Source organism: Paenibacillus baimaensis, from assembly GCF_025567575.1.
Genome location: NZ_JAOQIO010000015.1, coordinates 57,672 through 115,342 on the forward strand (window position 1 = coordinate 57,672; position 57,671 = coordinate 115,342).

The 57,671-nt window shown below is 43.9% G+C and carries 46 protein-coding genes and 6 pseudogenes (1 of these 52 only partly in view); 39 read left to right on the plus strand and 13 right to left on the minus strand.

Annotated features, from left to right (window positions below; genetic code table 11):
- Both OB236_RS06715 and OB236_RS06720 read right to left on the minus strand, forming a co-directional pair.
- Window positions 1-73, minus strand: a pseudogene (locus OB236_RS06715) (glycoside hydrolase family 43 protein); its annotated part reaches 812 nt to the left of the window's first position; the annotation flags it as partial.
- 140 nt (window positions 74-213) lie between these two features.
- Window positions 214-3,378: a carbohydrate-binding protein gene (locus tag OB236_RS06720; protein WP_262683267.1), complete on the minus strand. Its 3,165-nt coding sequence runs from the start codon at window positions 3,376-3,378 to the stop codon at window positions 214-216.
- Window positions 3,379-3,930: 552 nt separating this feature from the next.
- On the opposite strand from OB236_RS06720, the gene OB236_RS06725 reads away from it, so the two are divergent.
- The gene (locus OB236_RS06725; protein WP_262683268.1) at window positions 3,931-6,222 is read left to right on the plus strand and encodes a helix-turn-helix domain-containing protein; all 2,292 of its coding nucleotides are present in this window, start codon (window positions 3,931-3,933) and stop codon (window positions 6,220-6,222) included.
- Between the two features lie 308 nt (window positions 6,223-6,530).
- On the opposite strand, the gene OB236_RS06730 is transcribed toward OB236_RS06725, so the two are convergent.
- Window positions 6,531-8,849, minus strand: coding sequence for a helix-turn-helix domain-containing protein (locus OB236_RS06730; protein ID WP_262683269.1), 2,319 nt, complete (start codon window positions 8,847-8,849; stop codon window positions 6,531-6,533).
- A 292-nt stretch (window positions 8,850-9,141) separates the two neighbouring features.
- On the opposite strand from OB236_RS06730, the gene OB236_RS06735 reads away from it, so the two are divergent.
- From OB236_RS06735 to OB236_RS06750, 4 genes are read left to right on the plus strand one after another with little or no spacing between them, the layout of a single operon-like run.
- Complete coding sequence (locus OB236_RS06735; protein ID WP_262683270.1) at window positions 9,142-10,077, plus strand: ABC transporter permease; 936 nt, start codon at window positions 9,142-9,144, stop codon at window positions 10,075-10,077.
- A 51-nt stretch (window positions 10,078-10,128) separates the two neighbouring features.
- Window positions 10,129-11,001, plus strand: a complete 873-nt coding sequence (locus OB236_RS06740) for a carbohydrate ABC transporter permease (protein ID WP_262683271.1) — start codon at window positions 10,129-10,131, stop codon at window positions 10,999-11,001.
- 58 nt (window positions 11,002-11,059) lie between these two features.
- Complete coding sequence (locus OB236_RS06745; protein ID WP_262683272.1) at window positions 11,060-12,592, plus strand: extracellular solute-binding protein; 1,533 nt, start codon at window positions 11,060-11,062, stop codon at window positions 12,590-12,592.
- 33 nt (window positions 12,593-12,625) lie between these two features.
- The gene (locus OB236_RS06750) at window positions 12,626-13,576 is read left to right on the plus strand and encodes a DUF1861 family protein (protein ID WP_262683273.1); all 951 of its coding nucleotides are present in this window, start codon (window positions 12,626-12,628) and stop codon (window positions 13,574-13,576) included.
- Between the two features lie 424 nt (window positions 13,577-14,000).
- Here the strand turns inward: OB236_RS06750 and OB236_RS06755 are convergent, their stop codons facing one another.
- Window positions 14,001-14,423 carry a DoxX family protein gene (locus OB236_RS06755; protein WP_262683274.1) on the minus strand — a complete coding sequence of 141 codons (423 nt, stop codon included), beginning with the start codon at window positions 14,421-14,423 and terminating at the stop codon, window positions 14,001-14,003.
- A 213-nt stretch (window positions 14,424-14,636) separates the two neighbouring features.
- Here OB236_RS06755 and OB236_RS06760 point away from each other — a divergent pair, with 213 nt between their 5' ends.
- Complete coding sequence (locus OB236_RS06760; protein ID WP_262683275.1) at window positions 14,637-14,966, plus strand: ArsR/SmtB family transcription factor; 330 nt, start codon at window positions 14,637-14,639, stop codon at window positions 14,964-14,966.
- Between the two features lie 125 nt (window positions 14,967-15,091).
- A complete protein-coding gene (locus tag OB236_RS06765) occupies window positions 15,092-15,556 on the plus strand; it encodes a phage tail protein (protein ID WP_262683276.1) in 465 nt (154 codons plus the stop codon).
- Between the two features lie 290 nt (window positions 15,557-15,846).
- Here OB236_RS06765 and OB236_RS06770 read toward each other — a convergent pair whose 3' ends face one another.
- On the minus strand, window positions 15,847-16,533 hold the full coding sequence (locus OB236_RS06770; RefSeq protein WP_262683277.1) for an NAD(P)-dependent oxidoreductase: 687 nt from the start codon (window positions 16,531-16,533) through the stop codon (window positions 15,847-15,849).
- A gap of 208 nt (window positions 16,534-16,741) precedes the next feature.
- Here OB236_RS06770 and OB236_RS06775 point away from each other — a divergent pair, with 208 nt between their 5' ends.
- The 16 genes and pseudogenes from OB236_RS06775 to OB236_RS06850 all read left to right on the plus strand — a co-directional run.
- A complete protein-coding gene (locus tag OB236_RS06775; RefSeq protein WP_262683313.1) occupies window positions 16,742-17,320 on the plus strand; it encodes a TetR/AcrR family transcriptional regulator in 579 nt (192 codons plus the stop codon).
- Window positions 17,321-17,821: 501 nt separating this feature from the next.
- The gene (locus tag OB236_RS06780) at window positions 17,822-18,397 is read left to right on the plus strand and encodes a TetR/AcrR family transcriptional regulator (protein ID WP_262683278.1); all 576 of its coding nucleotides are present in this window, start codon (window positions 17,822-17,824) and stop codon (window positions 18,395-18,397) included.
- Between the two features lie 48 nt (window positions 18,398-18,445).
- Complete coding sequence (locus OB236_RS06785; RefSeq protein WP_262683279.1) at window positions 18,446-19,219, plus strand: SDR family NAD(P)-dependent oxidoreductase; 774 nt, start codon at window positions 18,446-18,448, stop codon at window positions 19,217-19,219.
- Window positions 19,220-19,416: 197 nt separating this feature from the next.
- Window positions 19,417-20,031 (plus strand): isochorismatase family cysteine hydrolase, encoded by a 615-nt coding sequence (locus OB236_RS06790; protein WP_262683280.1) that lies wholly within the window; start codon window positions 19,417-19,419, stop codon window positions 20,029-20,031.
- Window positions 20,032-20,128: 97 nt separating this feature from the next.
- On the plus strand, window positions 20,129-21,499 hold the full coding sequence (locus OB236_RS06795) for an MFS transporter (protein WP_262683281.1): 1,371 nt from the start codon (window positions 20,129-20,131) through the stop codon (window positions 21,497-21,499).
- Between the two features lie 80 nt (window positions 21,500-21,579).
- Complete coding sequence (locus OB236_RS06800) at window positions 21,580-22,401, plus strand: enoyl-CoA hydratase/isomerase family protein (RefSeq protein WP_262683282.1); 822 nt, start codon at window positions 21,580-21,582, stop codon at window positions 22,399-22,401.
- Between the two features lie 350 nt (window positions 22,402-22,751).
- On the plus strand, window positions 22,752-23,174 hold the full coding sequence (locus tag OB236_RS06805) for an organic hydroperoxide resistance protein (RefSeq protein WP_262683314.1): 423 nt from the start codon (window positions 22,752-22,754) through the stop codon (window positions 23,172-23,174).
- Window positions 23,175-23,706: 532 nt separating this feature from the next.
- A complete protein-coding gene (locus tag OB236_RS06810) occupies window positions 23,707-24,030 on the plus strand; it encodes an NIPSNAP family protein (protein WP_262683283.1) in 324 nt (107 codons plus the stop codon).
- Window positions 24,031-24,101: 71 nt separating this feature from the next.
- Window positions 24,102-24,644 (plus strand): NAD(P)H-dependent oxidoreductase, encoded by a 543-nt coding sequence (locus OB236_RS06815; RefSeq protein ID WP_262683284.1) that lies wholly within the window; start codon window positions 24,102-24,104, stop codon window positions 24,642-24,644.
- Window positions 24,641-25,273 carry a DsbA family oxidoreductase gene (locus OB236_RS06820; protein ID WP_262683285.1) on the plus strand — a complete coding sequence of 211 codons (633 nt, stop codon included), beginning with the start codon at window positions 24,641-24,643 and terminating at the stop codon, window positions 25,271-25,273. The genes OB236_RS06815 and OB236_RS06820 overlap by 4 nt, the downstream gene beginning before the upstream one ends.
- A 291-nt stretch (window positions 25,274-25,564) precedes the next feature.
- Window positions 25,565-26,308: an SDR family NAD(P)-dependent oxidoreductase gene (locus tag OB236_RS06825; protein ID WP_262683286.1), complete on the plus strand. Its 744-nt coding sequence runs from the start codon at window positions 25,565-25,567 to the stop codon at window positions 26,306-26,308.
- Window positions 26,309-26,368: 60 nt separating this feature from the next.
- Window positions 26,369-26,686 (plus strand): NIPSNAP family protein, encoded by a 318-nt coding sequence (locus OB236_RS06830; protein ID WP_262683287.1) that lies wholly within the window; start codon window positions 26,369-26,371, stop codon window positions 26,684-26,686.
- A gap of 28 nt (window positions 26,687-26,714) precedes the next feature.
- A complete protein-coding gene (locus tag OB236_RS06835) occupies window positions 26,715-27,806 on the plus strand; it encodes an NAD(P)H-dependent flavin oxidoreductase (protein WP_262683288.1) in 1,092 nt (363 codons plus the stop codon).
- A gap of 89 nt (window positions 27,807-27,895) precedes the next feature.
- Window positions 27,896-28,558, plus strand: a complete 663-nt coding sequence (gene wrbA / locus OB236_RS06840; RefSeq protein WP_262683289.1) for an NAD(P)H:quinone oxidoreductase — start codon at window positions 27,896-27,898, stop codon at window positions 28,556-28,558.
- Window positions 28,559-28,652: 94 nt separating this feature from the next.
- A complete protein-coding gene (locus OB236_RS06845) occupies window positions 28,653-29,393 on the plus strand; it encodes an SDR family NAD(P)-dependent oxidoreductase (RefSeq protein WP_262683290.1) in 741 nt (246 codons plus the stop codon).
- 385 nt (window positions 29,394-29,778) lie between these two features.
- Window positions 29,779-29,889, plus strand: a pseudogene (locus OB236_RS06850) (SDR family oxidoreductase); the annotation flags it as partial.
- An 85-nt stretch (window positions 29,890-29,974) separates the two neighbouring features.
- On the opposite strand, the pseudogene OB236_RS39995 reads toward OB236_RS06850, so the two are convergent.
- A pseudogene (locus OB236_RS39995) lies at window positions 29,975-30,188 on the minus strand (IS3-like element ISBth8 family transposase); the annotation flags it as partial.
- 350 nt (window positions 30,189-30,538) lie between these two features.
- Between OB236_RS39995 and OB236_RS06855 the strand changes: the two are divergent.
- From OB236_RS06855 to OB236_RS06865, 3 genes are read left to right on the plus strand one after another with little or no spacing between them, the layout of a single operon-like run.
- Window positions 30,539-32,071 (plus strand): spore germination protein, encoded by a 1,533-nt coding sequence (locus OB236_RS06855; protein ID WP_262683291.1) that lies wholly within the window; start codon window positions 30,539-30,541, stop codon window positions 32,069-32,071.
- A 41-nt stretch (window positions 32,072-32,112) separates the two neighbouring features.
- Window positions 32,113-33,276: a Ger(x)C family spore germination protein gene (locus OB236_RS06860; RefSeq protein WP_262683292.1), complete on the plus strand. Its 1,164-nt coding sequence runs from the start codon at window positions 32,113-32,115 to the stop codon at window positions 33,274-33,276.
- Window positions 33,277-33,507 (plus strand): hypothetical protein, encoded by a 231-nt coding sequence (locus tag OB236_RS06865; protein ID WP_262683293.1) that lies wholly within the window; start codon window positions 33,277-33,279, stop codon window positions 33,505-33,507. It abuts the gene before it with no gap.
- A gap of 3 nt (window positions 33,508-33,510) precedes the next feature.
- On the opposite strand, the gene OB236_RS06870 is transcribed toward OB236_RS06865, so the two are convergent.
- The 4 genes from OB236_RS06870 to OB236_RS06885 all read right to left on the minus strand — a co-directional run bounded on the left by OB236_RS06870 (window position 33,511) and on the right by OB236_RS06885 (window position 37,746).
- On the minus strand, window positions 33,511-34,608 hold the full coding sequence (locus tag OB236_RS06870; protein ID WP_262683294.1) for a GerAB/ArcD/ProY family transporter: 1,098 nt from the start codon (window positions 34,606-34,608) through the stop codon (window positions 33,511-33,513).
- Window positions 34,609-34,847: 239 nt separating this feature from the next.
- Window positions 34,848-35,906 carry an LLM class flavin-dependent oxidoreductase gene (locus OB236_RS06875; RefSeq protein WP_262683295.1) on the minus strand — a complete coding sequence of 353 codons (1,059 nt, stop codon included), beginning with the start codon at window positions 35,904-35,906 and terminating at the stop codon, window positions 34,848-34,850.
- A gap of 44 nt (window positions 35,907-35,950) precedes the next feature.
- Window positions 35,951-36,436: a MarR family winged helix-turn-helix transcriptional regulator gene (locus OB236_RS06880; RefSeq protein ID WP_262683296.1), complete on the minus strand. Its 486-nt coding sequence runs from the start codon at window positions 36,434-36,436 to the stop codon at window positions 35,951-35,953.
- A gap of 440 nt (window positions 36,437-36,876) precedes the next feature.
- The gene (locus OB236_RS06885; protein ID WP_262683297.1) at window positions 36,877-37,746 is read right to left on the minus strand and encodes a LysR family transcriptional regulator; all 870 of its coding nucleotides are present in this window, start codon (window positions 37,744-37,746) and stop codon (window positions 36,877-36,879) included.
- Window positions 37,747-37,880: 134 nt separating this feature from the next.
- Between OB236_RS06885 and OB236_RS06890 the strand changes: the two genes are divergently transcribed.
- From OB236_RS06890 to OB236_RS06915, 6 genes and pseudogenes are all read left to right on the plus strand, one after another.
- Window positions 37,881-39,050 carry a YbfB/YjiJ family MFS transporter gene (locus OB236_RS06890; RefSeq protein ID WP_262683298.1) on the plus strand — a complete coding sequence of 390 codons (1,170 nt, stop codon included), beginning with the start codon at window positions 37,881-37,883 and terminating at the stop codon, window positions 39,048-39,050.
- A gap of 116 nt (window positions 39,051-39,166) precedes the next feature.
- Entirely contained in the window at window positions 39,167-39,742 is a 576-nt protein-coding gene (locus OB236_RS06895) for a TetR/AcrR family transcriptional regulator (RefSeq protein WP_262683299.1), read from the plus strand.
- Between the two features lie 83 nt (window positions 39,743-39,825).
- Window positions 39,826-39,991 (plus strand): annotated as a pseudogene (nadA, locus tag OB236_RS06900) (quinolinate synthase NadA); the annotation flags it as partial.
- Window positions 39,991-40,194, plus strand: a pseudogene (locus OB236_RS06905) (OsmC family protein); the annotation flags it as partial. The pseudogenes nadA and OB236_RS06905, both read left to right, overlap by 1 nt.
- A 332-nt stretch (window positions 40,195-40,526) precedes the next feature.
- The gene (locus tag OB236_RS06910; protein WP_262683300.1) at window positions 40,527-42,098 is read left to right on the plus strand and encodes a putative bifunctional diguanylate cyclase/phosphodiesterase; all 1,572 of its coding nucleotides are present in this window, start codon (window positions 40,527-40,529) and stop codon (window positions 42,096-42,098) included.
- Window positions 42,099-43,328: 1,230 nt separating this feature from the next.
- A complete protein-coding gene (locus tag OB236_RS06915) occupies window positions 43,329-44,183 on the plus strand; it encodes a class I SAM-dependent methyltransferase (RefSeq protein ID WP_262683301.1) in 855 nt (284 codons plus the stop codon).
- A 354-nt stretch (window positions 44,184-44,537) separates the two neighbouring features.
- On the opposite strand, the gene OB236_RS06920 is transcribed toward OB236_RS06915, so the two are convergent.
- The 3 genes from OB236_RS06920 to OB236_RS39930 are packed head-to-tail and all read right to left on the minus strand — an operon-like array spanning window position 44,538 to window position 46,812.
- Window positions 44,538-46,091, minus strand: a complete 1,554-nt coding sequence (locus OB236_RS06920) for an MFS transporter (RefSeq protein WP_262683302.1) — start codon at window positions 46,089-46,091, stop codon at window positions 44,538-44,540.
- Window positions 46,092-46,126: 35 nt separating this feature from the next.
- Window positions 46,127-46,567, minus strand: coding sequence for an SRPBCC family protein (locus OB236_RS06925; protein WP_262683303.1), 441 nt, complete (start codon window positions 46,565-46,567; stop codon window positions 46,127-46,129).
- Between the two features lie 23 nt (window positions 46,568-46,590).
- Window positions 46,591-46,812, minus strand: coding sequence for a MerR family DNA-binding transcriptional regulator (locus OB236_RS39930; protein ID WP_332843721.1), 222 nt, complete (start codon window positions 46,810-46,812; stop codon window positions 46,591-46,593).
- Window positions 46,813-47,833: 1,021 nt separating this feature from the next.
- Here OB236_RS39930 and OB236_RS06930 point away from each other — a divergent pair.
- From OB236_RS06930 to OB236_RS06960, 7 genes and pseudogenes are all read left to right on the plus strand, one after another.
- Window positions 47,834-50,029 carry a helix-turn-helix transcriptional regulator gene (locus tag OB236_RS06930; RefSeq protein ID WP_262683304.1) on the plus strand — a complete coding sequence of 732 codons (2,196 nt, stop codon included), beginning with the start codon at window positions 47,834-47,836 and terminating at the stop codon, window positions 50,027-50,029.
- Window positions 50,030-50,321: 292 nt separating this feature from the next.
- Window positions 50,322-51,188: an ABC transporter permease gene (locus OB236_RS06935; protein ID WP_262683315.1), complete on the plus strand. Its 867-nt coding sequence runs from the start codon at window positions 50,322-50,324 to the stop codon at window positions 51,186-51,188.
- Window positions 51,189-52,055, plus strand: coding sequence for a carbohydrate ABC transporter permease (locus OB236_RS06940; protein WP_262683305.1), 867 nt, complete (start codon window positions 51,189-51,191; stop codon window positions 52,053-52,055). It abuts the gene before it with no gap.
- Between the two features lie 56 nt (window positions 52,056-52,111).
- Window positions 52,112-53,659, plus strand: coding sequence for an extracellular solute-binding protein (locus tag OB236_RS06945; protein WP_262683306.1), 1,548 nt, complete (start codon window positions 52,112-52,114; stop codon window positions 53,657-53,659).
- Between the two features lie 107 nt (window positions 53,660-53,766).
- Entirely contained in the window at window positions 53,767-56,418 is a 2,652-nt protein-coding gene (locus OB236_RS06950; RefSeq protein WP_262683307.1) for a glycosylhydrolase-like jelly roll fold domain-containing protein, read from the plus strand.
- 277 nt (window positions 56,419-56,695) lie between these two features.
- A complete protein-coding gene (locus tag OB236_RS06955) occupies window positions 56,696-57,124 on the plus strand; it encodes a MarR family winged helix-turn-helix transcriptional regulator (protein ID WP_262683308.1) in 429 nt (142 codons plus the stop codon).
- Window positions 57,125-57,151: 27 nt separating this feature from the next.
- Window positions 57,152-57,615 (plus strand): annotated as a pseudogene (locus tag OB236_RS06960) (GNAT family N-acetyltransferase).
- Window positions 57,616-57,671: the final 56 nt, after the last annotated feature.

Below are 57,671 nucleotides of genomic sequence, written 5' to 3' on the forward strand. Positions count from 1 at the left end.
AATAGCCGTCTGTGTGCTTGTAAGCATAAGGATCGGCTCCGTTCTGAAGGATAGTATTGTAGAAATTGGACACTTCTGACCCCCCCGTTGTCGAAGCCGATATCGAATCTGTCGTATCTGGCGTCGGCTCTGCAGCCGCAGCTGCTCCAGACCATTGCGGCAGCATCAGCAGCACTGCGAGATAAAGCAGCAGATGCCTGAATCTTTTCCTGATCATGCGCAAACCTCCCTGGAATCATATAGTCTCTCGGCTTTCACCGAGGTAGATGGGACAAGGGATGCCTTCAAAGTTACCGTATGGGTGCTGTCTAGAATACTAACCGCTACAACACTGGAGGCAGTCAGTACCCCGATCGTTTCAGAGATTTGATATCCCGTAGGGGATACAGTCTCCGGAGTGAGTTCGATGAGGCCCAAATCCACACCATGTCCGTTCACATCAACGGTCGTTGTGTACGGCTTATAGACGGCTTTTTGGACGGTTAAGTCGTATGAACCGTTCGCCAGGCTTGCAGTGAATTTTCCTTGTCCATTCGTATAATAAGTGCTTCCTCCAATGGTTACCCGGGCCGCGTCAATCGGAATGGTTGAGTCTTTAGCGTATACGGCTCCTGTCACTGTGTGAGTGGGAGAACCCGAAAAAGGCGCTATCAGGGTTAATGTAAACTTATCAAATGCAAGGCTATAGCTTGAGCTCAAATCATTTTTACCCGTGATCCTGAAATCCAGCATTTGGTCGCCTGATTGAGAGAAAGTCACGTCTCCATAATCTACATCCGTGTAGAGGAATGGTCCGTATTCATCGACTGTATTCCCCGTTGCTGCTCCATTCACATAAAGCTGAGATATACCTTTGTCATCGTCCTTTTTGAGCAATGCCTTTAAGTTATATGTTCCTGCCGACGGTACATGGATTGTGTACTTTACCCAGTCGCCTACAGCATTGGCTTCATATACCGCTGCAGATCCTCCTGATGCCGGAGCTTCAGAAACTGTACGGTAGTTGGCTCCCGAATTCGTTTGGGAAAGGGATTCTGCCTGGTACTCATAGGTAGTACCGGGAGTTACTTTCACGATATATGCCGTATCGGTTCCCATCGTTGGTAAAGCGATAGTTAGGGCATTATCGGTAACTGCATAATTGCCTTCCAGTTCAATTTTTGTTCCCTGCTGTTCTTTACCATTTTTTGTTTTTGTATTCTCTACAGATTCAACTCTGATATGAACCTTTCCGGCATTCCGCAGGTAAGCCGGGATATCCTTCAGGTTTAACGGTGTATCGTAACGAATCGTATTATCGGGATTTCCCAGAAGGATAATGGATCGTTTCGCTTCGCTGTCACTGGTCGCGAAAGCCTCCACCTGTTCTTTGTTCTGGATGGTTTTTACCTTTCTGCCCGTAGCATGGCCATACCAGTAATACAGATACCAGCGGCTTGTAGGCTCGGACAGTGTGGCGGAATCCGCCAATTCGTCCAAACCTGCTCTGAAGTCAGGATTATCACCTTGCCATTGAGTATTTCCCTTCAGGGCATAAAGCAGTCCGTTCTGCTCTGATCTCTCCAGCCTGGCGATGTAGTTGACTGACAATCCGGGATCATAACCCTGGTTGATGTCGCTAAGCTCCCATGGCCCTTGATATTCGGTAATTGCCAATGGCATTGGAGTGATCCCGTTTTCAAGCATCCAATTCTTTATCTCCAGTGTATGTCCTTCAATGTCTAACGGAGCACCGGACAATTCGTGCCAGCTCAATATATCCGGCAGGGCATTATTCTCTTTGCAATATAGCAGGAAGTCCTTCAGACCCTGGAAATTATATCCAAGATATTCCGGCGCCTGAACTTTGTTATGCGGGTCCCGATTCTTGATGACGTTATAAGCCCTTTTGTGTGTCTCATTGTAGTACTCCATACGGTCTTTCCATTGAATATTAGGCTCATTCCATGTGATCCATGAATGTATATCATAATTCTTTTCTTTAGCTTCATCCAGAAGCTTCCCTACATAGTCTTCCCATTCCTCATAGGTCGTGAAAGGTCTGTCATTTACGGGTCTTCCGGGCCACTTTGTTTTACCGTCAGCAAATTGAAAACCATGATACGCATTGATCATGATTTTTGCTCCTGTAGCCTTGACACGGTTATAGGTAGCAGGGTCAAACAGGCTCGGCAGCCGCTCATGGTAGGTAGCACCCCTGACCGTCCTTACGGTTAAAGGATTAATTAACTTCTGGGCCGGATCCATCTTCCCAATCCCATGCAGGAAACCGCTTGCCAATTGTGTGGCTTCTCCCCAGTCTTCGGAATAATCAATGGATACAGCCGTTGCCCTCATAGCATCTGTACCTTGATAAAGTCTCAAATTGTCAAGATTAGGGCCTTCATTGACGGTGGTCGTCAGTTTTATGGTGTTATTGCCGGCCTGAAGAGTAGCCGTTCTATGAACCCTTTTCCACGTTTTCCAATTAGCGGTTGCAGGGAAGGGAAGAGGGTCTATGTCCGGGATACCATTAACTTCCACTATAAGAGGTCTCTCGCTATTCGTATTTTTGTCGTTGGAGTATCTGATTTCTAATAAGTAGGTTCCTGCGACAGGTACATTCACTGTCCATGTTATAGAACCGCCGGGTTTGGCATGGAAATCTACAAATCCGCTGCCTTGAAAATCTCCACTGTTCTTGTTGCTATCGACCTTCGCATTAACCAATTCAGCGTCTTCAGCTTCGTATACCGGATTTGAAGGGGGGGCTACAACAGCGTTATCAAACTTTGCAGATTGATTGAATGTAGCAAATCCGACTTTGCCCGTTGTAAAGGATGCATCGGACACGGAAAGCTTTCGTTCACCGTTTACGAATCCTTCTATCGTACTGCCGTTAACAAGGATTTTCAGATTATACTCTGTATCATTCATCAGTGGATTGGATATGGATTGCAGCACGATCCATAGACCGGCTTCTTTCTTTCTCAGAGCGAGTGTTTGGTCAGAAGAAGTATATGCGAGCTCATAATAGTTATCATGATCGATAAACCTTGCCATGAGATGTACCGAATTGGTTGTAAAACTGTCCAATGTCTCTACATTTACATCGGCACTAAATGAATAGTTTGTCCAAGAGGGTTCTCCTGCTACGCTTTGAGCAGAGCCTGACAGACTGCTTTGCCTGTAAGCCCCGTTTCCTGCGTTCATATAAGTCCCCCAGATTCCGCCCTCAACAGCCCAATTTGCTGTTGAAGCGTTTTCAAAATTGTCGGATAAGAGATACACAGGTACCATAGACTGGGTGGCAGCGAATGAAGCTGCAGGCATCAAACTGAACAGCAAGGATAAAACCAATAAAAGGGACACAAACAACGTTTTCTTACTTTTATCCATGTGTCACTACTCCATTTCATGATTTATTTTAATTCCTAATTAAAACTCCAGCAAATCCTCCTTTCCCATATTTTCTGATGCTTCCGGGAAACGTGGCATGGCTCCGCCATTGTCACAAACATCAACAATTGCTAGAGCCAGTGTAGTATTTCTATCCGCAATAAATCAATCTCAAATCAATAGAATGCGTATTCAAAATTCCCAAAACCAATATCAAATATGAGCAAATCATCATCAAAAACAAAAAAACGGTGCAACGCCTGACGATGTCTACTTCCCGCGGCACTGCAGGAGTGCCGCCGGTCTGGCAGCACAGGACGGGCATGCTCCAAGTTGTAGGACATAGATGGTCTTATAAAGCCTGTAGGAAAATTGTGGAATTTCATTTGTAGTGTATTGTAGTATAATATTTAGGAACGCAGGCTCTCCAAGACCGTCCCTTCTAGCGGAGCGTGGAGACGAACCTTCGAATGCGGCTGAAGATCCGGGTACCCTCCTCCGTGCGAAATTTTGTTACCCGAACTCACTAATCATAATAATGAGGGGGATCTCATGAACGTAAAGCGAGTTTTGAACACTAGAAATAGTATCATTTACACCCAAATTTTATCTTATATATTGATTCTGTTAATTCCTATCATTTTCACTGGAATCGTTTATTTTGTTACTGTAAGGACCATTGAGCAAGAAACAAACAGGGCAAATCTTGCTATGCTGAAACTAGTTCAGTTGAATATGGACAACATCTTAAAGGATGCCGAGCGCTTAAGTTTTGATATTGCCTTTAACCCGGATATTCAATTGCTGGCTACTTCGCAGGAAACGAACTGGAATAACAAACAGTATGAGGTTTCTCAGATAGTAAAAGATTTCAAAAGGATGAATATAACGAATGGCTACATAGATAATTTTTATGTGTACTTTAAAAACTTGGATGCTGTGATTTCTTCAACAACAGCTTCAAGGAGTAATTATATGTACTCTAATCTTGTCAATAATGACCTAAGGTATGAACAATGGATAGATACTCTTCAAAATGCGTACAACGGCAGATATATCTCAATAGGCAATAAGACAAACTCAAATGAGGATTCCGGAGCGCTCGCTTACATGCGTTCAATCCCAATATCAAATTGGGAGAAGTCTCTTGCCACAATCGTCATCCTGTTAAATAAAGAACGATTTACTGAAATGATTCAAAATATACAATCGGCGCAGTATGGAAGTATCTTTATTTTAGACCAGGATAACAACATTCTTGCGTCGACGGCTTCTTTTCATTTATCGGATATCTTACAGGTGGATGAGCTTAAGCGTAGCGATAATATGCTGGTGAAAGGACAAGGAAAGGATTCATTAATCATATCCTATACGAAATCCGATGTATCCCAGCTAAAGTATGTTTCCATTGTTCGGCGAGAGATTGTGATGGAAAAAAGTGAGTTTACAGAAAAATTAATGATTGCAAGCATTATACTATGTTTAATTTTTGGAGGAGCAGTATCGGTTTTACTTACATGGCGTAATTATAATCCGGTTCGTAATCTCATACGTATCGTCCAAAATGGGAAAATAAAGAACCCTTATGACAGATCCAGTAATGAATATCAGTTTATTTATGAGGCCATCCAGGATACTCTTCAAGAAAAGGAAAAAATAAACCTGAAACTTATACAGCAAAGCAGTGTTGTGAGAGCGGATTTTCTGCAAAAGCTTTTAAAAGGGAAGTTTGGCAATATATCTGTACATCACAATGCATTTTACGCTCTTGACATGCAGTTTATATCCGGTGATTTTATAGTAGTGCTCCTATCCATAGAAGATAAGGGCAAGCTTATTTCCTTAGGGATTGGAGATGATTTTGAAGCGAAGTCAAAGCTCCCCAGTTTTGTGATCACCAATGTTTTTGAGGAGCTTTTGGGACAAAGGTATAAGAATTTTGTTACAGAGATTGATGAGAAAATAGTATTCCTAGTGAACCTGCAGGATCCTGAAGCGGTAGATCATGTGCAGGAATTGGTAAACATTACAGAAGAGCTGCAAAGCTTTTTTAGAAAATATTACAATATGATCCTTACAGTCTCCATCAGCGATGCCCACACGGGTATCCATGGCATGCAGGAAGCATATCAGGAAGCCGTAGAAGCCCTGGAATACAAATTGATTGCCGGTAACGGAAAGATCATCAGCTTCCAAAGTCTGAAATATAATGTCAGAGATTATTTCTACCCTCTTGAAAAAGAGCAAAAACTAGTGAATTGCATCAAATCCGGAGAGTTTGAAAAAGGAAAGCAATTACTTGATGACATTATTCGCTCCAACTTTATTGACGGCACTCCCACTGCTGAAATGACAAGGTATTTTATGTTTGACCTTGCAAGTACAGTCGTAAAAACAGTAAAAGAAATATCTGCTGCTGAGCCGGTGGAAAAATTGTTTGAATGTGAAACCGTAGCTGAACTGCAGGCTGAAATTACCAATACACTATCATCAGTATGTAAACACATACAGTCAAAAACCGGTAATCGTTCCTACGAATTGAGCAGGAGTATCATCGAGTTTGTTAACAGCCACTATGGAGAAGTTACCTTAAATATAGCAATGATTGCAGAAAATCTGGGAATTACTCCAAGCTATATGTCCAAGCTCTTCAAAGAACAAACCGGAGAAACCTTGCCGGATTATATCAATAAGGTAAGGCTGGAAAAAGCGAAAGTATTATTAAGGGAAGAAAAACTCAATATCTCCGACGCGGCTGTCAAAGTAGGGTATTTAAACAGCAATGCGTTGATACGCAGTTTTAAAAAGTATGAGGGAGTTACTCCGGGAAAATATAAAGAGTGATGATGTATTGGCCGTTAAGCAATCAGGCAGTAAAATTACAAGTATAGGACGTACATCGTTCGGGACGAATATTATTTGAAATAAGCGTAATTTTAAAAGCTTGCTCAACTATCGGAGAACAGGTCGGTATAGAGAAGATGAACAGGGTCTTGATGACATATGAAGCAGATCCTTTCCGTGTTGTATATGCGTACTATAAAGAAACGAAGGATGCAGCTGCCGCAGCAATTATTGGCTTAAAGCTAGATCCAGAACAAAAAGATGCAGTAATCCTACATATCGCTGTAGATCATAGCGCTTTGTTGCAGTTAATCATTTACCATCTTCTTTTTCTTCATTGATTCCTGCTCCCGGAAAGCCGAAGGAGACAGGCTGTACTTTTTCTTAAACAACGTGGAAAAGTAGGGTGCATTATATATACCGACCGATTCGCTGATATTTGCGGCTGTCTCATTGGTCGACGTGAGCAGTTCCTTGGCCTTTTCCAGTCGGATATGATTCAGATATTCACTGAACGATTGCCGGATTGCTCCTTTGAACAGCTTTCCCAGGTAACTTGGAGACAAACCGGCAATATTAGACACTAGCTCAAGGGATAAATTCGGTTCGGCATAATGCTCCTGAATATAGTTTTGCACCTTTTCAATGACAATGTTGTGCTTTTGAGCGTTTATCCAATGGTTTTTCTCCTCGATCAGGGCGCAAATATTGTTGCAATATCGGATGAAAATGTCTTTGATTTCCGATAAGTTCTCGGCAGCCTCGATATCGGTAACCACATCCAAATATTCATTGAAATTAGAGTCCGGAAGATGCTGCAGATAATCAAAGTGCTTGAGCAGGGAGAGCATTAATTGAATGCTGTATGTTATCACTTGGTTCACTGAACCGGATGAGATTTGCTCGATAAACTGTTCGGTGGCATCCTGAACGAAGTCCGGCTTGCCGGATTGAACGGCTTCAATCAGCCTCTTCTCACCATCTACCGGGTAATTTACGGTGGTCATAATATGCGATCGGGTTGTCTGGGCATCCAGAATCGATTCTTTTCCATAAATCAATCGATACTTCACATACTGCTGTGCCGAGGTATAGGAGAACGAAATATTTTTTCTACCATAGCTCATGTCTCCGACCCCGATAGAGACCGTCAGTTTGAAGTATCGATTTAGGAAACCTTGTACGTTGCGCAAAGCAGGTTTCAACTCTTCAGGTCGCTCATTCTTCATATACCGACAGATGGCTACCGCTTCATTTTCCCCTGTAATCAGATAATCACATGCCCCGAGAGGCTCCAGCATCTCCATTGCAATATTCCCGAGGGCGAAGCGCATCAGTGGCATCTGTCCGCCTTCTGTTCCCCCTCTCGCTGGCTCCAGATCATCGATTTTGAACACGATCACGCAGAAATAAGACGCTGAGAGCTCCTCATCGATGTCTCGAATGAGTTCTCCAGGTACGGAGGTTTCGAGCGAATTGCTTCTGATCAGTGAATGCAGATAATGCTCCCGAATCGTTCGGGATGAGCGGCTGATAACGAATTGCATCGACTTTTCCCTTTCCTCTAGCGTTGTGAACATTTCAGCCATGACCTGATATTCATCGATGATCGGCGACTTTAGAGTGGCTGAATTCTGTATGATCTTCTCAAATAATGTCGAAAGCGGCCTATAAATGCTTTTGCTCAGAAAAATTGAAACAAGCAGGCCGATCAGCACGATCCCTCCCGTCACAAGCATTGTAACATTGCGAAGATGGTCAATATTGTAGATCAGACTGGAGTAGGGGGTAACGCTTACAAAATACCAGTTCATTTCCTCGGACTTTACATAAGTAATCAGATGCTTCTCATTATGAATATTTGCCGTAAAGCTGTTCTCCGTCTCATCCTGACTCAAAATCTGCTGCACATACGGCGTTCTGGACAAATCTTCCAGAAACAGATTCGAATCCGTATGAGACAGCACCTTGCCCTCATTGTTGATGACGAACACGTTGTTGGCTGAATCCGCTTTGCCGATTTTGCGGATCGTCGTCAGGATGGACTGCTCCTCAACATTGATGTAGATGAGCGGATTACTCGTGGTGCGCAATGAATAGTTCGGGTACAGCAGAAAGGTCAGGAACTGCAGCGGTGCATCGTTATTTCGGTTAGGAACGGTCAGACTCCGCGGGTAAAACTCCATATATTGCTCAGCGCTGATGGCATAGAGCGAGGAATCAAACGGCAGCCCGGCCGTATCGACTACAGTTTTCGTGGACGGTCGATAGATCCCGATACTGTATATGTACGGATACGCGCTTTGAATCTGGGACAACTGTTGAAAGACATGGTAATTCCTCGTCTTATCCTCCTCCGTATCATTCAGGAATGAAGTAATCTCCGGCTGGGTAAGCAGGGAATTACCGATCGTCATGGCTTGGTTATAGACGACATCGGATGCGTAGCTGATTTGGGATAGCATGGCTTTGGAATTGCGATCTATTTCTTTGACTGCACTCATGGAGAAAAAATAAAAGAGATAGGTGGACAGCAGACTCACCGTGAGAAGAATGAGCAGAAAATATGAAATGGCGAGTTTCTGGAATGCCTTATATCGAACAAGCCGATCCATGGTGATTCGCATAAAGATTCCTCCGTTGCAGCTAGTATAATTTCTTCAATATAAAATAAAGCCGGTTAAAAAGATACTCCATTCTTAAAAAATGAAAATCAGTTCGGATATTTGAAAGCCCTTTATTCAAATCGTGAAAGCGAAATCTGGTATTTAAAATTGGCAACACCTACCTGCTGATATAGAGTTATAGCAAGCGACAACGTAGCCAAGAAATGTTCACTAAGCCTATGCTTCCGAAGTGAGTTTTGTACGAAGCCGATTCAGGAAGCAACGCTCACAAAACTTTTAGGAGGATAAGAAATTGGAAAAGAGACAGCGACTGGCATTCGGCATATTTTCTGATATCCATAAGAACGGAACGTCTTACCTGCTGGTTCTTCCGGCGATGGTGTATACTTTTATCTTCGGGTATATGACCTATCCGTATATGATCATTGCTTTTCAACGATTCAATTATACGAAGGGGATATTCAATAGCGAATGGGTGGGGTTGGAAAACTTTGAGTTTTTTTTTCGCTCCTACAAGGCTTTAACCGTCACCTTTAATACCATTTTCCTGAATATGCTCTTTATTGTCTTTGGTACGCTGATGGCTCTTGTGATTTCACTCGTGTTGAACGAGTTACGCAAGAAGCTCTTTGTTAAAATCAGCCAATCGGTAATGCTGTTCCCGCATTTCATTTCCTGGATCGTGGTCAGTTATGTATTGTATGCTTTCTTCTCCATGGATATGGGACTTGTAAACCAAATGCTGAATAAGCTCGGAATCGCCTCTGTCAACTGGTACACGGAGCCGGAGGTGTGGCCTGCAATCCTCACTGTGATGCATGTATGGAAGGGAGCGGGGATGAGCGCCGTGATTTATCTGGCTACCATTACCGGCATCGATGAAACCTTGTATGAAGCGGCCGAAATCGATGGGGCCAACCGATGGCAGATGTGCATACGCATCACCCTTCCTCTAATGATGCCTACGGTCGTCATTCTGACGTTACTCTCGATGGGCAAAATTATGTATGGGGATTTCGGCATGATCTATGCCTTGGTCGGCGACAATGGCACCTTGTATTCGACCACGGACATCATCGATACGTATGTATTCCGCTCTTTACGTCAGATCGGTAACCCTTCCGAAGCGATGGCCGTCGGGCTGTTTCAGTCCGTGGTCGGGTTCATTCTCGTCTTCGGTACGAATGCGATTACCCGCAAATTTTTCAAAGACGGCGCTTTGTATTAAAATCCCGATCCGGCAAAAGCCTGCCGAAGTATGGTTTTAGGAGGAATAGTAATGAAGAAGTTTTCCCTCAGCAAGACGGTCATGTATACCCTGATCTCGATTTATTCGGCGATTTGTCTTCTTCCGATGCTGCTGGTGCTGATGATCTCGGTCACGGATGAGGATGCCGTATTGAAGAACGGCTACAGTCTTTTTCCTGAGAAATTTTCCTTGTATGCCTATAAACTGATTTTTACGGGCGGCTCCCAGGTGATGCAGAGCTATTCCATTTCCATCTTCGTCACTATCGTCGGCACGCTTCTTGCGGTTTTGGTGACATCCATGGCTGGCTATACGCTGGCGAACAAAAATGTGAAATACCGTAATCTGCTGGCGCTCTATTTTTTCATCACCATGATTTTTTCCGCCGGGATTGTGCCTTGGTATTTGATGAACCGCTTGCTCGGTTTGACCAACAATATTCTGGCATTGATTATTCCGTCGCTTCTGTTCAGCCCGTTCAACCTTTTTCTGGTACGTAACTTCATGAACGGCGTACCCGATTCGCTGAGAGAGTCGGCGACCATTGATGGGGCGGGCGACATTACGATTGCGTTCCGGATCTATCTTCCGCTGTGCATGCCCGTTCTGGCGACGATTGCGCTCTTCTACGGACTGGATTACTGGAACAACTGGTGGAATGCGATCATGCTGATCGACAGCAAGGATTTGTACCCGCTGCAATTTATGCTACTGCAGTTGCAATCGGAGATCAGCATGCTGAACGAGATGACGATGTTGGCCGGAACAAGCGAAATGACGCTTCCTTCGGAATCGGTCAAGATGGCGACAGCGATCGTGACGGTCGGGCCGATCATCTTCCTCTATCCGTATTTGCAGAAGTACTTCGTGAAGGGCTTGGTTATCGGTTCGGTCAAAGGCTGATATATCCCTTAGGGGTTAACATAAATAAAGCACTATATAAGGGAGGTCAATATTTTTTGTGAAAAAATGTTACGCATTTCTATTAGCTGCGGTGCTTGTCCTTTCGACATTGATGGGATGCAGCAAGGATTCTAATTCAGCCAACACTGCGGATAAGGGAGGCAGGCCTGCTGGGACGGTCAAAATCAAATATTTGGTTCCCGGCACGGAGCCGAAAGACTACAAGGAAGTGTTCCAAAAGGTCAACGAGAAGCTGGCTGCGGACGGTGTCGGCGTTGAGGTGGAGAAAATCTATATTCCGTGGGATGCGTGGGATCAGAAGCTGAACTTGATGCTGTCCACTGGCGAGGATTTCGACCTGTTCCACGTCATGCAGGACCGTACGCCGTTCTCCAGCTACTATAATCGTGGTGCATTGGCGGATATATCGGATGCGATCGAAAAGTATGGAAAAAATCTGAAGAAGTCTATTCCGGGCGATATCTTCGACGGGGCTAAAATCGATGGCAAGTATTATGCCGTTCCATCTTATTGGGTTGAAATGGCGAGTGAAGGCCAATTCAATATTCGTCGCGACATTCTCCGCGAGAACAATCTCAAAGAGCCGACTACTCCGGCTGAATTGATCAGCGCTTGGGAGATTGTCATGAAGAACTGGAAGGGAAGCAACAAGCCCTATCTGGGTACTCGCTCGGACTTTGATCCGATCTACCTGCATACGTCCATCCTGCACCGGACTTATGACACCTTCCCGTTCACGGTGAAGGATAAGTTCTTCTATGTAAATCAAAGCGGCGAGGTCAAGTCTTGGATTGAGACCGAGGAGTTCAAGAAGGATGCGTCCTTCATGCGCGAGCTGTACACAAAAGGAATTACCAATCCTGATATCTTGGTCATGAAGCAGGAGCAGGTAGATGCGCAACTCGACAGCGGTGAATGGTTCGTCCGCCTGGGAACCGGCGGAAGCTTGAACGGGCTCAAGAAGTACAATCCAAAAGCCACTGTAGACGATATCGGTGTTGTATGGTTTAACCCGGAGAAAGAATATCTGCGTCCGCTCACCTTCAAGAACGGGAATGCCGTGCCGGTGAACAGCAAGCATCCGGAAGCGTCCGTCAAATTCATGGATTGGATGCTGGCAAGTCAAGAGAATTATGATCTGGTTCAATATGGCATCGAGGGTAAGCACTACACCAAGGACGGCGGGAAGGGCTTTAAGCCAATCAGAGATCCGGAAAACAATAACAATTCGAGATATAGAGGATCTGATTCGCAGAACGGCAACGTAAACTTCATACGTTTTGACTTGGAGAATAGCATTCCCGACAACAACAAAGTCTTGTTTGAGCCAAATCCGAAAGCGATCAACAGTATCGCGGCGAACTTTGTTTTTGACCCGACGAAAGTAAGAACCGAGTACACCAACATTTTGTCGGAAGCTTCGGCGAGCATCACTCCGATTTATATGGGCGTTCAAGAATACGGCAAGGCCTTCCCGACAGCACTGGAAAAAATGAGGAAAGTCGGTCTGGATAAGGTAGCTGCGGAATACCAGAAACAATTCAAGGAATATCAGGCTTCTCGAAAATAAACGAGTCGAAACAAAAGGAAGGTGTGGAGAAATTTGACCCTGAAGACACAAAGAATTGAATTTGAAGCGACAAAAAAGATCTATGAGAGTGCGACCTTGGTATTTCATGGTGTGGACGGTTTTGATGTCTACAATATTTCGATTCCGTTCATACGGGACGGGAAGCGCTATTTGTTCGGGCGGGTAGAACGTCGCGAGGAATGGGCCCGCTCTTGGGTCCGCCTGTTCGAGGAGACGGGACAGGATGAATGGACCGTGGTGGAAGATAGTATGATCTATACGCTGGAGGACCCTTACATCAGTGAGATCGGTGATGAGCTTGTAATGGGCGGGACTCATGTGCAATATCAGAGTGGAAGATACAGCACATTTTTTGGCTATTTCTTTCGGGGCATCGACCTCCATAATTTGTACTACTTCACTACCGGACCTAACAAAATGAAGGATATTCGCCTTGTTCCGTTGCCGGACGGCAAGATCGGCGTCTTCTCGCGTCCGCGTGGCACGGAGACGAGGAGCAAATACGGGAGCGAATCAATGATCGGCTTCACGATCGTTGACAGACTGGAAGAGTTGATTGCGGACGTCATCGAGAACGCACCGTACATTTACGGCATCTTCGGGGAAGGCGAATGGGGAGGTGTGAATCAGGCTTATCTGCTTGATAGCGGCAAAATCGGCGTCATCGGCCACATTTGCTACCGGGATAAGGATGAGAACGGAGGGGAAGTGAAGGTGTACCTGAACATGGCCTTCGTCTTCGATCCAACCACCCGAGAGTCCTCGGACCTTCATCTGGTCGGAAGTCGTCCCTGCTACCCGCCGGGACCTGCCAAGGCACCGGATTTGGTCGACTGTGTCTTTACTTCGGGCATTGTGATGCGTCCGGACGGCAAGGCCGATCTGTACAGCGGCATTGGCGATTGCCAGGCGGGGCGTATTACGATCGACTATCCGTTCGCAGGACATGGGTGTCTTGTCTAGAAAGATAGCTTCTGAGAAGACCATTTTGAAGGCAATCATAAAAGATAATCTCGATTTAAACAACGGTGAAACCTCAGTTCTATTAACACAAGCTTGTTTTATCGATAATGAAAGAGAGTTCATAATTTGAAGGTATGTTAGGTTAATTGTTTCGATTCGCTTATCATGAACATCCTTCCGATCATATTGATGTAAATATAACCGGCTGCAAACAGCATGCTGCCGGTTTTGATTTTTTCGTAATAAACAGGTGATTATTGCTCCAACATCTTTTCAAGCTTACCACACCAGTTCGCCCATATTGCGCCCTTGTGCACTGCTGCATTTAAAGACTGAAATGCCTTCATTGCATCGGATATGATCATTGCAAGGGTTTTTCATACGTGCTTGTATGACAACATCTCCTTATTATTTCATCACCTCCTTAAAGTTTGCGGCTCTTCGGACGTAGCGCCCACGAGGCGAGAGCTAGGATTGCAAGACCAAGAGTGCTCCAAATATGGTACGCATAAGCCCCGTAGTCCCCCACGAATGCATGTGATGCAGCTGCACCCGTCATTCCAAAGAATATGCCTGCATACGCCCATTCCTTAAGCCGCAAAAAGCCCGGCACGAGGATGGCTATGGTCCCAAGTACTTTCCAAATCCCGAGAATGGTCAAAAAGTACACAGGATACCCTACTATCTCCACTGTATCGAGCGTTCCCCATTGATGGGTTAGTTCCCCAATTCCTCCGCTCCCCTCAACGAATGCAAGCAGCACCGTTATAACCCAATAGGTGACAACTTTTCCCGTGGGTTGGGTTTCTTCTTTTGAGGTTGTTACCGCATCGACAATCTTGCTCATTTGTTTCCTCCTCCAAACCTATTGGACACCATTTACTGTCTCATTTAACTATAGGACACCATTTACTGTCTTATCAATAGTGTTATTCATTTTCACATGAAACAGTTGATTTTCTTTGGAAATAAGGTGGACCTATTGACTAGACACTATTTACTGTCCTATAATCAAAGCACTAATCTTTTTAATTTCATTTCATGCGAGGGAGTGGTGATAATGAGCGCAGTTGCACAGACACGGGATGTCTATTATGCCCTGGCCGATCCGACCCGGCGCGAAATCATTCGACTGCTGGCGGATGCGGATGAATTGCCGCTCCATCGGTTGACTCCACATTTTACGATGGGCCGCAACGCAGTCTCCGGGCATTTGACGATTTTGAAGGAAGTCGGCCTTGTGACCGAGCGTAAAGTCGGCCGTGAGACGCGAAACCGTCTCAATCCCGCACCGCTGAAGGAACTCCAGGACTGGTTGTCGTACTACGAGAAATTTTGGAAACAAAATATGGTTCGTCTGGATCAGCTTCTTAAGGAGGAACAGGACTAAAGCAAGATCTATCGCTCCCTGGGCCAGCCGCGGAGAAAACACGACGCATCTTAATCAAACCGGCTTCAACAAAGACCAAGCGCTCGGATGGCGCATAATAAAGTGATAATACGAGGAGGATGGATATGTCCCATATCGTTGATTTTAAAACTGTGTCTACGGTTGGTTTAGAGTCTTCACCTGTAGTAGATGCGCTTGCTGGTTTACGTGCTAATGAAGCCCGTTACTTCATGAACAAATATAAGCATGAATTTACGGTAGTACCAGCTAGCGAGAGCCCGGAGACCATCGATTATGTGAACCGAATTTTGAAAGAAGTACGTGATATTGAGTTTGCGGCCAAACCTTTAGAAACGTCGCGTTTTCAAGTGGAAAATATCAAATGGGCCTTCGTCTTTTATGAGGATGGTCTAGAGGTCAACGTCATGTATACGGTTGATGACCCTAAGAAGCGGGCCGTTGGTTTTAAGCTATCTGAGGGGATGGAGGTACCAAAGGAGTTAGCAGAGAAGTTTAAGTTTGCTAGACAGAAGTCTAAACTAGCTGGAACAATTCGAGGCTCGTTTTTTGTGATTAAAGGAGAATATTAAAAGTAAAAGCAAAAGCGCAAGCATAGCGGTGGATCCGAACCATCGCTATTTCGTTTGCAACACTGCGCTGCACCTCATTGCGCTAACGGAGACGTTAGTTCAATCAAACAGCGGCAGTCTAGGACTTTTTTTGCAGTCCAGGCTGCCGCTGTGTCTATATTATTCAAGACAGTAGTATCGACATCAAAACGGAGTGGCACATCCGTGACATTCTGTATTGGCTAGTATCTCTAGATCGTAAGTACTTATGTCCATAATGAATAAGTTCATAAATATATCTCACCTGTATGTTATCGTCCAACATTAACGATCTTCCTTACCCAGGTTGGCTCACTCGTCGCCGCCCGTACAAGGCAGTCAGCACAGTCTGAGAAGGGAAGCGGCAGGAACGGAGCGATACGGGCTGAGGGATCTGCCGTATATTTCAAAGTGGCAGCCACGTCACGAAGTCCGGCCGGTCGTACAATAACCCAATCTAGGTCGCTCCGTTGCACCGCACGCTCGGCAATGGCCTTGTCCTTGATCGCCTTCGAGAAGATGCGCCGGTTAATGCTTATTGCCCACCGATTGACTGCGGAAAGTTCTTTCCCGTCGCTCAGACCAATGCCGCTCTGCATGACTAGGCGCTTAACTCCAGCACCCTGACAGGCCGCGAGGATATTCGTGATTCCCTCCGACATGACGGTACCCGGCGAGAAGTTTGCCGCAAGGATATTCGGGATTCCCTGCGACATGAAGGTACCCGGCGAGAAGTTTTTGGTTGGACCTATGCAACTGATTACCACATCTGTACCGACAATGGCTTTGGCCATACTCGACGCGTCGAATACATCCCCCTGCCGGGTGCTGAGCCGCTCTGCGGGTGTGATGACTTCCGGCCGGCGAGCCACGGCTACAACCTCATGTCCCAATTCAAGTGCTCGCTCCATCACTTTCCTCCCAGTGGCCCCTGTTGCTCCAATAACCGCGATTTTCATAGAGATGTTCCTCCTTCGATTGGTGATCATGATTAACTCTATCCGCTTACGTGCACATAAAATGCACATTAGTGTATTAAGAAGCAACTATGTATAATTGTAAACAGAAATAGAAAGTTTGCAATTAATAAAAAGGCAGGTTCCGTGCATTAGTTCACAAATCCTTTATAATTGTGTATTTATTTTTAGGAAAGCTGGTGATTCTCAAGTGTCAAAGATGGATCGAAGGATACGCAAATCCCAAGAAGCAATGAAAACGGCTGTTATTGAACTGATGATTGAAAAAAATTTTGATCAGATTACGATACAAGATATTTCCGACAGGGCAGATGTTAGCCGAAGAACCATCTATCTTCACTACACGGACAAATTTGATCTTCTGGATAAGCTCATCGAAGAACATATTGACGAGTTGCGGGAACTCTGCGATTCCGCAGGCAATGACGCCGATTATATGGAAGCGGTGTTGTTATGGTTCAAGTATTTTGAGAGTCATTATTTATTCTTCTCCGCGATGTTAGCGAGTAAAGGGGGTTCTTTTTTCCGCAATCGATTCCTTGAGTTTTTTCTCCAAGAGTTAAAGAAGAAAGAGAACGATATGCCCGAAGGGAACAATCAAGGATTAACTGACGGTGAGGATATTGATATTCAATTTTTAGGAGCGGCTATCGTAGGGGTAATGGAATGGTGGTTCAAGAATGGAAAGCCTCACGCTCCTTCCTTCATGGCTCAACGATTGGGATCATTGCTTGAACGGAATCTTGAAGCTGATTTCCCGCTTGCATGAAGGAAACTTCTATGCTAGATCCAATTACCGAATGGTAAGTAAGCTATTAGTATGTCATGCGGGAGGTTTTCTGAATCTATTCCTGAGTTGTGACAAAAGTACTATGCTGAGTGCCATTTTGTACTAAGAAAACTCCCGTGATTCGAGGGGATTTGTGACAAATTACGTTAAAGTGCACATGGTGTGTGAAATTCCATAATTGAATAGAATTGTTCCTTTAATGGTTAGATTTTTTGTTCCGTAATTCGTTGGAAAAAGACTTATATACATGAATGTTAATAAATAGCATAAAAACGCCTTAGGCTGATACAAATAAGTCTATTTCCCGGGGATAGGAAACGGGACTCCGCGAGGATATCAAGATCATTCATCTCCAGTAATTTTTCCTTATTATGATTGAGAGTATTCGGAACCACACATATTAAGAACGATCGTTCAAAATAATTGTTGACCGATCGTTCTTAATATACTAAAATTGTTTTGAAAGGAGGGAGCAATGAGATGGCCAGGACAAAAGAATTCGATGAAGATGCCGTTCTGCTTAAAGGCATGCGGTTATTTTGGGAACAAGGTTATGAGAAGACATCCATTCAGGAACTGGTCTCACATATGGGGATTCATAAAGGGAGCATGTATGATACCTTTGGCGATAAGCAATCCTTGTATGTCAAAGCATTGAAACGCTATAGTGAAATGTTGGAGCAATCGGTTAAGCGTCGTATGGCTGATACCCGTTCTGCCAAGGAAGCAATCCGACTGTTGTTTGAAATTGCAATCCAACAAAGAGAAGAGTTTCCTGAAGGCTGCTTTATAGTGAATACCGCGGTTGAGTTGGCAAAACATGATTCTGAGGCCAGAGAATGTGTTCATCTAAACTGGGCCCGTACAGAACAGTTAATACGTGATCTTATTGTGGTAGGCCAACAATCGGGGGAACTTTCACAGACACACAATGCGGAATGGCTGTCTTATTATTTCAATAATGCACTAATAGGACTTCTAGTTATGGTTAAGACTATAACGGACAGAGAAAAATTACGTCAGATCATTGAAATGAATATGTCGGTATTGGAATGAATGGTTATTTTATCATTTAAAATAGTAAAACTATGGGGGCGAAACAATATGGGAAAACTTGATGGGAAAGTGGCTTTAATTACAGGAGGCAATAGCGGAATCGGTTTGGCAACCGCAAAGTTGTTTGTGGCAGAAGGTGCAAAGGTCGTTATAACAGGCCGGAATCAGACCACGTTGAGCTCGGTGGCTGAGGAGCTTGGCGCCAATGTCCATGCGATTAAGGCGGATGCAGCCGATCCAGCAAGCATGGAAAATGCGGTGTCCGAAGTAGTATCAACCTTCGGCAGACTTGACATCGTATTCGCTAATGCCGGCATTGCAGCCCCTACACCACTAGGAAGTACAGAGCTTTCGGTTTTTGAAGAAGTGCTTAAGGTTAACGTAACCGGAGTCTTTTTCACTGTACAAGCCGCCCTCCCCCACTTGAAGGAAGGAGCTTCCGTAATCTTGACCGGCTCAACGCGTGCAACTGATGGTGCGCCGGAAAGATCAGCCTATGCGGCGAGTAAAGGAGCCATCAGCAGCATGGCTAGAGTGTTAGCTTCCGAGCTGTCGCCGCGGGGCATTCGTGTAAACACTCTGGTTCCAGGGGCAACACGTACACCAATTTGGAAACAGTCTACACCTGATGAAATAGCAAAACTGGAGGCTGTACATGCGCGTGCGATTCCTCTTAAACGCATGGGTGATCCGGAGGAAGTTGCCAAGGTTGCCTTGTTCTTGGCTTCTGATGATTCTTCATATGTGCAGGGGACAGAAATCATCGTTGACGGGGGAGCAGCAGCAGCTCCGCTGGGAGCGCCAATATACAGACAAGGATAAGTACGCCCTTCTTATTCTTATTTTTGAACGATCGTTCAAGTTCGGTGAATGAACACATTAATATTCGAATTTAAATAAGTAGCAAAGTATTAAAATCCAACTGAAAGGACTATAATCCGATATGCCGTTATTACATGTTCTTATGACAAAACTTTAACTTAAGAGAATTTTCACAAGACAGAAGGGAATGTATTCAATTGATAAAAACATACGATAAAACAACAACAGGGCTTCTTTTAGTTGATCCTTATAATGATTTCTTATCACCGGAAGGCAAGCTTTTCCCACGTGCTAAAGAAGTTGCAGATTCCGTAAACTTGCTCGAACATTTAAAAGAAATCCTTATTGTAGTTCGGAACGCCGGCATTCAAGTTTTTTTTGTTCCTCATCACAGATCTGAACCGGAAGATTTCCAAAATTGGAAACATCCGACTCCATATCAGCTCAAAAGTAAACAAGGACAGGTGTTTGCTAAAGATTCTTGGGGTGGGGAATTTCATCCAGATTTTCAACCTCACAAGGGTGATGTGATTATCAAAGAGCATTGGGCAAGCAGCGGATTCGCGAACACTGACCTTGATCATCAACTTAAGATGCATGGTGTACAAAAGATTATTGTTATTGGTATGTTAGCCAATACTTGCATTGAAGCGACTGCACGCTTTGGCATGGAGCTTGGTTATCATGTTACCCTTGTTAAAGATGCTACAGCAGCTTTTAGTAATGAGGCTATGCACGCGGCGCATGAAATTAATGGCCCTACATTTGCACATGCCATTTTAACAACAGAAGAACTTCTTGCTGCTCTGTAAGAAGCCTACAAAGAACTAACGAAAACTGTGAAAATTTATTGGGTTAGACCACCACCCTACCTATGGACGGGTATAGCCTTGATAGGACGGTACCAACATGAATGACAAAATCGTAATGCCGGTATGGACGTTTGGACTGTTCATCGTCGTGATGAACACGACGATGTTTAATGTCTCCCTTCCGAGCATCATTCGGGAAATCGGCGTTTCGGCGGCTCTCGGATCGTGGATTGTTTCAAGTTACTCAATCGGCTATGCATTATCAACGGTGATTTACAGCAGACTCTCCGACGTGCTGCCGATTCGAAGATTGCTGTGGATTGGACTCGCGATACTAGGGCTTTCTTCCGTCTTCGGCATCATGGCGACGAATTTTCAAGCTCTGCTTATGGCTCGGATTGCGCAGTCCGCCGGCGCCGGCGCGATGGCAGGACTTGGTCTCGTTCTCGCTAGCCGGTATATTCCTTATGAAAGGCGAGGCAGAGCGATATCAATGATTTCGGCGGGAGCTGCCATGGCATTCGGACTCGGGCCAATTGTCGGCGGGTTGATCAGCGAGTATATCGGCTGGAATGGGTTATTTGCCGTCACTTGCCTTGTGATTGTCCTTCTCCCGATTCTGCTGCGCCTTCTCCCCAAAGAGCAGCCAAAGCCGTTCCGGTTCGACATAGCCGGAGCCATCCTAACCGTGGTCAATGCAGCGACGCTTCTGATCGCCATAACCCAGCGCTCGGCCGTTTGGCTGATAGCCGGATTGTTATCGATCGCCGCCCATGTCTGGCACCTCAGACGCGCGCAAGAAACGTTCATCAACCCGGATCTCTTGGCTAAGCCCATGTACCGGAAACTGCTTGTTATCGGTTTCTGCATCATGATGCTCAATCTAGGTAACTTGTTTTTAATGCCCCTGGCACTTGCCAATCTGTTCGCCAAATCGCCGTTGGCCATTGGCATTACGATCGCGCCGGGCGCTGTTTTATCAGCCATTCTTACGCCATTCGTCGGACGCTGGATCGACCGGTACGGCAATGTGCGGTTTCTGATTCTCGGGCATGGCATTTTAGCTTTCGTTTTGGTCGCCTTTTGGGCGGATCTAGGCGCATCACCGGCTGTCATCTTGTTCGGGTACCTCTGCTTCTCGCCAGCAGTCTCGGCAACGATAGCATCGTTAAACAACGAAACGTCGCGTATTTTGCCGGCCAAGTTGATTGGTTCGGGCATGGGACTGATGCAGCTCATCCAGTTTTTCGGAGGTTCAATTTCCGTTGCGGTTTGCGGTATGTTACTCCAATTTCAAAAAAATAATTCTCTCGCAAGTGCCTTTGAACATGTGTACGGCGCTTTATTTGCGATATGCATCTGCTCGTTATGCTCGCTGCTCTGGTACATGCTGTCCAGCCGTCGGTCCGAGTCTTCGCCTGGCAATGTAACGGAAAGCGCCTTAAGCACTGGCGAGACAGCTAAATAAATGATCGATTGATGTGCACCCATTCGTGAAACAAAGTCAATACCAAAGTATTGAATCCCACCTAAGAAGGAGCTATTAACATGAACAAAAACAATCAATTTACCGTAAATCGTAAAACACCTGCCTATTGGCGCATTACATTTCATAACCCGCCGATTAATCTCCTCGATCCTGACACTATGTTTGAGCTTTTAACGCTCATGGATCAAATCGAGACAGACCCCGATCTGAAGGTCATTGTATTCGACAGCGCAGACCCCGACTATTTCATAGCGCACTATGACATGGCGCGTGCCGGAGAAAAACAAAACAGTCCAAAAGAAAGTGACCTTCCACCATTTATTGATTTCGCGACACGTCTTTCAAGGGCATCGGTCATCAGCATAGCTGAAATTCGGGGGCGGGCCCGGGGAATCGGAAGCGAGTTTGCGCTTGCTTGTGATATGCGTTTCGCCAGCCTAGAGAAGGCCATCTTCGGACAGCCTGAAGTGGCTGTTGGCGTCATACCAGGAGGTGGTGGTAATGAAATGCTCTCCCGCTTGGCGGGTCGCGCGCGTGCCCTTGAGATTATCCTTAGCGGTGACGACTATGATGCCCAAACGGCTGAACGCTATGGATGGATTAACAGAGCGATCCCTGACGCAGAATTAGTCGACTTTGTGGAAAACTTGGTTCGAAGAATTTCGGTATTCGATCAACAGGCTTTAAGTGAGACCAAGAGGCTCCTTAATCGCACTGGAATTCCTGAAGCCTCAGAATTGCTGGAATCTCGAACAGCCTTTATCTCTGGAGCCATGTCAAAAAATACTCAGGAAAAAATGTCAAAAGCAATTGCGCGAGGCTTTGGTCAACGAGGCGATTTCGAGCTTAATTTAGGGCATCATATAAGCAATATTGAATAGATGCCTTTTCCGATCGGCAAAAATCCCTCATCACAGATCTGAACCGGATGATTTCGAAACTGGAGTGTATTCGAATCCAAATCAGATCAAATCTAAAAAGTCACAGGTATTTGCTAAAGGTTTTTAGGGGGATTTCATCCGGATTTTCAACCTCAAAACGGTGATGTGATATTTCTTACTGCTCTGTAAGTGATTTCGCGGGAAGCAGTATTTCTGCCATGCCAGCGAGGTCCTTGCGAAGGCAGAAGCCGCGGGACTTGCCGCATTATTGGGCGAGCAAAGGTACAGTTACCATATGACGAGAGTTTAAAATAATCCAGTATAAAAGGAGAGTTATGAAAATGATTAAAATGGAAAAGCAATTGTATACAGCTACTGTAAACGTTCAAGGCGGAAGAGAAGGCAAAGCGGTTTCCAGCGACGGAATCCTTAACTTGGACATGAGAGTTCCCAAGGAATTTGGGGGTCCTGGTGGACCTGGTACTAATCCGGAGCAACTGTTCGCTGCAGGATTTGCTGCATGCTTCGAAGGTGCGATAGGTCTTGCTCTTAGAAAGAAGAAGATTAAAGCGGAAGATACAAAAATAACTTCTCATGTTACGATTGGCAAGGATGCGAACGACGGCTATATCCTGGCAGTTAAACTGGACATAACTATAAGGGGTGTAGAAACCGATGTCGCTAAGCAAATAGTCGAGGAAGCCCATGAGATATGCCCATATTACAAAGCAATCCGTGGCAATATCGAAGTAGAAACGAACGTTGTTGGTTGATCAGCTCACACGATTCAAGAACATATAATTAAGAGGGCGCATATCTGCGGATTTTTCAATTAACGATTATGATCATGTGAAAATAAACGGGCAAGATAGTTCAGAATCAAAGTTCCGTGGGTCTGAGGCTCATCAATGACGATTCCTGAACCAAATGGGGATGCTTGGCGGGACCGGCCCCGAATGTCCCAAATGGGAGAGGATGGATTAGTCAACTGAATATTCATATAGCTCTCTTGTATGTTTAGGTTAAGATATCTAAATTTGAGATACCTGACATCAATATTCTATATTATGCAGGATAATAAGAATCGTTGTATGATGAATGAGCAGATCAGAAGGTCTAATATTTTTTTAAATATAAACTACCTATTAATAGATAGATAAGGAGGCTTGTAAAAGTAAAATGAATATTTAAGATACAGTAGTGATGTTTGAAAGCAGCGGATCAAGAATGATCGACTTTCTCTTCCAAATCAAATAAAAAAGAGTTGTCAAAGATAGTAAAAGAACAATTTTGAGGAGGGAAAAGATGTTATATGAGCTGCGAGTTTATGATGTAAATCCAGGCAAAATGAAGGTAATCCAAGAAAGGTTCAGAGATCATGTTATTCAATTATTTATGAATCATGGTATGAAAGTGACGCATTTCTGGGAAGATTTGGGTGAAGCGAATAACCGTCTTTATTATGTTGTTGAGCATGCCAATATGGAAATACGTAACCTTAACTACGATCGTTTCCGCAACGATCCTGAATGGATTGAAGTTAAACGATTCTCAGAACTTGATGGACCATTAGTTAACAAACAAGAAAGTATATTTATGAAGAACGCACCATTTTTCGATAACAAATGAAAATCATGCAGGAAACCTGTCCGTAAATAAAAAAAGATTTCAAAAAACAATAATGAAATGGAGCAAATAAAATGAAAACTTTAGTAATCGTTACTCACCCGAACATCGAAGCATCCAACTGGAATAAAACATGGGTGGAGGCATTGCAAAAGCATGGCGATATCACGGTTCATGAATTATACAAAGCGTACCCAGACGAAAATATCGATGTTTCTAGAGAGCAGCAATTGATTGAAGCGCATGACCGGATAATTTTTCAATATCCGCTTTATTGGTACAGCACACCGCCATTACTCAAAAAGTGGTTTGATTCCGTATTGCTATATGGCTGGGCTTATGGACCGGATGGCAATAAAACAGCAGGTAAAGAAATTGGTGTTGCGATATCGACCTATGGTACGGAAGAGTCGTATCAAGGAACTGGATTCAATCGCTTTACCCTGAGAGAAATATTGCGACCAATAGAAGCGCTTGCTCATTTTATTAGTGCCTCTTATCTGCCACACTTTTCACTAAACGACACGTCTATCGTTACAGATGAACGATTAGCACAGAGCAGCATCGATTACATTAATCATATTAAAACGGTGAAGCCAGTTGTGGTTGAATCATGAAAAAATTGATCATTGATGTTTATATAGATACGATGTGTCCCTGGTGTCGTATGGGAACTTCCAGTCTGCGAAGCGCTTTGAAACAATTGCCAGAAGGTACAAAGGCAACCGTCCGCTGGCATGCTTTTCAGATTAATCCTGGTATTCGTCCTGAAGGAGAAGATTATCGCCAGGTTATGATTGGCAGATTAGGCGGGATACCTCAATTCGAAGCAAGAATGAGGCAGTATAATGAAACAGGTGCTCATTTCGGCCTTACATTTAATATGGATATTGTGAAATATACACCGAATACTACCTTATCCCATCTGTTAATAGCTATTACGCCAGAGAATTTGCAAGAGCAATTGATTGAGAAGATATATACGGCTTATTTTGAAAATGGTATCGATATCGGCAATGTGGATGAACTTGTGGAAATAGCAAGAGCAAACGGGATCACTGATGATGCTGCTGAACTCAAAATGCGGCTTATTAAAGGCGATGGGATTGAAAAGGTTGAATTAGGACAGCGCTACGCTGAAAAGCTGGGAATCAGAGGGGTGCCTTACTTTGTCATCAACGAGAAGGTCAGCCTATCTGGTCTACAATCTCCAAGTGATTTTATAAGAGTGTTTGAAAATAGTTAAGCTGATGCAATGTATGACAGAATCGCATCAAAGCCATAGTAGACGGCAAGCGGAGTCGTAGAGCAGCCTCTTAAAGCCGTGCCATCTGTACTGGCCGCACTGACCAAAGGAGGCTTGAAAATATACTTTGGATATTCAGGTTTAGATATCTGAATTTGAGATAATCAATATCACTATTCCGTATTATGCAGGATAACAAAATCATTGTATGATGAATAAGCAGATCAGAAGGTCTGATATTTTTTCAAATATAAACTACCTTTTAGTAGGTAGATAAAGGGGAATGGTAAAATGAATATTCAAGATAAAGTAGTAATCATAACAGGTGGAAGCAGCGGAATTGGTAAAGCAGCGGCAATTGAACTGGCGAAACGAGGAGCCAATGTAGTCATCAATGGTCGCCGCGAACAAGCGTTGGTTGAGGCTGCAAATGAAATCGATCCGACAGGAGCGCATGTCGCATATGTTGCCGGCGACATTTCAGATCCCCAAATAGCTGAACGCTTAATCGGCGAAGCACTTTCGCGCTTTGGACGTATCGACACACTGGTGAACAATGCCGGCATTTTTATAGCGAAACCATTCACGGACTTTACTGAAGCAGATTTTAAATCGGTACTGTCCATCAATGTGGCAGGATTCTTCCAAGTTACTCAGCGTGCGGTGAGCGAGATGCTGAAGGCGGGTTCCGGTCACATTGTCAACATCACGGCAAGCGGAGTCGTAGAGCAGCCCCTTAAAGCCGTGCCTTCTGTACTTGCCGCACTAACCAAAGGTGGCTTGAACGCAGCAACGAAATCGCTGGCGATTGAGTATGCGGACAAGGGCATTCGCGTGAACGCAGTCGCGCCAGGGATCACTAAGACGCCGATGCATCCGGTTGAGACACATGATTATTTGGCTCAATTGCACCCAGTGGGTCGTATGGGCGAGGCTCAGGATATTGTTGACGCCATTGTGTATCTGGAATCCGCACAATTCGTGACCGGAGAAATTCTTCATGTCGATGGCGGTCAAAATACCGGACAGTGGTAAGCCGTAAATAATCTTTTGAGTACGGACAAATACTGAATTAAGAAAAGGAGGATGGCGTTCATGCTGTACGAACTGCGGATTTACGATGTGATACCGGGTCGCATGCAAGCGTTACTGAATAGGTTCCGGGATGATACGATAAAAATTTTTGCTAAACATGATATGAAGGTAACGAATTTTTGGGTAGACGCGGACGAATCGAAGGATCGGTTGTATTACGTGCTTGAGCATCTGGACGCGGCATCCCGTGAACGGAACTTCCAAGCCTTTCTGGAAGATCCAGAATGGCTGGAGCTTGAGGATAGAACCGAACAAAACGGCCCCTTATATGAGAAAATCGATGTTGTCTATATGAAAAAAGCATCATTTTTCGAGTGAAAAGTACGTTAAATGTGAGAGGAGGAAGATGAACATTAAACTTGACACAGAACTTTGTCACATTTTTAATATTCGTTACCCCATCTTCTTGGCGGGCATGGCAGGTGGACCTGGAACGGTCAGCTTAACTGCGGCTGTATCAAATGCTGGCGGGCTTGGCACGCTAGGAGCCGCTTATATGGAGCCTGAAGTGCTCCGCAATGCGATTCGTGACATTCTTAAGTTAACGAATGCTCCTTTTGGAGTGAATTTATTTTCTATTCGGGCTACCGACGACAATACGAGAACTGGCGAAGTTCAACGGGAACTGAATGATATGCGAAAAAAACTCGGGCTAACTGAGGTGTCGGGAGAAGCCGTACGGACCCTTGATCATTTCGAAGAACAATTCGCCATTATCCTGGAGGAAAAAGTCCCTGTTATCAGCACGGCGTTTGGCGTTCTTCCTGCACATATGATTAAGCAAGCTAAAGCAGCCGGCATTCGAATTGTCACAATGGTGACGACGGTCAATGAAGCACTCCTTGCTGAACAGGCGGGATGTGACGCGATTGTGGCTCAGGGCAGCGAGGCTGGGGGGCATCGTGGGACATTTGACATCTCCAATCGACCCATGGGTGCTAATATCGGCACTATGGCCTTAGTGCCGCAAATTGTTGACCGTGTTCATGTTCCGGTCATTGCGGCAGGAGGGATTATGGATGGCCGTGGGCTTGTCGCCGCACTCGCACTTGGGGCACAGGGTGTGCAGATGGGGACGCGCTTCCTGACTTCGATTGAATCTGGAGCCCATATCTCGTATCAGCAAATACTGCTCGCCAGCACCGAGGAGAGTACGGTGATCACGAATGTGTTTTCGGGTCGCCCGGCCAGAGGGGTTGCTAATGAATTTATCGAAGTTTGGGATAAGAGCGAGATAGATCCGCTTCCGTTCCCTACTCAAAATACCGCGACAAGGGATATAAGAAATGCTGCGGCCAAGCAAAATAATCCCGATTATATGTCTTTGTGGGCAGGACAAGGTTTGCGGATGCTTACTTCTGGCCAAAGTGCAGAGAGTATCGTACAGGAAACTATCAATCAGACGCAAACTATTCTCTACAATATAAAAAATGAATGATTATGGAGATACTCTTGCTTGACCCAATATTATAACTTATCCGCGGATATGGATTTGTCCGTCAATCAATAAAGTTTGGAGCGATACCAATGAATATATTTAAAAAGCTATTTAAAAAGGAGACTACACAAATGTCATCATCAAAAGTAAATCTTGCAGTTATCTATTACAGTTCCAATGGAACTAACTTTCAATTAGCTCAATGGGCAGCGGAAGGAGGTCTTCAAGCTGGAGCAGATGTAAAAATTCTAAAAGTACCAGAAACTGCGCCACAATCCGTTATTGATGGTAGTCCATCTTGGAAAGCTCATCTTGAAGCAACCAAAGATATTCCTACCGTATCTCTGGAAGATTTGGAATGGGCAGATGCGATCATCTTTAGTATGCCGACCCGATTCGGTAATCTTCCCGCTCAAATGAAACAGTTCATTGATACGACTGGTGGTCTTTGGGCCCAAGGCAAAACGGTGAATAAAGTCGTGAGTGCCATGACCTCTGCTCAAAATCCGAATGCCGGGCAAGAACAAACGATACTTCAGCTGTACACGTCAATGTACCACTGGGGTGCGATTGTGGCAGCTCCCGGATTTACAGATCCATCGGTATTTGTTGCCGGAGGGAATCCATACGGTACAAGTGTAACCGTAGATCAAAATGGATCGATGAAGGAAGACGTGCGCGCTGCTGCTGAACATCAAGCGAAACGTACGATATCCGTTGCTAAAGCGATGAAAAACGGTTTAGGCGAATAATACTAGCCATCACTTATTGTGATTATACATGTAGGCGATCTATTCTGTTTAATTATTTTTCGTAAAATAATGAATTTATAGGAGAAATAATCATATGGATATTCAGGGAAAAGTATTTGTGATAACTGGCGGAAGCAGCGGTCTTGGGAAAGCTATGGCGATTGAGATGGTGAATCGAGGAGCGAATGTAGTTATCAATGGACGCCGCGAACAAGAGTTAGCTCATGCTGCAAAAGAAATCGATCCTACAGGAAAACAAGTGCAGTTTGTTGCCGGAAATGTTGCAGATCCTAAGATCGCGCAGCAATTAATCGAAGAAAGTTTGGCTCACTATGGACGCATCGATACGCTAGTTAATAATGCAGGAATTTTCATGTCCAAGCCATTTACGGAGTATTCAGAAGAGGACTTTGCAACGTATTTATCCACGAATGTCGTCGGCTTCTTCCACGTTACCCAACGTGTGGTGTCTGAGATGCTGAAACAAGGAACGGGACACATCATTACCATCACGACGAGTCTGGTTGATCAACCGTCGGTTGCCGTTCCTTCTGTACTCGCCTCATTGACGAAGGGTGGTCTGAAGTCGGCGACGAAATCACTAGCCATTGAGTATGCTTCCAAAGGTATTCGCGTGAATGCAGTCTCACCGGGGGTAATTAAAACACCAATGCACCCTGTTGAATCACACGATGCCCTAGCTAAACTGCATCCAATGGGACGCATGGGCGAGTCACATGAAATCGTCGAAGCAGTCTTATATCTAGATTCAGCCAACTTCGTAACTGGTGAGACCCTTTATGTTGATGGCGGTCAGAATGCCGGTCATAACTAGAAATGGGGTTGGGGTGGACTACCTGTGTTGGAGTATCGCTGGCAGCTTGCCGCTAAGATGAAGTAATCACTAGAAAGTTGACAATGCGCTCGTAATAAAAGCGTCTTTATTAGGTACTTATTATGTATTCTGGAATTTGGGAATATTAAATATAAGTTTTTGATGTAACGGTACGATAGTTCAATGAAAGTAATCTACAGCTTTATTATTCGGAATTACTCTAAGCAATACTTCAATCAACAGTGAGTCTAAAACTATTTATTAATATCTTGTCGATAACATGACTGGAATTCCTTGATGGATCAGGAATCCCAGTTCTTTATTTTTTATTTATTATCATAAACAGGCGCTCGACTTATAGCTTCGTCCAAGTAAGGTTCTCAAGCGTTTCGATCAACCCGAGGAACTCGTGGAGCTCGTGGTATTCATCGCTTCTGACCGGGCGTCTTACATCACAGGTGCCAACTACCCAGTCGACGGCGACACCGCTTGGTAGAGCTACAGGGAGCTCGGGCAAATCCTAATTATGCAGCGGCTGTTTTCCGGTTTTAACCGGGGAACGGTCGCTTAGTTTTTTCTGGAATCTGCTGTGGTATGACTTTGTACAACGAGTTAGCTGTCTTGAGGCGGATAAGATAGATTTTCTCTGTTTTCAGATGAGAAAAGAAAGACTCTATGCATGCATGATCATGATAGTTTCCACGCCTGGAATGAACTTGCTACCATCCGGTATTCCTCAAATTGCTTGTTATAGTGTTTTGTGTTGTATTGAAATCCTTGGTCTGAATGCAGCATAGTGCAATGGAGATCTGTCGGTGCTATGGAGTTTCTCTAGGGTCTGCATAACGAGCTTCAATCATTAGTATCGGTGCCAGGCGACAACCTCGTGCCTTTGGAAACAATGGAAGAAACGGAAAACCAAAGTCAAAAGACTTATCTCCTTAGGTATGCCCAAGGAGATAAGTCTATGGGGAAATACCCGACAAAGGGTACTGGCTAATTGCAAGGAGTCCGATTTTGAGTCGAGCAAGGGGTATCTTTATTACAAAACGCATGAATGAAATTTATCAAAGTCGTATTCATTCGTATATGTCTTACTCTATTTGGAATAATAGCAGTGATTGTGTCAAACAGGAGGAGCTTTCATGAGATGGTTTAAAAGAGGTAAATTCCAAAAAAACGAAAATATTCTTAAAATGAAAAGCACAAACCTGGAGGAAGACAATAATAATGAGTTTTCAACAGATATTGAACAAAACGAACAGATTTTAAAAGAAGCGTTTCAGGATTGTTCTGATTTGGAGTACCGTAAGGTAGAAGTTAACCATAACACTCAATGGCTCATTGTTTACATTGATAACTTGATTGATCTTAAAATGCTTGAAGAGCATGTCATTAAACCAATGCTAACAAGCGTAGCAAGGGACACGCTTCCAAAGGAAGCAGGAGATCTTAAAAGTGAGATGATCTCCATAGGAACCACGAATAGCTCTACAAAAGTATCGGATACCATACGAAACATCTTAGAAGGTCATGCCGCCATTCTAATGACGGGTAGTAGTAACGTGATGACGGTTTCAATTCCCGGTTCATCCAAAAGAAGTCTTGAGGAAGCGTCATCCGAGCCAGTTATACGCGGCCCAAGGGACGGCTTCATCGAACAGATTTCAACAAACATAAGTCTGATACGATCCAGACTCAAAACTTCAAAATTAAAGGTAGAGTATATAACCATAGGAGAGCTTTCCCAGACTCGAATAGCTATTACATACCTAAAGGGTATTGCGAAGGACACATTAGTTGACGAAGTTAGAAAAAGATTAAAGCCAATTGAATTGGACGGCGTACTCGATTCAGCGTATATCGAAGAATTTATTGAGGATCAACCGTATTCACCATTTCCTCAAGTCCTTAACACGGAGCGTCCGGATGTGGTGGCTGCTGAATTGCTTGAAGGAAAAGTAGCCATTCTTGTGGATACTACCCCATTTGTCCTTATTGTTCCGATGACGTTCTGGACAGGACTTCAGGCAAGTGAAGATTACTACGTTCGTTGGCAAGTCGCTACTTTTGTTCGATGGATACGATTCCTTTTTATCAATTTTGCGATATTTGCTCCTCCACTGTATGTAGCGATTACGACCTTCCATCAGGAGATGATACCCACTAATCTAGTGCTGAGTATTGCTGCTTCAAGGGAATCCGTCCCCTTTCCTGCGATATTTGAAGCTTTATTAATGGAAATCATATTTGAAGCCCTGCGGGAAGCCGGGATTCGTCTGCCTAAACAGATAGGCCCGACCATAAGTATTGTTGGAGGCTTAGTAATCGGCCAAGCAGCGGTTCAAGCTGGATTAATATCTGCTCCGGTAGTCATTATCGTATCCATCACTGGAATTTCTGCCTTTACGATTCCCCGATACAACTTTGCAAACGGAATCCGATTACTTCGGTTTCCTATGTTATTCTTAGCGGGGACACTTGGCCTCTATGGCATTGTTCTAGGACTTCTAGGCATCATGTTACATGTGACCAACCTTCGATCATTCGGAGTTCTTTATTTTTCTCCAATCACTCCGCTCAAGGTTGCCGCCTTGAAGGATGTTTTAATAAGGGTACCGATTTGGGCGAAATCTCGCCTTTCGACAACACCTAATCAAGAGGGGGGGCAGAAGTAACAGTTCTTAGGAAAATGGGTTGATCGTTTGGGGGGTAACAAATGAGATCACTAAAATATATGTTTCTTCTCGTATTCGTCATCATTAGCGGGTGTTGGGATCGTACGGAAATTAATGATCTCGCGTTTGTTACGGGTACTGCCTTAGATCTGACGGACGATGGCAACATCTTATGTACTCTTCAAATCGCCATACCCTCATCTGCTGAAGGAGGAATGAGTGGTGGAGAGAGCGGCAACAAATTTTTCGTTATAGCGGTAGAGGGGAAAAATGGAAATGATATTCATCATAAACTCCAGAAAAAAAGCTCGCGCCGTTTGTTATACTCTCATCGCAGCGTTGTGTTTCTTAGTGAACGTATGGCTAAGCATGGAATAGATAATTTACTGGATATCTTTACTCATGACCCGAGGAATCGCTTAAAGACCTATCTCATGGTTGTTAAAGGGGGAGAAGCGCGGAACATTTTGCAATTGAATTCTCCTTTAAAGCAAGTACCCATCGAAACAGTGAGGGGAATGGAGGTTTCAGGAGAAGATATTGCGGTAACATTGCGCGATTTTTTTATTGCTTATGGAAGTGAGGGTGTTCATCCCGTTGTAGGAGTAGTTGAACCCGAGATCCACTCAAATGATCCACATAAGCAAATAATTAGGGTAGCGGGTGCCGGCGTTTTTAAAGATCTTAAACTGGCCGGTTTATTAGATGTAAATGAAACATCATTAGGGCTGATGTGGGTGACGGACAAGCTGAAGGTCGGTTATATCACAGCGAATTTACCAAAAGAAAATGGTGCAGTTGGGATGGTGTTAACCCATGCTGACCGCAAAATAATTACACAGACTCAACATGATTCTGTACAATTTAGGATCCAACTGGAAGGTCAAGGGATTTTGGACGAGAATACTACCGCTCTAGATATAAACGAACCAAAAGATTTGAAACTAATAAAAAAAGCGCTAGAAGATGAAGCCAAGAAACAAGTGCAAAATTTTATATTTAAGATCCAAAAGAAATATAAAGTGGATAGTGTGGGATTTGGCCAAGAAATTTATAAGAATTACCCTGATAAGTGGGATATTTGGAAAAATCAATGGGATATGCGGTTTCCAGAGTCAGAGATATCGATTGAAGTTAACCTGACGATAAAAGGAGCGGGAATGGTCCATTCTTCTTTTGAATCGCGAGGAAAGGAGGTCAAATAAATGATCGTACAAATCGTAACTTTTGTTATATTAACGTTGGGTTGGTCTTTCTATAGAGTTCGGTTTTTTCTAAATAAAAACCAGCTTAAAGTGGCCGTTTTATATAGTTGTTTGATGGGATTATGTATGATCGCAGGCTCTTTATTATTTGCCCACGTTCATATACCAAGCACGACAGTTCCTATGAGAATTATTTTTGAGCCCATCGGAAAAATCATTTTACAGCAATGAAATCTAAGGTACTGACTTCTTCCAGTGCCTTTTTATCGTATCAATCATTAGCAGTAAAAGTGGCAAAATAAAATGTGTAGAAAATGCTAAGCTTGGATACGTTTCTCTAAGATAACTACTCAAATCGGTGGAATTTACAAAAACCGAAACCGATCCTATCACGGATAAAATCGTTATGGGGACTACAAAATTTCTATAACTTTTTATGTCAAAAAGATGGGCTATACTTAGACATATAATAAAGAAGGTGAGAGATACTTTTACAAAGTAACCCATAACCCATATAGCTACAGCAAAAGCTTCCAAGCGTTCAAAGCTTCCTTTTATACCTATATACTGAATTACGCTCAGTACTGGAAAAGCCAATTTTCTCGTTAACGGCCCAAAGACCATAATGAGAGGTAAAACCGTAATGAAGACAAGACCAGAGGTAATAAACAATGAGATGAACGAAAATTTGGCTGCTTTCTTCGGTTGATTCAAATAAGGAAGAAGCCACCCCAAAATAATAAATTGACCTAAGTAAGCGACAGGAAAAATAGACGCCTGAAGGACTGGGACAATTCCCTTACTCATCACTGGACGGAGTCGTTCCGGATCCGATTCCGCGAGCATGAGTAGCAAGAGGGGAATCAGCGAAGCAATGATGAGTAAAGAAAGGTACTCATTACATCTTGCGATAGATTCGATACCCATATAGACGGCTATACCGCATAAAAGTGCCAACGTTAGACTGACAACGATAGACGGAGTACTTATGAGAAAAACGGTATTTATAAACTGTATGTGTTGATCAAGGATGATGAAATCAAAATTAATCCAAAAATAAAGAAAATAAAATCCCAAGAATTTTCCAGGCCATTTGCCTAGAATTTGGGAACTGTACTGTATAATTGTCTGACCTGGATAGCGATTTGACAATACTATCATAATCCAAACATTTAATGCTCCGATCAAGACCGCAGGAAAAATCGTGATCCATGAATCTTGCTTGGAGATTTCTTCCATGAAACTCGGTACGACAAGAATGACGGTGGGAGCTATAAAGGAAAAAACTAATAAACATAGCTGATTTCCTGATATTTTTTCAGGGGACTCCATTCGCGTTCTCCTTCAGATCTGATTCTCTCCAAGTATTCCCTTCTTAACATCTTGTATACAGTTGGAGCGCAATCCGGGAATGGTTAAAGTCCCCTCTCATGGTTAGGAAATATAAAATCAAACCCAGTGCCAACACGGCACTGGGATCTATCTCTTAGTAGAAGGAGCCATCACTATAACAATGCTTCAAACGGAACCATTGGCAGCACAGTATGGTCCCATTTCTCATCACTAACTTTCTACTTACCCTCATTTTCAGCTTCCCATCTTGCGACCTCTTCCCGAACTCGCGGGGCGACTTCCGTTCCCAATAGTTCAATGGCTTTCATAACATCCTCATGCGGCATCGTGCCGACAGGTAAATGCAGGAAGAATCGGGAGAAGCCTAAATGTTTGCGCATGTGAATAATTTTGTTGGCCACCGTTTCGGAATCGCCTACGTAAAGTGCGCCTTCTAAGCTGCGTGAGGCATCAAAGCTTGAACGGGTATACTGTCCCCAACCGCGCTCCTTACCAAAATAATTAAACGATGCCTGCGTGGGTGGGAAATACTTGTCCACCGCAAGCGAGGTACTCTCCGCCACGAAACCCAGTGAGTGTACGGCTATTTTTAATTTCGATACATCATGCCCTGCTCGAGCAGCAGCTTTTTTATAGAGTGGAACTAGCGGAGCAAATTCTAACGGACTCCCGCCTATAATGGCTAAAACAAGAGGAAGTCCCAGTATCCCTGCTCGTATTACTGATTCCGAATTACCCCCACTTCCAAGCCATACGGGTAAAGGATTCTGAACCGGACGTGGATACACACCCAGATTCGTAAAGGCCGGTCGATGCCCTCCCTTCCAGGATACCTTCTCCGAGTCCCTTAATTTTAATAATAGTTCCAATTTTTCCTCGAACAGCTCATCATAGTCTTTTAAATCATAACCAAACAATGGGAACGCATCGACCATAGAGCCTCGACCCGCGATAATCTCAGCACGTCCATTTGAAATACCATCGAGCGTTGCAAATTGCTGAAACAAACGTACTGGATCAGCAGCAGAGAGCACAGTAACCGAACTAGTTAAGCGTATCCTTTTGGTCATAGGCGCTGCTGCCGCCAGCACTACGGCAGTAGCCGAATCCCCAAATTCCTTGCGATGATGCTCGCCGACCCCAAATACATCCAACCCAACCTGATCGGCAAGGACGATTTCTTCAACAACCTGCCGCAATCGCTGCGCATGACTTATCGTTTCTCCTGTTTGAACGTCTGGAGTTGTTTCAACAAAAGTATCTACACCTATTTCCATTTTCAAATCCCCCTAAATTACAAAATTAAAGTAAAATCCTTCTTTCAGAAAGAATCCGACCCATCATGTTTGGCATTGCAGTCACGATTCTTGATACCATACCCGATTTTCTTCAGCACGTGAATAAGTTCGAGCTTTTCTTCATCTGTCGCAAAGGACAAATTGTCGGAAATCGTCTGAACATGCTTAGGGAAGATATTATCAAAGTAGCTTCGTCCTTCCCCGGTTAATGTTACATTCGTTTTGCGTCGATCACCCTGGATTGGAAGCCGTTCCACGAACCCCTTCTTCTCCAGCTTATCTACCACATAGGTGATACTCCCGCTTGGAATCGAGAAGGTATCGCTTATTTTCTGGATGGGTTGCGGGCCTTTATTGTATAGAAACTCGAGAATTTGAAAGGTTTCCATACTTAGCCCATAGCTGTCAATGTCGCGCTCTAAGCTCCCGAACAGCTCTTTTACCATGTTTCTTATTACGCGTGTTAGTCTTAAATCAAGAGCCTTACCCTCAGCATCGCGTTCAGTCATTCTTCAACCACCTTATGGCTTTTTTATATAAAGGATATTCGACTTCTGTAGGAACTTCAATTAGAAAGATTCGAAGCTTCTCTCCTTCAGCGCGGATGTTGATTTCCCCCTTTTGTTCACATTGAACGATCGCAAAGTCTTTATTCTTGAATGACACGGGTTCTTGTATATGCAACTCACTTCTTTGATTATTTATCCTAAAATTATTTAATCTAATAATATTCAATATAACGATAGAGTATTTATCTGTCAACATATAAAAGAAGCAGGAACCCTTCGAATAGGATTCCTGCCAAATCGGTCTCCGATATCCATTTCGGAAACTGGAATTATTGCCCAAATTTCTCCCGATCTGACTCGGCCATTTCATGTCGTTTTATTGTGTCGCATTATTATGAATGAAGCGGAAAAAATAATTATAGAAGCTCAATCCCCGTACTTTAGTTGAAATGGGCTCGCATCTCCGATAAGAAGGCTGACAATGCGGGCGTGATTAAAGCGTCTTTTCGCCTGATGAACACGGTTGTGACGATGGTATGCTTTCCGGGGATCGTGTGGCAGCGGATTCTGCCTTGCTTTTCCGACTCGGTTATGATGGAACGCGGCAGAAGAGAAATGCCGAGGCCGGCGCCTACACAACCTATAATCGTTTCAATCGATCCAAATTCCATTAGCTTAACGGGTAAGATGCCTTCTTCATGGAGCAGCTGATTTAATTTTGCCCGGTAGGAACAGCCGCGTTGGAATACGAGAAGCGTAGACAGCTGCACATCATGAATGGAATTGACAGGCGGATGGGAGACCGAGGTGACAAGTACCAGCTCCTCATCAATGACGTTTTCCTGAACCAAATCGGGATGCTCCACGGGACCGGCCACGAATGCTCCGTTTTGCTCATAATGAAGAACGGCATGAATGTGCTTCTCGGTAGGACCGGTTATTAAAGAGAAGTCGACCGCCGGATATTCGGTATGATACTTGGTAAGCAGCGTAGGCAGCCGAACGGCGGCGGTTGTTTCCAGAGAACCGATATGAAGCGGTCCTGCGGGAACAGAGGAGTCTCCGACGGCCAGTCTGGCTTCCTGAATGACATGCAATATTTTCTCCGCATAGGAAATCAGGATTTGCCCGGAAGGGGTAAGCGTAATGCCCCGATTGTGCCGGTAAAAAAGCTGGGTCTGCAAATCGGTCTCTAGCTGTTGAATCTTATGGGTGACGTTGGATTGGGCAAAGTTTAATTTATGAGCCGCTTTAGAAATGCTACCTTCGTGCGCCGTGGTAAAAAACACTTTGAGCAACTGAATATCCATATAGACCTCCTGTATATTTAGATTTAGATATCTGAATTTAAGATATTTAATATCACTATTCTGTATTATACATGATAACAGGAATCATTGTATGATGAATGAAGAGACGAAGGCAAAGACAGGAGGGAAAGCGAATGGAGAGAAGGACATTGATCGTTTTGCTTGGAGGCACAGCAGCAATGATGGTGGCTATGGGAATCGGAAGGTTCGCCTTTACTCCTATCCTCCCAATGATGATGGATCACCATTTGTTCTCCGCCGCGGGTGCGGGTTATCTGGCTTCAAGCAATTATTTGGGGTATTTGATCGGCGCGTTTGTCCTGACGTTAGTCCAGGTTAAAAGCCGATCCATGCTACTGTTCGCCGGGTTAATCGTATGTATTGCTACCACATGGGGAATGGGTCAGTTCCACAGCCTAGAGGCCTGGCTCGTACTCCGGTTTTTATCGGGCCTTGCCAGCGCAATCGTGTTTGTCATCACATCCAGCATTGTACTGGATCGTTTAACAGCGTTTCAAGCCGGAATATTGTACGGTGGTGTGGGAGCGGGCATTCTGTTGACCGGACTTTCGGTTCCGCTGCTTGCCAGAAACGGCGGTTGGATCGAAATATGGAAGGGACTGGGCCTGATCAGTCTGATCATAGGTATGGCAGCTTGGTATTCTTTGCGGGACAGGCATACCGTTACGAAGATGTTAAGCTCTCCTCATGACCACGACCATCATCCTTCGGCTGTTCGCCGGGTCTTGATATGTTTGATGATTGCCTATGGCTTGGAAGGCTTGGGCTACATTGTTACCGGGACTTATCTTGTAGCTTTCGCCAAGTCGGTTTCGAACATCCCCAATATTGCGTCACTTAGTTGGATACTAGTTGGTATTGCCGCGATGCCTTCGTGCGTCGGTTGGTCGATGCTTGCCTCTCGATGGGGAAACAAGTGGGCATTGACCGTTTCCATGCTGCTGCAATCCATAGGCATTGCGATTCCAGTTCTTATTCCTTCTTCAACCGGCGTACTCGCAGGCGCCATTCTGTTCGGCGTAACCTTTATGGGGATAACGATGCTGTCCGTCGCTTTTGCCAAGGATTTATACCCACAAAACAACCGAAAGATTATAGGTTTGCTGACCACCTTTTTTGGCTTGGGGCAAATAATCGGACCGCTCATTGCAGGTCTTCTGATATCGGGAAATGGCAGCTACCTCACCGCTTTAATCGGAGCGGCTTTCATCGTTTTCTTGGGGGCGCTTAGCTTGCCACTGGGTATAGGCCGAACCGACAGGCAGCTCGAACAAGCTAAATGATACAGGTTTAAGGTTTGACACGGCCAAAATTAATGAAGGATTCCTGGCTTCTGATGATTCTTCGTATGTGAACATCCGTCGTTGACACACTATCTACTAAAAGGTAGAATCATAGCATGACTAAAACTAAAAATACAGCAGAGGCTATTTTGGATACTGCTCAGTCGATTGTTCAGGATGTTGGGTTTAACGGATTTAGCTATGCACACATTGCAGAAAAAGTAGGGATACGCACTGCCAGTATTCATTACCATTTCCCAAACAAGGAGGATTTAGGAGAAGCGCTGATTTCACGGTATCACAGACATTTTATTTCTGCAATTGCTCAAATCGATACCGAGTCCCAGAATAATTTGGAAAAGCTACGAAAATTCACTTTACTTTACGGTGGCCCTGTTCAAGATTATTGTACTTGTCTGGGCGTCATGATTTCTACTGACTTGGCTACTTTATCAGGTAAGACACGTGAAGGGCTAGCCCAGCTTTTCACCGCTAATTTAGAATGGCTAGAAAGAGTGTTGGATCAGGGACGGCGAGAAGGGCATCTAAACTTTGAAGGTGCCGCAGTTGTGCAAGCCCATCAATTCCTTGCATCGCTTCAAGGTGCGCAATTACTTGCAAGAAGTTTTCGGGATATAAGTAGGTTTGACATGATTGCCAAAGAATTAATATCCGCTTTAACTTTAACTTAAAAAAGAAAGCGGATATTTTTTTGAATAAAAACTACCTTTTAATAGGTAGTTGAAAGAATGCCCCGGAAGTCGTCAAGTTCTGAGATATTGTCGGAAGTAGGAAGGCCATCATTAAAGATTGCAAGAATCAGACTGCAAGGAGTTTATAGTCGGCACGGAGAACGGTAGCGGGTATCAGCTTCGCAAAGATTCGCCGGCTAAAACATTGCATTTCACGACGAGATTCCCGTTTGCCCGAACATGAAATTATGGATGTGACGGCCGCCTACGGAGGCGATGGAAAGGGAGCGACTCCGATGGAACTGGTACTGGCTGGCAAGGCCGGTTGTATCGGTTATCGGGATATGACGTTACCACGGAAAAGTTATCTGGAATCGATCTAGCATATGGAGATAGCTAACGGCACTCGGAAGGAAGAAATACCCACGGGTTTTACGGCAATCGAGCTGACTCCTTAAGGTGGACAGCGAAATTCTTAAAGCTTGATACATCATACAATTAAAATGAAAGGAGCTGCCGCGTCAGCTCCTTTCATTTTAATTGTACGCCGTTTTTATTAGGGGTTCTTTTATAAGGCACCCATAAAGTGGCGCGTCGTGGAAAAAAAACTTTGAGCAACTGAATATCCATTTAGACCACTTGTAAATATAGGTATCTGATTTTGAGATACTCGATATCATTATTTTGGATTGTACATGATTTCAGGCATCATTGTATGATGAATGAGCAAACTATTGGGAAAAGCAGGGGGAAAGCATTTGGTTATTAGGAGAAGGGCAGTCATATGAATTCAGAACAACGGAAGATGCCTGAAATTGAGTTGGAAAACCTTATTTTGAGAATAAAAACCGATATTTTGTCACTCATCGTGTCTGGAGAGTCTCTAATCCGCATATTACATGAAATTGAAGAAAAAGGGAGGAACTACGTCCCAAATTACTGGGAATCCGCACGGTACGAACACGGCGAATGTGGCAATCTCAGACCGGAACAGATGGAAATCGTCGCAGCTCTTAACGATCTAACCGAAGTAGCCGTTCAATGGAAAGAAAAGGACAGGGAAATCAAAAGCTTGGCTTTTTACGATCCCTTGACAGGATTGTCAAACCGGAGGCACTTTACGGATCGATTTGATGTAATGATAAATGAGCAGAGACAAGAATCCCAAAAGCTCGGGTTGATTTTCATCGACTTGGATCATTTCAAATGGGTGAATGATTCTCTTGGGCACGATGCAGGGGATCGCCTGCTTATTCAAGCGGCGGAGCGAATCAAAGCAAGTGTCAGTCTTGATTGGGTAGTTGCTAGACTTGGTGGCGACGAATTTACGGTCATCGTGAACGATATTCAATCTGCAGAGGATGCAAGTAAGGTGGCTGAACGAATCATCGATTCCTTCAAAATCCCTGTGCTGCTGGACAATCATGAAATCCGTGTTACGCTCAGTGCCGGCATCAGCATGTTTCCAGACCACGGAACGGCGGTCAGCAGTTTGATGAAGAAAGCCGATAAGGCCATGTACCAAGCGAAGCAGGACGGTAGGAACCTTTGCGTCATGTATCAGCCTTCTAACGATGAGGGAAATGACAGTCGTTTCTTGTTCAAATCCCAATTCGAATCTGCCTTGACTAAGCGGCAATTCATTCTGGAATATCAGCCGAGGATCGAGTTGGACACGGGGGAGATAAGCAGTTTGGAGGCGTTGGTGAGGTGGAATCATCCCGTAAAAGGGATCGTGGGGCCGATTGAATTTATTTCTTTGGCTGAGGAGACCGGTTTTATTGTGCCTCTCGGGGAATGGGTACTGCGGGAAGCATGTATGCAAAATAAACGTTGGCTGCAGCAAGGATTACCACCGGTTCGCGTTGCCGTCAACGTCTCTGCGAAACAATTCTGCCATAGCTCATTTTTGTATCGCGTAAAAGAAATATTAGAAGAATCTCGCTTGGATCCTACGTACTTGGAAATAGAAATTACCGAGAGCGCTCTAATGAAGGATGAAAAACATATCCTTCACACCCTGAAGGTGTTCAAAGATATGGGAATCTATGTCTCAATCGATGATTTCGGTACGGGATATTCTTCATTAAACTATTTAAAGCATTTCACTGTAGATGCGTTAAAAATCGACCGCTCGTTTATCAAGGATTTGCCTAGAGACAAAGTGTTACCCAAAATGATCTTGTCTTTGGCGCGGAAGCTGAAGCTTCAAGTCATCGCCGAGGGTGTAGAAAACTACGCTCAGCATACATTTTTATTGAATAACGGCTGTCATCAAGCCCAAGGTTTTCTGTACAGCAAGCCCTTGCCTGCTTCCGTTGTGGAACGTTTATTAAATAAATCCTGGGGATGTTAATGAGGAACACCATGATATGCCAAATTGATGAAATTATTATCATTTCAATCTGGATGTATACGGCTGTACTTGGACTATTTGTATTAGATGAAGTTGCGAGGTTCTGAATGATTAAGTTTGAAATCATCTCTACTATAATTTTATTGATAACTTGGTATAGACAATTCATAGAATAGAATAAATGAATATATATTCAGGGCCGGCAGGTAACTGGATCACAACGCACACACCTACAAGTATTCGACTACATATGTCAAGGCTGCAAAGCGCAGTAATAGCCTTTTACACGACAAGTATCGAGTCACCATGAGCAATACGTAGAAACATATTTATTTTCTTTGCCTTCCAAAGAATCGGCAAAGTAGGAGAATGCTAAGTCTATTAGCGAAAGTAAAAGGTTTGATATAGGAGACTAAAGATACGCACGGAATACGTGTGTCTTTTTATTTATTTTTTTTTCATGGGTTTGCTTGGAGACAGCTGGATTTATATTTCATGGTGTTGTCCGTGATTGGTTCGCTATTTTTTTCAATGGACTTTTCTATGCGGTTCACCATTTCATCAACGATAAGCCACAGGAGGCACTTCTTGTTGATGGAATGGATTGGCACTATATGAGCCCGAAACACAAGTTTCAGGTATATTGCTTCCATCTGTCCTGCACGCTGTTGATTGAGATATCTATCTTCACCAGATTATTCCTCCATATGGAGCTCATAAAGAACCGTTGTTGTTCCCAATAGATCGCTGCCAGCCCTTTCTCGATTTTGAAGTCGAAATCGTTGAAACGAGCGGGATCGCACACGCGTTATCGAGGGAGAGAGGCTTGACGTTTTGGATAAAGTGGATGATGAACAACTTGTCGCCACTCACGCCAGGATAAAAAAATCTGCGACGAGCATTCGCTAATTGGACTCCTTAATTCAGTCGGGATGGATTCTCGGCTGGTGCTGCAGCTCATGATTGAGCATGCGAAATTCCATAATCAGCATAGTGGAGGAGCTTGCTACTTGGCAGCTCCTCTTTTCCAATGAAGTAACTAGCAGTTTAGATGAATCTTTACACAATCAATTCACCTAAAGTATAATGGATACTAAATATACTTAAAGTCTTTAATCATTGAAAGTTAAAGTAGGTATGGATGCTTCTGCATCAGGTTTTTGTACTTTGATTAACGATATAAAATGTCTTTAATATCAATAATCAATTTTGATTTAGAAGGAGAGTTTTATGGAAAAGAATTTATTTAATCAAAGTGATTGGAAGTCTGCATGGAATGATGATCCTAACACTTCTCTAAAAATAATGCAAAGGTTGGGTCAGGGTAATTACCAAACAGAAGAATTCAGCAAGTGGGCAAAATCCTACGATAAAAACTCATTTAGTAAGGAAGGTAGACAGCGTAGTGATAGAATTGTGACATGGATTAATAATCAAGTTACTTCTTTTAAGGGTATTTCTGTTTTAGATATCGGTGCGGCATCTGGTGTGTTTAGTATTCCTTTTGCCGAGAAAGGAGCACATGTTACAGCTATCGAACCTTCTCCTGACTTGGCCATGATGCTAGAAAATAACGCAACAAACTATTCAGTACAAGTGGAGGTAATCCAAAAAACTTTTGAAGAAATTGTAATAGATACATCGTACGATCTCGTTTTTGCATCCATGTGTCCAGCTATGAAGGATTGGGATATGGTGGAGAAGGCTTTAAGTTGTGCTAAGAAATATTTCTATACAAGTATGATGGCTGGTCCAAAAGAAATTGATTTAATGGACGAACTGCTATCGATTCTAGAATTAAAGCCAAGAGAAATAGGTTCCTCTGATATGGCTTACCTTTTACAATTACTCTACCTAAACGGTTATTCTTATCAGTCGTTAATTGAGAAACATATGAATACTGTGAATATAGATCTAGAAAACGCAATTAATAAATTACCAGAATGGTTCATTGAATACGGAATTTCAGTTGAAGAAAAGTTACTTAGAAAATCTGAAGAATATTTACGTAAAACATATAAAGATGAAATATCCTTAAGAATGGGAGGAAGGTTTGGAAAAGTTCTTGTTCATTTGGAAGATTAAGAATCGATTTTATTAGACTCTATACTATTAGTTAAATATGCCAATGAACATGAATCGGTTGCATTAGTTGGACATGGTTTTTTTAATCTACTGATAGCTAAAGAACTACAAAAAACGGGTTGGAATGGGAAAAGGAAAACAAGCTCAAAACATTGGAATTGTACCACATATTCGTTGTTAAATTAACGGAGAACGACAATTAAATAAACAACCACGACGAGGCTGCCAGCACACAAATTCGGCAGCCTTCGCTCATCTAACGGGGGTTTAGTTCAGCAGGTATGAACCTCCCCCAAACAAAAAAATGTACTCGTACTGGTTGGTTTCTTACTTCAGCATTACTATGCAGTGCAACTATCTTGATTCTTTGGCAGCGCCGTGTACTGCTTCTGGAATACTGTCGGCTTGGTTAGATTTAGTCTCTCCGATTGGTCGTATGTGTCGAAGCCACGTAACGACAAGGACGATGATAGCGAGCATGATAGCGCCGCTGGCTGCCGCAACGGCGTGCATCCCGCTGGTAAAGGCTTCACGTGCGCCGGTGAGCAGTGCGTTGCCGACTTGTTCAGAGAGGCCTTTCGCTATAGCCGTGGCACCGGCTAAGCTGTCGCGGGAAGCTTGCACTGCGGATGCCGGCAAGTCGGCGGGAATAGAGTTCGCTACCTGGTTGCGGTAAACGACCGTGCCGATGCTGCCGAAGACTGCGATGCCCAGCGCGAAGGCCAATTCGCCGCTGGTTTGCAGCATGGAGGCTGCCGATCCCGCCTTCTCCGGCGGGGCTGAGCCGATGACAAGGTCGCTGGACAGGCTCGGGAGCGGAGCGGCACCTATACTGAAGCAGATGTACCCGAGCACCAGAAACGTGAGTCCTGATTCAACCCCCACCTGGGTCAACAGAAAACAGCCCGCGGTCGATACCAATAGACCCGTTCCGATAAGATGGACCGGTCGGATCCGGCGTGCGATAAGCGGCGAGAGAAGCATGCCGGCCATCGAGGCAATTACCCCGGGGAGCATATACAACCCTGCCTGAAGCGGTGACATTTCTTGCACGAATTGAAGGTACTGCGAGATGAAGAGCATGGTTGCTCCTGTCAGTGTAATACCGAACATGCCCCCCAGTGCAGCGCTGAATCCGGGACTCGCGAACAGGCGCAGGTCCAGCAGGGGACTCGTCAGCCTGCGCTGCCGAGACACGAACACCGTGCCGAGGGCGACGCCCGCCAGTATTAACAGCGCAGGTATCATCTGCAGACCGTACTTGGCGATTTCCTTGAGCCCGTATGTGACCGGCAGGATGGCGCCCAGCGATAATGCGACACTGGTCAAATCCAGCCGGCCGGAATCGGGGTGCCGATATTCGGGCAGCAATATGGGTCCGGCTATGAGTAAAAGCAACATGACTGGCACGCCCAGAAGGAACACCGAACCCCACCAGAAGTGATCCAACATGATACCTCCAACCACCGGCCCGAGGGCCATGCCGCCCATGGAACACGTTAACCATATGCCGATGGCGAGGGAACGCTGCTTATGGGAACGGAACATATTGCTTATCAAGGCTAGAGTAGAAGGCGATACAGTCGCCCCGGCAATGCCGAGTAGTGCACGGGCCGCAATGAGCATCTCAGCGCTTCGAGAGAATGCTGCCATTATCGAGGCTATAACGAATGCGGCCCCGCCGATCAACAGCAGTTTGCGGCGGCCAATCCGATCTCCCAGCGTCCCCATTGTGATCAAGAACCCGGCGAGCATGAAGCCGTAGATGTCGATGATCCACAACTGCTGGGCGCTGTCGGCGCCGAGGTCGGCGCCAATGTGCGGTAGTGCGAGAATCATTACGGAGAGATCGATTGAGACAAGAAGGGCGGGCAGGGCAAGAACCGCGAGCCCGACCCATTCACGCATGCCGGCCTGCATCTCAGTCCCGTTCATAGCGTTAGTCATTCGGTCTTCAAAAAAACGCCCAGCTTGTCCAACATATATTTCGTCCCGTGCTCGCGCTGTTCCGGCGCATCATGACCATCAAGGAAGGCGCCTTGTTCGGTGTAGATAAGCTGTGCACCGCTGTCCGCCGGCCTGATTTCGACTGTCGTCACGGAGGCCGATATCCGTGTCTCTCCCAGGTCCATGATGTAGGTATAAACGATGCGATTGTTCTGCACGATCTCTTGGTAGCAGGCATCGAAAGTGTAGATCGACCCTCCCGGCGGGCCTCCGCGGTTAATCTCCTGTCCACCGATTCGGAAGTCGAACTCGTCGGCTTTAGGGAACCATTGGGCTTTGGTCGAAGCGTCCGACCAAGCGGTGAATACCCGCTCGGGTGATGCGTTGTAATTACGTTCGATAACAAAGGTAGAGTGTTTTACGGATCGTTCGTTCATCGTTTATTTAGTCCTCCCTTAGGTCAGCTCATCCGGATGCTCTTCAAGATAATCACCAAGCCGGTCGAGGTGTGAATCCCAGATTCAGTATGACCGGATGGCAACAAACCGATCTGGTCGCAGTATCGCAATGTACGAACCGTAATCCTGTTAATTTTGCAAGTTCTCCAATCTTGCACTCCAGTTTCATGATCATCCCCTTTTTTGTGCGCGAGGTTTTTACCGGTATCTACATCATAATTCATTACGTTACGTAAGTTTCAAGTGCAAAATGAAATTTTTTAAATATTGGTATGAAAAAGGGGTATAGTCCTTTAGGGGCCTGAGCGAATCGACTATCGGCACCTTAGCGACCGGATTCTTTTCGTTTGTTGAAGTAAGGGTAAGTCTTGATTGGAGTTAGCTTAATTATGTACTCACAAGAGAAGGCCGCCGATTATAACTTTGAGTTGTTCTATATTTTATTGACACCTCTCCCTCACTTTTATATGATGATGTAATGCTCAAAATTGACCGCATGAATATTTCCCGAGGAGGTTAATTAGATGATTGTTATGGATACAGAATACAACGATAATTGGAAACTGAGGTTTAGCGAGGAATCTCAAAAAATAAAGGATATTTGGCGATGAGTTAATCGGCATTCATCATATAAATAGCACTTCATTCCAGGGTTAAAATCCAAACCAATCATTGATATCATGCCAGTAGTAAATATTATTAAAAGGAAGAAGATATTTCTGGAAAGGCGGAGATAATTACACCCATCAAGTGCATGTGTTTCGAGGGGATAACAAGGAAGATAATTCGCCAATTGGCTGTAAGGGATTACCTCCGATAGCATCTCGATGTAGCAAATCGTTATGGAGATTTAAAAGAAAGCCTCGTTAATCAGTTTCCAAGGGACGTTAAGCTAACCGGGAAACTTTAGTTTTATGAAGAAGGAGCAGTATGCCTGTAGTGGCTCCTTTTTTGTTTCCGTTGAAGTAACGAGAGTTATGCACAATAAGGAAATACATGTATAATTATGTCAGGACAATGTAATACACTGTGTGGAAAGATGATGAATGTTCAAACTGAAAACGTTACTCTATTAGGTGGAAATTATGGGAAATAATGACTAACCTAAAATGATTTGATTTGATATGATAAAATGCAAATTTATCGCTTTCCTTGTGGGGGAGTTAAGTATGGAGGAAACGACCGCAGAAGGGAATTAGAAGTGAACTGCTTGATGAATGCAATTCTAAGGGGGGGAATATGGGCATGAATATACTTAAGTTCAAAGCGAAATTGATTTATTCGAATATCAAGACGAGACTAATTCTCATACTGACACTGGTCATTGGTCTCGCTGTCTGTATGGTTGGAATTGGGATGTATGTCGTTGCAAAGCAATCGCTTCTTGAGGAATACAAAGTTCCACACCAGCAGATGCTGACATTCGTACGGGATGATGTTGACCGGAAAGTAGCCGAGATCAATACAACCTCTATTCATGCTGTCCTCCACCCGCTGACCATAGACTTTATTCGTTATGACAATCATCAAAGCATTGACACTATACTTGGAGTCGTTTCTTTGCTAGATACGTTGTCTCAAAGTTCGTCGACAATAGAAAGTATATATATCTATGATACAAAAAGGCAGCATGTGGTCGGAAGTTCGCCTTACGGTTTTCATTCCAGTATTGAAACTTTAGGTGATACAAGCTGGCTTCCTCTATTATCTCTAGTCGAGAAAGACACCAATAATCTGACTTTCACCAAGAGAATGAAGGGTCAGGGTGAAGTTATAAGCTTGATTAGAAAAATAACTGTGGATAATCAATTATCAGGGTTTCTTGTGATAAACCTTAATCCTTCAAAATTGTTTTCACAAATGCGTACTTCTGAACCCGATGTGGGAACAGCAAGTCGAATCATTCAAGACTCAAATGGAGAAGTCCTGTTTTCGGTTGGCGAAGTGAATAAAGAGATTTTGAACCCCAGTCGTTATTTTATAACCAAGATGACCTCTACTTCAACACACTGGAATTACATGTATGCAGTACCCCAGGAGCAAGTTCTAGGGAAGTTGAAATGGATTCGAACCATGGCCTTTTTGGTGTCAGCGATCACCATGTTGATCGGAATGATCGTTATCTTTCAAATTAACCGTATCACATTCAAACCCGTCGAACGAATTATCAAAATGGTTCAGAAACATCAGACGGAGGCAATGGATGTTGATTTGATTCAATTGGAGAATTTTGTCGTCAGACTCCTCACTCAGCATACTTTTCTACACGGCAGCAACAAAGAATTAAAAGCCAAGTTTCTTCAGGATACGGTTTACGGAAAGCTAAGCCGCAAGGAATTTGACCGCAAATGGCGATTGTTGTATTCGGAATGGAGTTCTGATCTGCCCGTCTACGCCGTTATCGTCTCCATAGACGCTTATTACAAGTGGGTGAATGGATACAAACAAGATGACCAGCTAGTGCTCAAGTTCGCAATAGGCAATATTTTTGAGGAAGTCCTTGGTGAAGGTTTTAGAGTGCAGTATGAAGATCTGAATCAGGATCGCAGTGTTATCATTGTACAACCCCTCGCCTCAGATATCGAATTACAAGTGCTTTATGAAAAACTTCAATATGGGATCGAAGTAACAAACAAGCTGTTAAACATATCTGTATCCGTAGGAGTTGGCGAACCGCTTTATCCTATCGATGGCAATCTGAGCATTCGATACAAGCAAGTAGAAATTTTGCTGATGGATCGTTTGTATGCTAGTTATAAGAAACTGCATGTTCCTGAGCAAGCCTTACAATACTCAGAAGCGTCAGGTATCGGCACGAAAAGAGAAACAGTCTATGATATCTTGCAAGGAATTAGGGACGGCAATACGGACTATGTCAGGGGTACTTTAGAGAAAATACGAATTGATTGGGAAACGATTATGGCAGAGCCTCGTTTCGTCTTTAGGTGGTACACTAACCTGATAAAGGAAATGATAAAAGAATTCAGGAATCAGACGGATGGACAATTCCAGGAAATGATGGAATCCATGGATTCCCTTCAAACGTTGTCGTTTGCGGAATTGCATGGTATGGCTTCGGATGAAGCAGAACAATTGGCAGAAGAGGTGAAGAGAAGAAAGCCAACAAAACATGATAACCACCTGAGGAAAATGATTGATTATATTCAAGAGCATTATCCGGAAAATATCGGTGTAGCGAATGTAGCTGAGGCAGCAGGTATTAGTTCCTCCCAGGCGAATTATATTTTCAAACAAGAGACTGGGAGTACTATCTATGATTATATAACTCGTGTGCGTATTGAGAAGGCGGAGGAATTGCTCAAAAATACGAATCTGAAAGTGACCGAGATTTCGGAGAAAGTCGGATATGCGAGCGAAAACAGCTTTATTCGTAATTTCAGGAAAATCAAAGGGGTCACACCTGGCCAATACAAAGGGTAGAAAGATCTAAAGTTGAAGCGGAGGAGTTGATGTAGAGCTCTCTGCTTCTATTTTTTTATCCACAAATCCAACAATTTATATCTATATCCTCGTTTTATTCGAAAAATTGCTGTATCTAGGGGTTGTTTGAAGAACTTCAATATTGTATCTGGCTATAAATGTTCGTATTCTTGAGTCAAACATAAGCGAAGGAGTCAAAATAGAGATGAAACCCACAACAATATCTAAGAATAATGAAGTACTTGTTTTGAAAAAGTCCTTCGGTTTAATCGACCATCTAAGAAAACATTGGATGCTTTATTCGATGGCATTACCAGGAATATTGTTTTTTATTATGTTCCGGTATATCCCTTTGCTTGGTTCTATCATTGCATTTCAGGATTATCAGATCCTCAATGGAATATTCAAGAGTCCATGGGTAGGCTGGGCAAATTTTGAGTACATCTTTCGCTACCCGGATTTCCTGACTGTGTTACGCAACACAATCTTAATAAGCGCTTATCAGTTGATACTCGGATTTCCGGCTCCCTTTATTCTTGCCATTCTGCTAAATGAAATTCGAGTCATGGTATTTAAGCGGTTTCTACAAACATTCTTTTACCTCCCGCATTTCTTATCATGGGTCATCATAGCCGGGTTGGTTTTTGAATTGCTTTCGCTCCACGGCATCGTGAATAGCTTAAGGCATCTGTTTGGCGACGAGCCTATTCTGTTCATGCAGAAAACAGAGTATTTCAAAGGGATCGTTGTCGCATCGGCGATCTGGAGGGAGACAGGTTGGAGCGCCATTATTTATCTGGCTGCCATCGCAGGTATCAATCCCAGCTTGTATGAAGCAGCAACCATGGATGGAGCTGGCAAGATGAGACAAATCGTCAGCATCACACTTCCTTCCTTGATTCCGACGATAATGGTTTTATTTCTTTTAAAAATCGGATCGTTCCTTGAGCTTGGATTTGAGCAAGTGTATGTATTTCTCACTCCAATGACAAATTCCACTGGTGACATTATTGATACGTATGTATACCGGGTGGGGGCATTAGGCGGACAATACAGCATTACAACCGCAATTGGATTGTTTCAATCCATCATTGGTTTGATCCTGTTGTGGTCCTTCAACAAGTTATCCAACAAAACAACAGGACAGGGGTTATGGTAAATGAAGACGGGTTTAGGAGAAAGGATTTTCTCAGGGGCAAACTACATTGTACTAACCTTACTCTCATTAACGATGCTGTTGCCCATTGTACATGTAGCTGCAATCTCGCTAAGTTCTAAAGTATCGGCAGAGGGAGGGCTAGTGTTTTTGTGGCCGGTTGACTTCAATGTTTCGGCATGGAATTATATCCTAGGTCGCACTGATTTGTGGCAATCGTTTGGTGTTAACGTATTCGTTACCATTGTGGGAACCGTTGGTGGATTGATTCTGACTTGTCTTATGGCGTATCCTTTGACAAAGAAAGCATTCGTTATACGGAAAATTGTATTGCTAGGTGTCATAGTAACGATGATTTTCAAGCCACCGATGATTCCTTATTTTCTCGTCTTGAAGAGCTACGGATTGTATAACAGCATTTTTGCTTTGATCATCCCGAGTTTTATAGATGTCTTTAATTTAATGCTTGTTGTCACCTTCTTCAGACAACTACCCTACGAGCTTGAGGAAGCCGCAATTATGGATGGGGCACATGCCTATCAGATCCTGCTAAAAGTTGTTATGCCGTTATCGAAACCTGTATTGGCTACCATCGGATTATTTATGGCGGTTACTTACTGGAATATATTCTATCATGCCGTTCTCTTTATTACGGATAAAAAGTTGTACCCCTTGCAGTTAAAGCTGAGGGAATTCATCACGCAATCGGATAGTCTAATCGACATGCGGTCCATTGGAACGCTTGAGTACAACACACAGACGATCGAGTCTGCCGCAATTATCATTGCCACGCTTCCTATCATTCTGGTGTATCCGTTCATTCAGAAACACTTTGTTAAAGGTGCAACGCTTGGTGCAGTGAAGGAATGATATTAGGCTTAAAGCTTAATATATAGATTAATTGAGAATCGAAAGGGGTTAGGAAGATGGCAGTACAATCAAGAATGATCGCAATGTTAACAGCAGGCGCACTGGTTGCCTTAACAGCGGCAGGCTGCACAGGCACTAGTACAGGTAGTAACACTGCAGGTGGAAGTACTTCTGGAAACGAACAGAATAAGGAAGTCAAGACAGTTAGCATTCTAATGAATGGCGATTGGGGAAAAATGCCCGGGCCAGATGATAAGCAGATCAAATATGTGACTGAAAAGACAGGGATTGCAATCAAATCAGAAACTTTGCCTTGGAATGGAGGTACTGACTTTACGAAAGGACTAAACGTAAAGATCGCAGCGAATGAACTTCCGGATCTGTTCTTGCCTTACGGGGTTGAAGATACTCTGCTAAAGCAAGGTGCTTTGCTTGCCTTGGATGATCTGTTGCCGAAGTATGCACCTACCTTGTGGAAGTCTATCCCTGAGGATATATGGAATAGCGTACGAGCCAACTCTCCCGATGGAAAAATTTATTTCATACCTAGAGTCAATTTGTACCCAAGGTACAGTTCACTGATTCGCAAAGATTGGTTAGACAAGGTAAATATGAAGATTCCAACTACGAAGGACGAATATGTTGCCGTTCTTAAGGCATTCCGCGATCAAGATCCCAATGGCAATGGTAAGGCTGACGAGATTCCGACCAGCGGACGGGAGCTGGGCCGTTGGATGGATCACTTATTCCTGATGCATGGTGTTGCGATGGTAGAAGGGTATCCCGCGTGGGATTTATACAACAATGAACTGACTTATTCGGCTGTAACGCCTAATATGAAAGAAGCAATTAAATTTGCCAGTGAACTTTACAAAGAAAAATTGCTGGATAATGAAACTTTCTTGAATAAAGATGCTACATGGAAAGCAAAGATCCAGCAAGACAGGGTCGGAAGCTGGATCCATCTTCCCGAGGGGCTCGATCAAAACTTCTTCCAGAATTTGTCCAAAGTTAATCCGAATGCCAATATTGCTGGAATGGCGGTGCCTAAGGTAGAAGGGTTTAAAGGCTTTACTCCGATGCCGCGATTCAATGGTTTGGAGTGGGCTATTCCAAAATCCTCCAAAAACTCTGTAGAAGCCATGAAGCTCCTGGAGTTTTATGCGAACCCTGAGAATCGTGATTTTGCAACTTTTGGAATTGAAGGCGAGCATTACGAAGTGAAAGATGGCAAGAAAAAACGTTTACCAGTAAGTCCAGATCAGACCTACTTGCTCAATTTATACCCGGTTACAACTACAGAGCAAATAACTAAAACTATTAAGGATCAATACGATCCTAAGGTTGCTCAGATGATGATTGACGCGATGATGATTGCGGAAAAGGACGGTAAGACGATCGCTGGTGATGGAATTCCTGTCTCGATTTATGACGGTTTCCCGGATATCAAGTCGCATAAGCTTTACCAAGAATATACGTCGAAAATTATTATCGGCGATTGGCCAATCGAGAAATTTGATGAATTTGTTCAAAAGTGGAAAAACAGCGGTGGGGACGAAGCGACGAAGCGGGCGCGCGAGTGGTATGCCAAGATGAAAAAATAACAGAAAACAAAGACAGAGCCCCAAAAGATTGGGGCTCTGTCCAGTTAAATAAACACGATCGGGGCCGTTATAGGATGATCGAACCTAAGTAGAATAAGGGTGATATTATGAGCAATCGTCTTAAGGAAGTGCTTGAGGGTCAGGAACATAACTATATCCTTCCTTTTCTCTGGCAGCACGGCGAGGAAGAACATGTGATTCGGGAAGAGATAGCTCGTGTTCATGAAGCAGGAATCGGGGCCGTTTGCGTCGAGGCTCGGCCTCATCCGGATTTTCTTGGACCAAAGTGGTGGATGGATATGGACATTATTATAGAGGAAGCTCGAAATCGGGGCATGAAGGTATGGATGCTCGATGACGATCATTTTCCAACGGGACATGCGGCAGGTAAGGTGAAGGGGGCTCCAGAAGGGCTTCATCGCAGGTTTGTGGGTGAACGATATATCGATACCATCGGTCCTGCACAAGGTACATCTCTGCTGCTGGATACCCTACTGATGTGTGGGCTTCGACCCACCACTTCGCAGCCCCAAAATGCATATGGTAAAAACAAGCTGATTTCAGTTGTCGCTGTCCGTCGCAATCCATCTGATGGAACATTAACCGGTGATTCGGTCGACATAACAGAACTAGTACAAGATGGTATCCTTTACTGGGATATCCCTGAAGGGTATTGGCGAGTATTTATTATTTCAGAAAATAAAGATGGCGGCAGCAAGGAGCAGGAAGATTATTTGAACCCGTTAGATCGGGATTCAGTTCGTATTTTGCTTGAAACGGTATATGAGGCATTCTACGAACGGTACAAGGCGGATTTTGGAAAGACATTTGTTGGCTTCTTTTCAGATGAACCCGGATTTTACAATGATAAAGCAACCTTTGACTTCAATTCTAAACCAGGAAAACAGGGGGTGTCGCTTCCTTGGAGCGGAGAGATGCCGGCTTTGCTTGAGCAGGCGTTAGGTACGGACTTTCGTAAGCTCCTGTATCTTCTCTGGCATGATGCGGGAGAACAGTCGAATATCGTGCGGTTTACCTATATGAATATCATCAGTAAGCTTTATGCGGAAAATTTCTGTAACCAGATCGGAGATTGGTGTAGAGCTCATGGGGTAGAGTACATTGGACATGTACTCGAAGATAATAATGTTCATGCAAGGCTTGGACCCGGTGCAGGACACTTCTTCCGCTCACTCTGGGGACAAGACATGTCCGGTCTTGATGTTGTACTTTGGCAGATCGTACCAGGCTTTGATGAATTGCCTTTCCGATGGCCAGCGGGGGAAACGGATAGTGAGTTCTTCCACTATGGACTAGCAAAGCTTGGTGTGTCTCTTGGACATATCGATCCGAAGAAGCAAGGCCGAACGATGTGCGAAGTGTATGGGGCATATGGCTGGACGGAAGGCTTGAAGCTGATGAAGTGGCTCACAGACCACATGCTGGTCCGCGGAGTCAATTATTTTGTCCCGCATTCTTTTACCCAGAAAGCTTTTCCGGATCCGGATTGCCCGCCGCATATGTATGCAAGCGGGAAAAATCCGCAGTATCGCTACTACAAGTATTTAAATGGGTATATGAATCGGATGTGCCACTTGATTTCAGGCGGAAGGCATGTGGCGACAGCTGCAGTCATCTATCACGCTGAAGCCGAGTGGTCTGGAGATTCTATGTATTTTCATAAGCCTGTAAAGGAATTAATGCAGCATCAAATTGACTGCGATGTTCTTCCCATAGATATTCTTCTGGATGCGGCCAACGTAAAAGATGGAAAGCTGCAGGTAAATATCGAAGCTTATGAATGTCTGGTCGTGCCCTATGCCGAAGCGCTTCCGACAGCGATGGTTCGACGTTTGGCCCAGCTTGCCGAGCAAGGATTAGCCGTTCGTTTTATAAACGAATTGCCCTCACGTTCGAGTGAAGGCAAAGATGTCTCTGCTGAACTGTCTCTCCTTGCCAATCACAGGCACGTTAAGGTAGTGTCATTAGACAAGCTGTCACAAGAACTTATTGCAGACGGATATTATGATATTAGACTTGCCAAAAACGAACCCTATCTTCGGCACTATCATTATCTTCATAATGGTCTGGATGTTTTTATGTTCTTTAATGAACACCCGCATCAAACCATCAAAACGAAGATGGATTTGCCGATCCAAGGCAATGTATATGCCTATGATGCCTTCCTGAATCGGTTGACCAAGCTGAATGTAAATGGGGACACCGATGTGACTGAGGTGCAGCTTGTCATTCATCCGTATGAATCCGTTGTTTGGCTCCATGGGGCAGATTTGGAAGGTTATGACGCGTTGCCGCCATATACATTGGGGGCGGATCTTGAACTTAAAGGCGAATGGACTGTATCCACCACCCAATCCGAACAATATCCTCGATTTAGGGAATGGGGAAAACTGGCGACTTTAACGAATATGAGTCGGCCTGACTGCTTGCCCCGTTTTACGGGAACCTTCCGTTATGAGACGGACTTCGAGTGGAGTGAATCCAGTAGCCGAGTTTTGCTGGAGCTGGGTGAGGTCTATGAAACGGCAGAAGTATGGTTAAACGGCGAGCACGTTGGAGTGCGAATTTGTCCGCCCTACTGCTTGGAAATCAATGGGTTGATCAAGAAGGGCATCAACAAACTTGTCATCGAAGTTACGAATACGCTAGTGAAGGATCAACGCGACTTCTTATCGTCCTTCGCACAGCAGGAGCCAAGCGGACTCATTGGACCCGTTCTAGTGACCAGTATTAAATAAGTAAACTGGACGGCAGTTTCCGGATGGATTCCTATGGAGTTTGGCAACAGCGACGCATCAGGTTGACGGGGAGATCACTGAAAAATTCTACAAAATCAAAGTGCAACTTTTACACAATTTATGTGTGTGAAAGTTGCTTTTTGTATAATCAAGGTATTAGGTGGGCAGTGATTGGACTAGAGGGTTGTAAAGAAAGGTTTTATTTTATTACAAATGCAACAAAAATATTATAATATTATTTAAAATACTGGTTAATTAAAAAGAGGGAGTTGCATATATGAAGGAAATCCTACGCGAAATTGGAATGATTGCCAGGGCATTAGATTCTATAAGCAAAATTGAATTTAAAGAATATGACCTTACAAAAGGACAGTATTTGTACCTTGTCCGAATATGTGAAAACCCAGGAATAATTCAAGAAAAGTTAGCTGAAATGATTAAAGTAGACCGAACAACTGCAGCTCGTGCAATAAAAAACCTTGAAAATAATGGCTTTATTGAAAAGAGAGATGATAAACATAACAAAAAAATAAAAAAACTGTTTCCAACTGAAAAAGGGGAAAGTGTATTTCCTTTTATCAAAAGAGAAAATGATCATTCGAATAGTGTAGCATTAGCGGGATTTTCCGAAAAAGAATCCGAAACCATTTTTCATCTGCTTCAAAGAGTTAGAAAAAATATAGAAATTGACTGGGAATTTGTATAAAAGGGAAATAAGAGAGATTATTGATTTATAAGAATTGAAACATTCAACGATACATTTAAAGATCAGAATTCACCTGAAAATATGAAAGCCTACTTGGAAAGAGCATTTAACTCTAAACAGTTGGAAAAGGAATTGTCCAACATTTCTTCAGAAGTCTTTCTCATCTGTTTCAATGGAGAACTTGATGGATATTTAAAGGTCAATATTAATGATGCCCAATCCGAAAAAATGGGTGATGAGTCACTCGAAATTGAGAGGATTTATATTAGATACAAATTTCAAGGAAAGGGCTTGGAAAGTACCTGCTAAACAAAGCGATGGAAATAGCCATTAGACAAAACAAAAAGATGATCTGGCTGGGCGTTTGGGAAAAGAATGAGGATGCAATTGTCTTTTATAAAAAAATGGGTTTTATTCAAGCTGGAGCTCACTCTTTTTATATGGGTGATGAAGAACAAATTGATTATATAATGACCAAAACACTGATATGAAGAGCGATGACAGATTGGTACAGTAATAATTATTATAAATTTCTAATGTATGAGAG

Excerpts from the sequence above, each read along its gene's own strand:
- OB236_RS06800 (WP_262683282.1), top strand. The coding sequence starts at position 21,580 with ATGAACAAAAACAATCAATTTACCGTAAATCGTAAAACACCTGCCTAT.
- OB236_RS06755 (WP_262683274.1), bottom strand. The coding sequence starts at position 14,423 with ATGAGCAAGATTGTCGATGCGGTAACAACCTCAAAAGAAGAAACCCAA.
- OB236_RS39930 (WP_332843721.1), bottom strand. The coding sequence starts at position 46,812 with ATGAATTATGATGTAGATACCGGTAAAAACCTCGCGCACAAAAAAGGG.
- OB236_RS06760 (WP_262683275.1), top strand. The coding sequence starts at position 14,637 with ATGAGCGCAGTTGCACAGACACGGGATGTCTATTATGCCCTGGCCGAT.
- OB236_RS06820 (WP_262683285.1), top strand. The coding sequence starts at position 24,641 with ATGAAAAAATTGATCATTGATGTTTATATAGATACGATGTGTCCCTGG.
- OB236_RS06860 (WP_262683292.1), top strand. The coding sequence starts at position 32,113 with ATGAGATCACTAAAATATATGTTTCTTCTCGTATTCGTCATCATTAGC.
- OB236_RS06930 (WP_262683304.1), top strand. The coding sequence starts at position 47,834 with ATGAATATACTTAAGTTCAAAGCGAAATTGATTTATTCGAATATCAAG.
- OB236_RS06940 (WP_262683305.1), top strand. The coding sequence starts at position 51,189 with ATGAAGACGGGTTTAGGAGAAAGGATTTTCTCAGGGGCAAACTACATT.
- OB236_RS06740 (WP_262683271.1), top strand. The coding sequence starts at position 10,129 with ATGAAGAAGTTTTCCCTCAGCAAGACGGTCATGTATACCCTGATCTCG.
- OB236_RS06950 (WP_262683307.1), top strand. The coding sequence starts at position 53,767 with ATGAGCAATCGTCTTAAGGAAGTGCTTGAGGGTCAGGAACATAACTAT.
- OB236_RS06825 (WP_262683286.1), top strand. The coding sequence starts at position 25,565 with ATGAATATTCAAGATAAAGTAGTAATCATAACAGGTGGAAGCAGCGGA.
- OB236_RS06955 (WP_262683308.1), top strand. The coding sequence starts at position 56,696 with ATGAAGGAAATCCTACGCGAAATTGGAATGATTGCCAGGGCATTAGAT.
- OB236_RS06870 (WP_262683294.1), bottom strand. The coding sequence starts at position 34,608 with ATGGAGTCCCCTGAAAAAATATCAGGAAATCAGCTATGTTTATTAGTT.
- OB236_RS06915 (WP_262683301.1), top strand. The coding sequence starts at position 43,329 with ATGGAAAAGAATTTATTTAATCAAAGTGATTGGAAGTCTGCATGGAAT.
- OB236_RS06880 (WP_262683296.1), bottom strand. The coding sequence starts at position 36,436 with ATGACTGAACGCGATGCTGAGGGTAAGGCTCTTGATTTAAGACTAACA.
- OB236_RS06815 (WP_262683284.1), top strand. The coding sequence starts at position 24,102 with ATGAAAACTTTAGTAATCGTTACTCACCCGAACATCGAAGCATCCAAC.
- OB236_RS06770 (WP_262683277.1), bottom strand. The coding sequence starts at position 16,533 with ATGAAAATCGCGGTTATTGGAGCAACAGGGGCCACTGGGAGGAAAGTG.
- OB236_RS06835 (WP_262683288.1), top strand. The coding sequence starts at position 26,715 with ATGAACATTAAACTTGACACAGAACTTTGTCACATTTTTAATATTCGT.
- OB236_RS06945 (WP_262683306.1), top strand. The coding sequence starts at position 52,112 with ATGGCAGTACAATCAAGAATGATCGCAATGTTAACAGCAGGCGCACTG.
- OB236_RS06845 (WP_262683290.1), top strand. The coding sequence starts at position 28,653 with ATGGATATTCAGGGAAAAGTATTTGTGATAACTGGCGGAAGCAGCGGT.
- wrbA (WP_262683289.1), top strand. The coding sequence starts at position 27,896 with ATGAATATATTTAAAAAGCTATTTAAAAAGGAGACTACACAAATGTCA.
- OB236_RS06805 (WP_262683314.1), top strand. The coding sequence starts at position 22,752 with ATGGAAAAGCAATTGTATACAGCTACTGTAAACGTTCAAGGCGGAAGA.
- OB236_RS06935 (WP_262683315.1), top strand. The coding sequence starts at position 50,322 with ATGCTTTATTCGATGGCATTACCAGGAATATTGTTTTTTATTATGTTC.
- OB236_RS06785 (WP_262683279.1), top strand. The coding sequence starts at position 18,446 with ATGGGAAAACTTGATGGGAAAGTGGCTTTAATTACAGGAGGCAATAGC.
- OB236_RS06730 (WP_262683269.1), bottom strand. The coding sequence starts at position 8,849 with ATGCGAATCACCATGGATCGGCTTGTTCGATATAAGGCATTCCAGAAA.
- OB236_RS06890 (WP_262683298.1), top strand. The coding sequence starts at position 37,881 with ATGGAGAGAAGGACATTGATCGTTTTGCTTGGAGGCACAGCAGCAATG.
- OB236_RS06910 (WP_262683300.1), top strand. The coding sequence starts at position 40,527 with ATGAATTCAGAACAACGGAAGATGCCTGAAATTGAGTTGGAAAACCTT.
- OB236_RS06875 (WP_262683295.1), bottom strand. The coding sequence starts at position 35,906 with ATGGAAATAGGTGTAGATACTTTTGTTGAAACAACTCCAGACGTTCAA.
- OB236_RS06725 (WP_262683268.1), top strand. The coding sequence starts at position 3,931 with ATGAACGTAAAGCGAGTTTTGAACACTAGAAATAGTATCATTTACACC.
- OB236_RS06720 (WP_262683267.1), bottom strand. The coding sequence starts at position 3,378 with ATGGATAAAAGTAAGAAAACGTTGTTTGTGTCCCTTTTATTGGTTTTA.
- OB236_RS06765 (WP_262683276.1), top strand. The coding sequence starts at position 15,092 with ATGTCCCATATCGTTGATTTTAAAACTGTGTCTACGGTTGGTTTAGAG.
- OB236_RS06895 (WP_262683299.1), top strand. The coding sequence starts at position 39,167 with ATGACTAAAACTAAAAATACAGCAGAGGCTATTTTGGATACTGCTCAG.
- OB236_RS06865 (WP_262683293.1), top strand. The coding sequence starts at position 33,277 with ATGATCGTACAAATCGTAACTTTTGTTATATTAACGTTGGGTTGGTCT.
- OB236_RS06885 (WP_262683297.1), bottom strand. The coding sequence starts at position 37,746 with ATGGATATTCAGTTGCTCAAAGTGTTTTTTACCACGGCGCACGAAGGT.
- OB236_RS06830 (WP_262683287.1), top strand. The coding sequence starts at position 26,369 with ATGCTGTACGAACTGCGGATTTACGATGTGATACCGGGTCGCATGCAA.
- OB236_RS06920 (WP_262683302.1), bottom strand. The coding sequence starts at position 46,091 with ATGCGTGAATGGGTCGGGCTCGCGGTTCTTGCCCTGCCCGCCCTTCTT.
- OB236_RS06855 (WP_262683291.1), top strand. The coding sequence starts at position 30,539 with ATGAGATGGTTTAAAAGAGGTAAATTCCAAAAAAACGAAAATATTCTT.
- OB236_RS06795 (WP_262683281.1), top strand. The coding sequence starts at position 20,129 with ATGAATGACAAAATCGTAATGCCGGTATGGACGTTTGGACTGTTCATC.
- OB236_RS06780 (WP_262683278.1), top strand. The coding sequence starts at position 17,822 with ATGGCCAGGACAAAAGAATTCGATGAAGATGCCGTTCTGCTTAAAGGC.
- OB236_RS06810 (WP_262683283.1), top strand. The coding sequence starts at position 23,707 with ATGTTATATGAGCTGCGAGTTTATGATGTAAATCCAGGCAAAATGAAG.
- OB236_RS06925 (WP_262683303.1), bottom strand. The coding sequence starts at position 46,567 with ATGAACGAACGATCCGTAAAACACTCTACCTTTGTTATCGAACGTAAT.